43 protein-coding genes (1 of these 43 only partly in view) are annotated in these 40,418 nt (G+C 72.0%); 26 read left to right on the forward strand and 17 right to left on the reverse strand.

What is annotated here, in order from left to right:
* A protein-coding gene (locus ACWD6P_RS08695) for a class I SAM-dependent methyltransferase (RefSeq protein ID WP_451443305.1) crosses the window boundary here: on the reverse strand, nt 1-495 show its 5' portion. 267 nt of this gene lie to the left of the window's left edge; 495 of the gene's 762 nt are visible here — the first part of the coding sequence; it begins with the start codon at nt 493-495; the stop codon falls past the left edge of the window.
* 92 nt (nt 496-587) lie between these two features.
* Here ACWD6P_RS08695 and ACWD6P_RS08700 point away from each other — a divergent pair, with 92 nt between their 5' ends.
* The gene (locus tag ACWD6P_RS08700; RefSeq protein ID WP_451443306.1) at nt 588-1,217 is read left to right on the forward strand and encodes a CGNR zinc finger domain-containing protein; all 630 of its coding nucleotides are present in this window, start codon (nt 588-590) and stop codon (nt 1,215-1,217) included.
* On the opposite strand, the gene sodX is transcribed toward ACWD6P_RS08700, so the two are convergent.
* Nucleotides 1,121-1,591 (reverse strand): nickel-type superoxide dismutase maturation protease, encoded by a 471-nt coding sequence (gene sodX, locus ACWD6P_RS08705; RefSeq protein ID WP_451443307.1) that lies wholly within the window; start codon nt 1,589-1,591, stop codon nt 1,121-1,123. The genes ACWD6P_RS08700 and sodX overlap by 97 nt on opposite strands.
* Before the next feature lie 195 nt (nt 1,592-1,786).
* On the opposite strand from sodX, the gene sodN reads away from it, so the two are divergent.
* The 3 genes from sodN to ACWD6P_RS08720 all read left to right on the forward strand — a co-directional run bounded on the left by sodN (nt 1,787) and on the right by ACWD6P_RS08720 (nt 5,373).
* The gene (gene sodN, locus ACWD6P_RS08710) at nt 1,787-2,182 is read left to right on the forward strand and encodes a superoxide dismutase, Ni (RefSeq protein WP_030085982.1); all 396 of its coding nucleotides are present in this window, start codon (nt 1,787-1,789) and stop codon (nt 2,180-2,182) included.
* Between the two features lie 330 nt (nt 2,183-2,512).
* The gene (locus ACWD6P_RS08715) at nt 2,513-3,208 is read left to right on the forward strand and encodes an ABC transporter ATP-binding protein (RefSeq protein ID WP_451443308.1); all 696 of its coding nucleotides are present in this window, start codon (nt 2,513-2,515) and stop codon (nt 3,206-3,208) included.
* 41 nt (nt 3,209-3,249) lie between these two features.
* Nucleotides 3,250-5,373: an FtsX-like permease family protein gene (locus ACWD6P_RS08720; protein WP_451443309.1), complete on the forward strand. Its 2,124-nt coding sequence runs from the start codon at nt 3,250-3,252 to the stop codon at nt 5,371-5,373.
* Nucleotides 5,374-5,522: 149 nt separating this feature from the next.
* Here ACWD6P_RS08720 and sigJ read toward each other — a convergent pair whose 3' ends face one another.
* Nucleotides 5,523-6,401: an RNA polymerase sigma factor SigJ gene (gene sigJ / locus ACWD6P_RS08725; RefSeq protein WP_451443310.1), complete on the reverse strand. Its 879-nt coding sequence runs from the start codon at nt 6,399-6,401 to the stop codon at nt 5,523-5,525.
* A 100-nt stretch (nt 6,402-6,501) separates the two neighbouring features.
* Here sigJ and ACWD6P_RS08730 point away from each other — a divergent pair, with 100 nt between their 5' ends.
* Entirely contained in the window at nt 6,502-6,963 is a 462-nt protein-coding gene (locus ACWD6P_RS08730) for a carboxymuconolactone decarboxylase family protein (RefSeq protein ID WP_451443311.1), read from the forward strand.
* A 98-nt stretch (nt 6,964-7,061) separates the two neighbouring features.
* On the opposite strand, the gene ACWD6P_RS08735 is transcribed toward ACWD6P_RS08730, so the two are convergent.
* On the reverse strand, nt 7,062-8,549 hold the full coding sequence (locus ACWD6P_RS08735; protein ID WP_451443312.1) for a hypothetical protein: 1,488 nt from the start codon (nt 8,547-8,549) through the stop codon (nt 7,062-7,064).
* A gap of 125 nt (nt 8,550-8,674) precedes the next feature.
* Between ACWD6P_RS08735 and ACWD6P_RS08740 the strand changes: the two genes are divergently transcribed.
* A complete protein-coding gene (locus tag ACWD6P_RS08740) occupies nt 8,675-8,854 on the forward strand; it encodes a hypothetical protein (protein ID WP_451443313.1) in 180 nt (59 codons plus the stop codon).
* Between the two features lie 164 nt (nt 8,855-9,018).
* On the forward strand, nt 9,019-9,939 hold the full coding sequence (locus tag ACWD6P_RS08745; RefSeq protein WP_451443314.1) for a LysR family transcriptional regulator: 921 nt from the start codon (nt 9,019-9,021) through the stop codon (nt 9,937-9,939).
* Between the two features lie 89 nt (nt 9,940-10,028).
* Here the strand turns inward: ACWD6P_RS08745 and ACWD6P_RS08750 are convergent, their stop codons facing one another.
* A complete protein-coding gene (locus ACWD6P_RS08750; RefSeq protein ID WP_451443315.1) occupies nt 10,029-10,988 on the reverse strand; it encodes a LysR family transcriptional regulator in 960 nt (319 codons plus the stop codon).
* A 231-nt stretch (nt 10,989-11,219) separates the two neighbouring features.
* Here ACWD6P_RS08750 and snpA point away from each other — a divergent pair, with 231 nt between their 5' ends.
* The gene (snpA, locus tag ACWD6P_RS08755; RefSeq protein WP_451443316.1) at nt 11,220-11,885 is read left to right on the forward strand and encodes a snapalysin; all 666 of its coding nucleotides are present in this window, start codon (nt 11,220-11,222) and stop codon (nt 11,883-11,885) included.
* A 271-nt stretch (nt 11,886-12,156) separates the two neighbouring features.
* On the opposite strand, the gene crcB is transcribed toward snpA, so the two are convergent.
* Genes crcB through ACWD6P_RS08770 form a run of 3 tightly spaced genes read right to left on the reverse strand, consistent with a single transcriptional unit; the run spans nt 12,157 to nt 13,354 of the window.
* A complete protein-coding gene (gene crcB / locus ACWD6P_RS08760) occupies nt 12,157-12,531 on the reverse strand; it encodes a fluoride efflux transporter CrcB (protein ID WP_451443317.1) in 375 nt (124 codons plus the stop codon).
* Nucleotides 12,528-12,920, reverse strand: coding sequence for a DUF190 domain-containing protein (locus tag ACWD6P_RS08765; RefSeq protein WP_451443318.1), 393 nt, complete (start codon nt 12,918-12,920; stop codon nt 12,528-12,530). Before ACWD6P_RS08765 ends, crcB begins: the two co-directional genes overlap by 4 nt.
* Entirely contained in the window at nt 12,917-13,354 is a 438-nt protein-coding gene (locus ACWD6P_RS08770; RefSeq protein ID WP_451443319.1) for a fluoride efflux transporter FluC, read from the reverse strand. Before ACWD6P_RS08770 ends, ACWD6P_RS08765 begins: the two co-directional genes overlap by 4 nt.
* A 105-nt stretch (nt 13,355-13,459) precedes the next feature.
* Here ACWD6P_RS08770 and ACWD6P_RS08775 point away from each other — a divergent pair, with 105 nt between their 5' ends.
* Nucleotides 13,460-14,197, forward strand: a complete 738-nt coding sequence (locus ACWD6P_RS08775) for a FadR/GntR family transcriptional regulator (RefSeq protein ID WP_451443320.1) — start codon at nt 13,460-13,462, stop codon at nt 14,195-14,197.
* Nucleotides 14,194-15,447 (forward strand): CynX/NimT family MFS transporter, encoded by a 1,254-nt coding sequence (locus ACWD6P_RS08780; protein ID WP_451443321.1) that lies wholly within the window; start codon nt 14,194-14,196, stop codon nt 15,445-15,447. The genes ACWD6P_RS08775 and ACWD6P_RS08780 overlap by 4 nt, the downstream gene beginning before the upstream one ends.
* Nucleotides 15,448-15,479: 32 nt before the next feature.
* Here ACWD6P_RS08780 and ACWD6P_RS08785 read toward each other — a convergent pair whose 3' ends face one another.
* Entirely contained in the window at nt 15,480-16,565 is a 1,086-nt protein-coding gene (locus tag ACWD6P_RS08785; protein WP_451443350.1) for a magnesium and cobalt transport protein CorA, read from the reverse strand.
* Between the two features lie 142 nt (nt 16,566-16,707).
* On the reverse strand, nt 16,708-18,222 hold the full coding sequence (locus ACWD6P_RS08790) for an MFS transporter (protein WP_451443322.1): 1,515 nt from the start codon (nt 18,220-18,222) through the stop codon (nt 16,708-16,710).
* 93 nt (nt 18,223-18,315) lie between these two features.
* Between ACWD6P_RS08790 and ACWD6P_RS08795 the strand changes: the two genes are divergently transcribed.
* From ACWD6P_RS08795 to ACWD6P_RS08810, 4 genes are all read left to right on the forward strand, one after another.
* Entirely contained in the window at nt 18,316-19,341 is a 1,026-nt protein-coding gene (locus ACWD6P_RS08795; protein ID WP_451443323.1) for a helix-turn-helix transcriptional regulator, read from the forward strand.
* Between the two features lie 102 nt (nt 19,342-19,443).
* Entirely contained in the window at nt 19,444-21,735 is a 2,292-nt protein-coding gene (locus ACWD6P_RS08800) for a heavy metal translocating P-type ATPase (protein ID WP_451443324.1), read from the forward strand.
* A 160-nt stretch (nt 21,736-21,895) separates the two neighbouring features.
* On the forward strand, nt 21,896-22,834 hold the full coding sequence (locus tag ACWD6P_RS08805) for a beta-ketoacyl-ACP synthase III (RefSeq protein WP_451443325.1): 939 nt from the start codon (nt 21,896-21,898) through the stop codon (nt 22,832-22,834).
* Between the two features lie 84 nt (nt 22,835-22,918).
* Nucleotides 22,919-23,371 (forward strand): VOC family protein, encoded by a 453-nt coding sequence (locus tag ACWD6P_RS08810; RefSeq protein ID WP_451443326.1) that lies wholly within the window; start codon nt 22,919-22,921, stop codon nt 23,369-23,371.
* 21 nt (nt 23,372-23,392) lie between these two features.
* Here ACWD6P_RS08810 and ACWD6P_RS08815 read toward each other — a convergent pair whose 3' ends face one another.
* From ACWD6P_RS08815 to ACWD6P_RS08825, 3 genes are all read right to left on the reverse strand, one after another.
* A complete protein-coding gene (locus ACWD6P_RS08815) occupies nt 23,393-23,620 on the reverse strand; it encodes a hypothetical protein (RefSeq protein WP_451443327.1) in 228 nt (75 codons plus the stop codon).
* 106 nt (nt 23,621-23,726) lie between these two features.
* A complete protein-coding gene (locus ACWD6P_RS08820; RefSeq protein ID WP_451443328.1) occupies nt 23,727-24,653 on the reverse strand; it encodes a glutaminase in 927 nt (308 codons plus the stop codon).
* 10 nt (nt 24,654-24,663) lie between these two features.
* Nucleotides 24,664-25,326: a helix-turn-helix domain-containing protein gene (locus ACWD6P_RS08825; RefSeq protein WP_451443329.1), complete on the reverse strand. Its 663-nt coding sequence runs from the start codon at nt 25,324-25,326 to the stop codon at nt 24,664-24,666.
* Nucleotides 25,327-25,486: 160 nt separating this feature from the next.
* On the opposite strand from ACWD6P_RS08825, the gene ACWD6P_RS08830 reads away from it, so the two are divergent.
* The 3 genes from ACWD6P_RS08830 to ACWD6P_RS08840 all read left to right on the forward strand — a co-directional run bounded on the left by ACWD6P_RS08830 (nt 25,487) and on the right by ACWD6P_RS08840 (nt 27,540).
* Nucleotides 25,487-25,720 carry a hypothetical protein gene (locus tag ACWD6P_RS08830; RefSeq protein ID WP_451443330.1) on the forward strand — a complete coding sequence of 78 codons (234 nt, stop codon included), beginning with the start codon at nt 25,487-25,489 and terminating at the stop codon, nt 25,718-25,720.
* A 198-nt stretch (nt 25,721-25,918) separates the two neighbouring features.
* Complete coding sequence (locus ACWD6P_RS08835; RefSeq protein ID WP_451443331.1) at nt 25,919-26,509, forward strand: N-acetylmuramoyl-L-alanine amidase; 591 nt, start codon at nt 25,919-25,921, stop codon at nt 26,507-26,509.
* A 98-nt stretch (nt 26,510-26,607) separates the two neighbouring features.
* Nucleotides 26,608-27,540 carry a 1-aminocyclopropane-1-carboxylate deaminase/D-cysteine desulfhydrase gene (locus ACWD6P_RS08840; protein WP_451443332.1) on the forward strand — a complete coding sequence of 311 codons (933 nt, stop codon included), beginning with the start codon at nt 26,608-26,610 and terminating at the stop codon, nt 27,538-27,540.
* Nucleotides 27,541-27,591: 51 nt separating this feature from the next.
* Here ACWD6P_RS08840 and ACWD6P_RS08845 read toward each other — a convergent pair whose 3' ends face one another.
* Nucleotides 27,592-29,193 (reverse strand): Na+/H+ antiporter, encoded by a 1,602-nt coding sequence (locus ACWD6P_RS08845; RefSeq protein WP_451443333.1) that lies wholly within the window; start codon nt 29,191-29,193, stop codon nt 27,592-27,594.
* Nucleotides 29,194-29,329: 136 nt separating this feature from the next.
* On the opposite strand from ACWD6P_RS08845, the gene ACWD6P_RS08850 reads away from it, so the two are divergent.
* The 4 genes from ACWD6P_RS08850 to ACWD6P_RS08865 all read left to right on the forward strand — a co-directional run bounded on the left by ACWD6P_RS08850 (nt 29,330) and on the right by ACWD6P_RS08865 (nt 31,831).
* The gene (locus ACWD6P_RS08850) at nt 29,330-29,590 is read left to right on the forward strand and encodes a UBP-type zinc finger domain-containing protein (RefSeq protein WP_451443334.1); all 261 of its coding nucleotides are present in this window, start codon (nt 29,330-29,332) and stop codon (nt 29,588-29,590) included.
* Between the two features lie 44 nt (nt 29,591-29,634).
* Nucleotides 29,635-30,123, forward strand: coding sequence for an N-acetyltransferase family protein (locus ACWD6P_RS08855; protein WP_451443335.1), 489 nt, complete (start codon nt 29,635-29,637; stop codon nt 30,121-30,123).
* Nucleotides 30,124-30,414: 291 nt separating this feature from the next.
* Complete coding sequence (locus tag ACWD6P_RS08860; protein WP_003985353.1) at nt 30,415-30,828, forward strand: ATP-binding protein; 414 nt, start codon at nt 30,415-30,417, stop codon at nt 30,826-30,828.
* Nucleotides 30,829-30,871: 43 nt separating this feature from the next.
* Nucleotides 30,872-31,831, forward strand: coding sequence for an RNA polymerase sigma factor SigF (locus ACWD6P_RS08865; protein WP_451443351.1), 960 nt, complete (start codon nt 30,872-30,874; stop codon nt 31,829-31,831).
* A gap of 430 nt (nt 31,832-32,261) precedes the next feature.
* On the opposite strand, the gene ACWD6P_RS08870 is transcribed toward ACWD6P_RS08865, so the two are convergent.
* Complete coding sequence (locus ACWD6P_RS08870; protein WP_451443336.1) at nt 32,262-32,732, reverse strand: hypothetical protein; 471 nt, start codon at nt 32,730-32,732, stop codon at nt 32,262-32,264.
* Nucleotides 32,733-32,828: 96 nt separating this feature from the next.
* On the opposite strand from ACWD6P_RS08870, the gene ACWD6P_RS08875 reads away from it, so the two are divergent.
* Complete coding sequence (locus tag ACWD6P_RS08875; protein ID WP_451443337.1) at nt 32,829-33,812, forward strand: diacylglycerol/lipid kinase family protein; 984 nt, start codon at nt 32,829-32,831, stop codon at nt 33,810-33,812.
* A 320-nt stretch (nt 33,813-34,132) separates the two neighbouring features.
* Nucleotides 34,133-34,390: a WhiB family transcriptional regulator gene (locus tag ACWD6P_RS08880; RefSeq protein WP_003983230.1), complete on the forward strand. Its 258-nt coding sequence runs from the start codon at nt 34,133-34,135 to the stop codon at nt 34,388-34,390.
* A 321-nt stretch (nt 34,391-34,711) separates the two neighbouring features.
* Here the strand turns inward: ACWD6P_RS08880 and ACWD6P_RS08885 are convergent, their stop codons facing one another.
* Both ACWD6P_RS08885 and ACWD6P_RS08890 read right to left on the reverse strand, forming a co-directional pair.
* Nucleotides 34,712-36,184 (reverse strand): sensor histidine kinase, encoded by a 1,473-nt coding sequence (locus ACWD6P_RS08885; protein ID WP_451443352.1) that lies wholly within the window; start codon nt 36,182-36,184, stop codon nt 34,712-34,714.
* Nucleotides 36,185-36,512: 328 nt separating this feature from the next.
* On the reverse strand, nt 36,513-37,142 hold the full coding sequence (locus ACWD6P_RS08890) for a TetR/AcrR family transcriptional regulator (protein ID WP_451443338.1): 630 nt from the start codon (nt 37,140-37,142) through the stop codon (nt 36,513-36,515).
* Between the two features lie 140 nt (nt 37,143-37,282).
* Between ACWD6P_RS08890 and ACWD6P_RS08895 the strand changes: the two genes are divergently transcribed.
* The 3 genes from ACWD6P_RS08895 to ACWD6P_RS08905 form a co-directional block, all read left to right on the forward strand.
* Nucleotides 37,283-38,044: an SDR family oxidoreductase gene (locus ACWD6P_RS08895; RefSeq protein WP_451443339.1), complete on the forward strand. Its 762-nt coding sequence runs from the start codon at nt 37,283-37,285 to the stop codon at nt 38,042-38,044.
* 436 nt (nt 38,045-38,480) lie between these two features.
* Nucleotides 38,481-39,263, forward strand: a complete 783-nt coding sequence (nagB, locus tag ACWD6P_RS08900) for a glucosamine-6-phosphate deaminase (protein ID WP_451443340.1) — start codon at nt 38,481-38,483, stop codon at nt 39,261-39,263.
* Between the two features lie 331 nt (nt 39,264-39,594).
* Nucleotides 39,595-40,418, forward strand: an 824-nt coding sequence (locus ACWD6P_RS08905) for a histidine kinase dimerization/phospho-acceptor domain-containing protein (protein ID WP_451443341.1), incomplete at its 3' end; no start/stop codon positions are given.

A 40,418-nucleotide genomic window follows, 5' to 3' on the forward strand; every position in this document is an offset into this window, starting at 1 on the left:
GTTGATCCGCGGGGTGGACTCCTCGGGCATGTGGTCGGCGTTCAGGAAGACCCCGCCGTCCCGTACGAGCGTGCCGAGCTGCCCGTACAGCCCGCGCAGGTCCTCGGTGTGCAGCCAGTGCAGCGCGGTGGCGGTGAGCACCGCGTCGTACGCGTCGTGCGGCAGCTTCGCCGTCCAGTGCGGGTCCTTGAGATCGGCCCGTACGAAGCGGACCCGGGGCTCGCCCGCGAAGTACCCTTCCGCGATGGCCAGCAGCGCGGGATCCAGATCGACGCCCACACTCTCGGCCTCGGGGAACCGCTTCAGCAGCCGGTCGGAGATACTGCCCGTACCGCACGCCAGATCCAGGACCCGGGGCGCGGGGCCCACCAGCGCCTCGACCATGTCGAGCATCACCCGGAAGCGCTCCTCACGATCGGGGAGGTACACCTCCTGCTGCCGGTCCCAGCTGTTCTGCCATGCCTGCCAATCGGCGCCGACGGTGGTCTCGGTCATCGCAATCCCTCCAGGCCGTAATACCCTCTTAGTATCAACGCCCATTACGCGGGCACATACCGCACCCTAACCCCCGCCCGTAAGGACTACAAGTGGAACTGGCCTATTACTCGGACTATGCCGTGCGGCTGGTCAACACCGAGCAGCCCGAGCGCGGCGGCGACAGCCTCACCTCGGTGGAGGCCGTACGCGAGCTCTTCGGGCCCGCCCAGCAGATGGCCCGGCGCGCGACCGACAGCGACGTGACCCGGCTGCGCACGGTCCGCGCCCGGCTGCGCGCCATCTTCGAGGCCGCCGACGCCGGCGACGAGGTGCTGGCCGTGGACCTTCTCAACGCCCTCATGATGGAGTTCCCGGTCAGCCCGCAGGTCTCCGGCCACGAGTACCGGGATGACGACGGCCGGCCCAAGTGGCATATGCACATCGCCGACCATGCGGCCAACGCCACGGCCGGCTTCACCGCGACCGCCTGCATGGGCCTGGCCTTCCACCTCACCGAGCTGGGCGTGGACCGGCTGGGCCTGTGCCAGGCGAAGCCGTGCCGCAACGTCTACCTGGACACCTCGACCAACCGCTCGCGGCGCTACTGCTCCGACCGCTGCGCCACCCGCGCCAACGTCGCCGCCTACCGCGCCCGCAAGCGCCTGGAGAGCGAGCGCTCGGCCCGCAGCGGACGGACCGCCGACACCGCCCAGGACAGCACCCCGGCGACCGACCGCTGAATCCCCCGCGGCGACCGGAGGCGCACCCAGGCGCGGGCGATGACCAGTTCGTCCGGGACCACCCCGAATTCGCGGCTGTCGTTCTCGACGAACGGATTGTCCCCCTGGACCCACCAGCCGCTGTCGCAGTGCCGCACGGCCCGTTTGACGATCAGCAGATCCTGCCGGAACGGATGCCGCAGCACGACCACGTCACCGGGCCGCACCGCCGCCCCGTACTGCACCACCAGCTGGTCACCGGGCCGCAGCGTCGGCACCATTGACGGGTTGTAGACCTCGGCCAGCCCGAACGCCCGCAGCAGGCCGCCCCGCTCGCGCCCCGGATCCGCGCCCTCGCCCTGTCCCGGGCCGCGCTCCATCGCCCGCTCCGGCATCCCGTACCTCCCGGTCCGACCTCCCCCGGACTTCGTCCGGGGGCACCCCCATCTCGCTTCGCTCGCCGGTCCATCCTCCATCAGTCCCAGCGTGACACTGGACTTTTGCCCTAAGACCCCCGGGCCACCCGAGAAAAGCCTTCCTGCACCGAGTAATCTCGCACGTGAGAAGACGATCACGAGGAAGGACTGCACATGCTTTCCCGCCTGTTCGCCCCCAAGGTCAAGGTCAGCGCCCACTGCGACCTGCCCTGCGGCGTGTACGACCCGGCCCAGGCCCGTATCGAGGCCGAGTCGGTCAAGGCCGTCCAGGAGAAGTACCAGGCCAACGAGGACGCGGACTTCCGCACCCGCGCGGTCCTGATCAAGGAGCAGCGCGCCGAGCTGGCCAAGCACCACGTCTCGGTGCTGTGGAGCGACTACTTCAAGCCCCCGCACTTCGAGAAGTACCCGGAGCTGCACCAGCTGGTCAACGACACCCTCAAGGCCCTCAGCGCCGCCAAGGGTTCCAACGACCCGGCCACCGGCCAGAAGGCCCTGGACTACATCGCCCAGATCGACAAGATCTTCTGGGAGACCAAGAAGGCCTGATCTTTGGCCAGGCCATCTGACCTGCGGTTTCGCTGGTCATATCGCCTACCTGTCCGCACCCGGTCCGCAGGCCGCCGAGAACGGCGTCCATGACGGAGCGGGTGCGGTCTTCTTCTCCCGGCCAGAGGCGCGCGCAGGCCCGCAGGCCGATGACCGCGGTCGCGCGCCAAGAACGAGCCGGACCTGCTTGACGCTCGCTCCGCCGACGATGAGGGCGGAGGCGAAGGGGTGCCGGAGGGCGCGGGGCACCGTGTACGGCGGCTCGACGGGCTTGCGGCCCTCGCGTACCGGCCAGTTTACGCGCTGCAGCATCCAGCGAGGCAGATCAGCATGGTTCATCCGAACGTCGCCACTCACCCGATTCTGAGTCTCACAGGACTGAGATACAGCATCCGCGAGCGTCAGCTGCTCCAGGGCGTCTCCTTGGAGCTGGCCTCCGGGGAGTCCGTCGCGGTGACCGGCCCGAGCGGCAGCGGAAAGAGCACCTTGCTGTCGTTGATTCTGGGCCTCATCACCCCAGGCAGGGGGCAAGTGTCGGTAGTCGGCCGCGACATGTCCGCGCTTCGCGGCAAGCGCCTGGCCCGGCATCGCGCACAGCACCTCAGCATGATTTTCCAGTTCGGGGAGCTGCTTCCGGAACTGACTCCCGTGGAGAACGTGGCGCTGGCAGCGCTGCTGGCCGGGGAGCCTCGGCAGGCTGCTTACGAGCGGGCGACCGGTCTGCTCGACGAGGTGGGCGTTACCGGCACCACTGCCACCACGGGCGAGCTGTCGGGCGGTGAGCGTCAGCGGACCGCGGTGGCACGTGCCTTGATGAACAAGCCATCGTTGATCCTTGCCGATGAGCCGACCGGCTCGCTGGACACCGCCGCGCGCGGCACGGTGGCCGATCTGCTGTTCTCGCTGCCGCAGCGCTGGGGTTGCGGGCTGCTTGTGGTCACCCACGATCCGAGTGTGGCTGCTCGCGCCGACCGGCACTTCAGCCTGCGCGAGGGTCTCCTGCACGCTGAGCAGGTGTCGGCATGACGAGGGCGCGGCGCGGCGGCGGTCTCGGGACCCCGTGGCAGATGCTGCGGATCGGCCAGGCCGCCCGGCGGGGCCGGGCAGCGAGCGCCACACGCTTCGTGGCGCTGTTGTTCGCCACCGCAGCACTGTGCCTGGCTTTCACGTCCTTGGTTGCGGTGTACGCCGGCTACGCGGGAACGGAGGAGCGCACCGCGGCCCGCAGTCCGCAGCGCGTGGCAGGCGGCCACGGCGCGGCGCTGGCCCGCTACTTGCTCAAGCAGGACACGTTGGATGATGCGCGCGCCTACACCGTCGTGTTTGTGGAACCGGTGAGCTCCGCCGTCGCCCCACCGCCTGGTTTGGCCTCGTGGCCTTCCCCCGGCGAAGCGGTGCTCTCGCCCGCCTTGCTCCGGGCGGGAGCTCACGAGCACATCGCCGATCGCTACGGCAGACTGGCAGGAACGATAGGGCCAGAAGGGCTGGCGTCTCCCAGTGAACGCTTCGCCTATGTCCGGCCCGTGCACAGCATGCGGGGAATGGTGGAGGCGCGCCCCATTCATGGATTCGGTGCCGCGGCGGAGTGGGGCAATGGAGACTTCACCCACCAGCGGCCCATCTGGGAATTCCTGCTGACCGTCTGCGGCTTTCTGCTGCTCCCCGCAGCCGCCTGTGTGGTGCTGGCCGCCCGGATGGGCGCTGACGAGCGGGACCGCCGCACCGCCCTCGTCACCGCCCTGGGCGCACTGCCGGCTCACCGCCGACTCATCGTCATCGGGGAAGCGGCCGCCCCCGTGATTCTGGGAGCGGTGGTCGGATCGGTGCCGGCTGCCGTCGGCTGCCTGATCGACGTGCCCGTTTCCCTTGCGTACTTCACCCTCTACGCGCCGGACCTGCGGGCTTACGCTCCCTGGCTTGTCGGCGCGGCATTGCTGTCACTGGTCGTGACACTCGCCGCGGTCACCGCTTTGCACCGCCACCGGCGGTCGGCAGCAGCCACACGGCCTCGCGCCTCCCGCGCAACCCTGTCCAGGATCGCCTGCTGGGCTTGTCCGTTGTTTCTGCTGGCCGCCTCGTACGGCCCGGGACTCGCCCCGTCGCCCGCGTCGCGCGTGCTGTTTCAGGCAGTGGGCACGCTCGGCGGATTTGCCACCCTGCCTTCGCTCATTGCAGCAGCCTGCACCGCGGCCGGGTCTGCTCTGGCGGGATTCTCCCGCCGCTGGGCCGGGCCTGCTGCCCTGATCTCGGGGCGGTGGATGTCGGCTTCTGCCGCCACCACGGCACGCCTGGTGTGCTCGGTGGTGATCGCCATCGGGCTTACCGGCGAGGCGCAACTGTGGATGTCTCGCATGGCCGAGCCGGTCCGGCAGGCAACAGCCGTACACCAGATGGTGGGGAACAGCGTGCTGACGGTGGCCAGCCCCCAGCGCCTCACCCCGCAGTTCGCCGTGTCGCTGCCCGAAGAAGCCGTCCTTGTCTCGCTGGACATGAACAAGAGCACCGCGCGTCTCACTGCTACATGCCGTGACCTCACCCTTCTGCGTCTTCCCTGCCACTCCGGCGCGGTCACTCCCGTGAGACAGGCCGACGCACGCCTGCGCTACGCCCTTGGCGACGGCACCGCAATCACCACTGCCGTCACACCGCATGCGCCCGCCCCCACGAGCGAGCGAGCACTGCTGCTCTCCCGTCATGCGAGCGCGCTCGACATCTCCGAGATCAAGCGCACAGCACACCGCACGCTCGCACCTGGAACCAGCGTCAGTGCACTGGGCACCGACTGGATCAGCGGAGGGAAGGTCCTCAGCGACCAGGCGGGCTGGTTGCTCCTCTTCGGCCTGCTCGGCACGTCCATCCTCGCCGTAGGGTTCGCGCTCAACACCCAGGCCGAGTTCTTGCGCCAAGGGCGTGCCGCTGCGCCCGTGGCGGTGCTCTGCGGCCGTCGCACGATCTTCTTCGGGCTCAGCGGGTGGAGTCTGTTTGCTCCCCTCCTCGTCTCCGGAGCCATCGGAGTCTTCGTCTACTCCTGGCTCGCCGGGCCCCTGGTCGCTGACGGATACGCGAGTACCTCGTCGACCCTGATGCTCGCCGGCCTCGGAGTGAGCTGCGTTCTGGGGCTGTTGCTGTGGGGATGCGGTGGTATCAGCGCCGCCCGCCTCGCCAGCCGCTGGCGCCCCAACGGCGATTGACTGCACACGGGCGTACCTCACCGAGGCGAGGGGTCGACTTGGCCCCCGTCGGCCCGTGCGCAGCCGCTACAGAGCAGGCCGCCGGGCTTCGGCGGCCTGCTCTGTGTTGTGGTGCCCGTCCGCGGGCCGGGGTGGTCCGTGGCGGGCCGTCAGTCGTCGAGGAACGTCAGGTCGAGCCGGGCGAGGCGTTCGGGGTCGGTGAGGATGTCGAGGGCGACGACCTTGCCGCCTGCGACGGTGAAGGCGGCGACCGACATCGGGCGGCCCTGGGACATCGCGACGGCGCCGGCGGCTCCGTTGACGAGTGCGGGCCGGGTGAACTCGGCGAGCCGGGCGAAGGTCATCGCGCCCTCGGCCACGGCCCGGGCGCCGTGCACCACGCTGCTCGGGCGCAGCGAGCCGCCGTCCGAGCGCACCACGACGTCCGGGTCGAGGACCGCGACGAGCGCCTCCAGGTCCCCGCCGCGCGCGGCGGTGAGGAAGGCGGCGACGACCTCGTGCTGGGCGGTCAGGTCGGCGTCGGGGGCCGGGGCGGCGCCCCGCACCCGGCGGCGGGCGCGGCTGGCGAGCTGCCGGGCGGCGGCCGGGGTGCGGCCGACGACGGGGGCGATCTCGTCGAAGGGCACCGAGAACAGGTCGTGCAGGACGAAGGCGAGGCGCTCGGCCGGGGTCAGGGTCTCCAGGACCACGAGCAGTGCCAGGCCGACGGAGTCCGCGAGCAGCACCTCGTGCTCGGGGTCGACGCGCTCCGCGCTGCTGACGACCGGGTCGGGCACATGGACGCCCAGTGGCTCCTCGCGCCGCTGGGTGCGCGAGCGCAGCATGTTCAGGCTGACCCGGCCGACGACGGTCGTCAGCCATCCGCCCAGGTTCTCCACGCCGCCGGTGCCGGCACGGCTGACGCGCAGCCAGGCCTCCTGCACCGCGTCGTCCGCGTCGCTCAGCGAGCCCAGCATCCGGTAGGCCACCGCGCGCAGCCGGCTGCGGTGCTGCTCGAACTGCGCCGCCAGGAAATCGTGTTCGTCCATCGGTCACATTCCTCCGTCACCTCGTGTCAGAGCAATGACTCGCGAAACCGTGCCGATGTGACGCGCAGCGGCACCTGACGACATATGGAGGAACGCGGTCATGCGTATCAAGAACCCGGCGATGGTCCTTCCGGACGCCATGAAGGGCATCGGGCACCTGCTCAAGGCCACGCAGCAGGGCGGGGTGCCGCAGCTGACGCTGGAGCTGATCGGCGTCCGCGCCAGCCAGATCAACGGCTGCGGCCCGTGCGTCCTCGGCCACTACGAGGAGGCCAAGAAGGCCGGCGAGACCGATGAGCGGCTCGCGGTGGTGGCGGCCTGGCGGGAGACGCCGTTCTTCACCGACGCCGAGCGTGCCGCGCTGGCCCTGACCGAGACCGTCACCCGGCTCGCCGACCGTACGGGGGACGGCGTACCGGACGAGGTCTGGGACGAGGCCGCCAGGCACTACGACGAGCGGCAGCTCGCCGCGATCGTCCTCATGATCGGCACGCTCAACCTCTTCAACCGCATCAATGTCACCGTCAAGGAAGAGGCCGGCAACCCCAGCTGGGCGGCCTGAGGGACATGCGCCGGCGCGGCCACCAGCGCGGCCACCAGCGTGGGTGGCCGTGCCGGCGGACGCGGGCCGCGGGGCACGGAGCGCGGGGCGCGGGGGGCCTACTCGATGACGCGGGGGGCCACCCTGCGCCGCGGCGTCCATGTCTCCTCGTCCTCCAGCAGATAGTCGGGGCGGCGCGGGCCGCCGCGGCGCTGCCCCTCGTTCCGCGTCGCACCGCGTCCGCCGGGCGTGCCCACAAGGCCCGGCCCCCGGGTGCCGCGGTCCTTGCCCGACGCGGCGGCCTGTGTGCCGCCGCGGCTGCGGTGCAGCCCGGAGCCCCCCTGGGCCACGCCGCCGACGCCCGTGTCGCCGGGAGCGCCTGCCGTGCCGCCGCGCTGACGGGCCGGGCCGGTGCCCGTTCCCGTACGAGCGGCACCCGTTCCGGTACGAGCGGCACCCGTTCCGGCGCGACCGGCCGGTGCCCCCGCGCCGCCACTGCCCGCGGAGCCACTGCCCGCGGCGCCACTGCCCGCGGCGCCACTGGCCTTGACGCCGCCGGACGGCGGACCGCCCGGTATTGCGCCCGGCACTGCGGCCGGGATTGCAGGGAGTGTCGGCGGTCCGGCGGCGGTGCCGTGCGAGCCGCCCGTACGGGAAGGCAGGCGGGCCACGCCGGTGCCGCCGTCGCCGGTTCCGCCGCCGCCCGCGCCGCCCGCGCCGCCCGCTGGGCCGGTGTAGCCGTCGAGGCCGGTCCCGATCTCGGGTGCCGGCGTGGCCGCGGCGGTTCCGCCCGGACGGCCGGAGGCGTGGGGCGGGGCGGGCATGCGCGGGGAGGAGTGGCCCGGACCGTGTGCGCCGGAGGGCATGGCGGCGGCCCCGCCCGCGGGCCGCCGGGAGAGACCGGCGGGCATGGGGGCCGGAATGACCGGTACGCCGCCCGGCGGCTCGTACGGCGGCCTTTCGGGAATGTCGCCGTCCTTCGCCGGCTCGGGCTTCTGCAGCCGGGCCGTGCTCTGCTTGTGCGAAGTCCCCAGTTTCTCCATGGCTATCGCGGACTCGAGTTCCTGGCGCTTGAATTTCGGCATCCACAGGTCCCCGTTCACCAGGTCGCCCTCGGAGTCCACGGTCCACTTCGCGAGGACGTGCTCGGTGCGCATTCCGCTGTCGAGGTCGTTCTGCACCATCTGATGGGCGTCGGAGAGCCGTTGCAGGTAATGGTGGCCGTCGAACATGAGGAAGAACGGTGCGACTTCGGTGCCGTACTGAATCGCCCGCTCGAAACTGAGGTAGGGCTCTTCCGGCTCCGCCCAGTCGATCATGCGCATAGCATCCTTGGCGTCGCGCAGGGAGTCCGCGGCCTCCCCCATGGCTTTTGCCACTTCCTGTGCGTAGGGCGCGCCTTTCTTGAAGTTGAGGCTGATCTTCTGCGCCTGTTCCCAGAACCTGTCCGCGGATTCGCCGTGCCAGTTCTCCAGCACCTTGGCGACGGCGTCGTCGAAACGCTTCTTGATTCCGGACGTTCCGTCCCTGCCCACCAGGTCGTCGTGGATGTCCTGCCAGTGCCCGGCGACGTCCCTGACCAGCTCGGGCTTGGCCGTCTCCACCATCTCCCGGAGCTCCGAGGCCCCTCTTCATAGGCTTCCTTGACCCGCCGGGACCGCCGGCCGAAATCATCGATGAGTTCCGTGATCAGGGAGAGAATGTCGTTCGAGATGTAGGACTTCATCTCGTTGTGAGCCGCATAGAGTTCGTCCGCCTCGAAGAAATTCCAGCCCAAGGCCCCCGGCGGCAGGTACGTGTTGTTGTCGGCCTTTCCGTTCGGGCCGCCCATGTCCCGGATGACCTCATTGAGTTCCCGTACGACCTGATCCAGCGCATCGAGGTCGACCCGGTACCGCTCCTTTGCCATTGATGACCCCCGTGAATGTGAGAAAGATGCTGCCGGGGACGGCGCCCGGCGTCTTTCATCCTGACGGGGCGGTAAGTCATCCGGAAGTCCTCATTGATGCGCAGAGACCGGAGATTGATACCCTCGCGTGCATCAGAGGGGCGGCCGCCGCCCCCGGTGGGGGAAGAATGCCGAACGATCCGAGTACGCATCAGCTGCGTCTGCTGCTCGTGCTGGCGGAGGAGTTGCACTTCGGCCGTGCGGCCGAGCGCCTGTTCATCAGCCAGCCCGCGTTCAGCCGTCAGATCCGCATGCTGGAGGAGCATCTGGGCGTGGCCCTCGTCGAGCGGTCCACGCGCCGGGTCGCCCTCACCCCGGCCGGGGAGGCGTTGCTGCCGCGGGTGCGTGCCGCGGTCGACGCCCTGGAGGAGCTGCGCGAGGCCGCCGATGCCGCGGCGCACGCGCACGCGGGACGGGTGGTGGTGGGTTCGTACCTCTCCGCCCTGCCCGCCCTGCGGATCCTCTTCGACCGGCTGCGCGGCCCCCGTCCGGGCCCGGAGATCGAGTGGCGCGACGTGGACAACGTCGATCAGGTGAACGCCCTGCGGGCAGGGCAGGTCGAGGCGGTCGTGTGCTACGGGCCCCTGCCCGCGGACATCCGCACGCTCCCGCTGGGGACCGAGTCACGGTTCGTCTGCCTGCCCGACACCCACCCGCTGGCGGACCGCGACACGGTGACCCTCGCGGAGCTGGCCGATCTGCCGGTCATCGGCTTCTCGCCCCATGTGCACCCGCAGTGGCGCGCGTTCTGGGCGGCCGACCCGCGCCCCTGCGGCACTCCCGTGCGCTACACCCGCCACACGGCCACCACCCTGGAAGCGTGTGTCTCCGCCGCCAGCCTGGGGCACGGCATCCGCTTCGTCCCCGAAAGCTGCCCGGAGCTGATGCCCCGGCCCGGCATCCGGTACCTCCCCGTCACCGACCTCGCCCGCTGCACCGCGGTGCTCGCCTGGCCGGCCGGCCGTCCCGTCTCCCCCGCCCTCGGATCACTGCAGCGCCTGCTGCGCGAGTACGCCCGCACCGTCACCACGAGGTGGAACGAGCTCTGAGGGCGTACGGGGCGCTGTGCCCGTCCGGCGGGCGTACGGGGCGCTCTGCCCGTCCGGCGCCGGACGCGGGCGGGTGCGGCGGCGCCCGGCTACGTCGACACCGGCAGCGGACCGTCGTGGCGGACGAGCCAGGCCCGGTACGCCTCGCTCGCCCAGGCGATCTCCATGTACGAGGCGGTCAGATCGGCGAAGAGGTCGTCCGGGGAGGCGGCGGGGGTGCCGTCCTGGCGGCAGGCCATGAACAGGCGGACGGCCAGCGGGTCGCCGTACAGCGGGCGGATGGCCATGCCGGGCCGGGAGCGGGCGGTCGGCTGGCAGGGGGTGACCACCTCGCCGGCCGTGACGAGGTCCACGGTGGTGAGGTAGTCGCCGTGCGTGACCTTGGGGTTGACGCCGGCGGCGGCCCAGATGCGGCGCAGGCCCGCCCATTCGCCGTCCACCGTCGGGTCCACCATCCACTGGTCGTCGGCGAGGTCCGCGACCCGGACGATCTCCTTCGCGGCGGCCGGGTGGGTGTCGGCCAGCGCGATGAACTGCGGTTCCCTGGCGATGAGTTCGTACTCGACCAGACCGTCGGGGACACGCAGCGGAGCGCCCTCGACCTCGTGCACGAAGGCGGCGTCCAGCTGGCCCATGGCGACCATGTGCAGCAGGGCATTGGCGGACACATCGGTCCGTATCGTCGTGTCCGTCTCCGGGAGCCGCACCCGCAGCCGGCGCAGCCAGCCGGCGACCGCCGGGCTGTTGGTGCTGCCGATGTTCAGCCGGGTGCCCTGTTCGCGGTGCGAGGCCGAGGCGACCTCATCGACAAGCGCCCGCATTTCGGCCACTATCGGCCTCGCCCGGCAGAGCACCGAATGTCCCAGCGGGGTCGGCCGGCTGCCGGTCGGCTCGCGGAAGAAGAGCTGGCCGCCCAGGGCCTTCTCGATGCGGTGGAGCTGGGTCGTCAGGGAAGGCTGGGTCATCCCCAGCTGCCGTGCCGCCTTGCGTACGCTGCCGGAGTCTGCGATGGCGCACAGTGCGCGAAGATGCCTTACCTCGAGCTCCACGTCGGGAGCATAACGACCGCGGCATCCGTCACACCAGACTCTCAAACCTGCCGGAACTGGCCTTTTTCCCGGGGTCATTGGCAGGGGTATTGAACGGCGCTATCGCCACCTGGCATCTCCGCCCTGCGGGTGAACTCCGTCCAGACTCAACGGCACCAAGAAATCCGCAGGGCCCCGGTCGCCGCCCCACACGGCGACCGTACGGCCCTCGGAAATTAAGGAGCCCCCCACATGAGATCTCCTAAGACGGCGCTGTCGGCGGCGCTCGGTCTGGGTCTTGCTGCCACGCTCGCGGTCGCGGCGCCGGTGTCGGCAGCCTCCTCCTCCCCCGCCAAGTCCGCCCGCAGCACCGCCGCCTCGATCGCGGCGTACAACGGGTCGGCGGCCGAGAAGGCCGACACCAAGGCGTTCTTCGAGGCCGTCATGAAGGCGGCCAGGGCCAAGATGAAGGCCAACCCGCACGCGGCCTCGGTCACCGTGACCTACGACGCCAGCGCGGCGCCGACGTTCAAGGGCCAGATAGCCGAGAGCGCGTCGATCTGGAACGGCGCGGTCAAGAACGTGCAGCTGCAGGAGGGCAGCGGCGGCGACTTCGAGTACCGCGAGGGCAACGACCCGCGCGGCTCCTACGCCAGCACCGACGGCCACGGCAAGGGCTTTGTCTTCCTGGACTACCAGCAGAACCAGGAGTACAACTCCACCCGTGTGACCGCGCACGAGACCGGCCATGTGCTGGGCCTGCCGGACCACTACGAGGGCCCGTGCAGCGAGCTGATGTCCGGTGGCGGCCCCGGCCCGTCCTGCCAGAACAGCCAGCCGGACGAGAACGAGCGCGCCCAGGTGGAGCAGCTGTGGGCCAACGGCCTGTCGGGCGTCCACTTCGGCAAGGCTTCGTGACGCAGCCGTCAGGCGTTCTGCGGCACACTGCGCCCGCTGCGCGCTGAAGCAGCGGTCGCGTCACGAGTACGGCGGTGGCCCGCGGCCCGGATCGGCCTGACAGCGACCGGTCCGCGAACGGCCTGGGGCTGACGAGATCCGGAACCTGGCGGCCGGTTCTCGTACCCCCACCAGCCCTCGCAACTCCTGCGCCGCCCAGAGCGGTGGGGCTCCTCGCGAGCCCCACCGCTTTCGTGTGCCCGCTGCCGGGCCGGCGCGGGCGCCCACCGGGTCAGCCCCACAGCGCCCGGGCGGCGGCCGCACCGGCGAACGCGGCCGCCAGCGCGGCCAGTACGCTCGCCGCGGCATTGACCGCGGCGTAGCCCCGCGCCCCGTCCGCCGCCAGCCGGAGCGTCTCGTAGGAGAAGGTCGAGTACGTGGTCAGGGCCCCGCACAGGCCGGTTCCCACCAGCAGCTGGACCTGCGAGGAGGCCGCGCCGGCGGCGACCGCGCCGGTCAGCAGGCCGAGGATCAGCGAGCCCGCGGCGTTGACGGTGAAGGTCCCCCACGGGAAGACCGTGTCGTGCCGGGACTGGACATAGCGGTCGGTGAGGAAGCGCAGCGGCGCCCCGACCATCGCCCCGGCCACCACCAGCAGCCAGTTCACCCTCCGCCGCCCTCCCCCGGGCGCGCGCCGTCCGTGTCCGCGGCCGGGTAGGCGATCATCTCGCAGGGGTCCAGCGTCACCAGGCCGCCGCCGGCGAGGAGTTCGCCGAGCTGCGGCAGGAAGGCCCGTACCCGCTCCTCCGCGTCGACGACGACCACCGCGACCGGCAGCTCCTCGCTCAGCGACAGCAGCCGCTGGGTGTGGACGACCGAGGTGGCGCCGAAGCCCTCGATCCCGCGGAAGACGCTGGCACCGGCCAGTCCGGCCGCGTGGGCGCGGTGCACGATCTCGGCGTAGAGGGGCCTGTGGTGCCACAGCTCCTGTTCGCCGACCAGGACCGTGAGCCGCAGCGCCGGGGTGCCACCGGGGTGTGCCGCACCGTGCGTCATACCGTCCGCCGCCTTCGTCCGAGCAGTGCGCGGGTGCCGGCCGCCGCGCCCCATACGGCGGCGAGCGCGGCGAGCAGGGTGCCCGCGAGGCAGGCCAGCGCGAGCAGCGGCTGCCGGGCGGCGGTCAGGTGCTGGATGTCGACCGCGTACGTGGAGAAGGTGGTGAAGCCGCCGAGGACGCCGGTGCCGAGGAAGGGGCGCAGCAGCCGGTGGGCCGGTCCGGCCTCGGTGATCAGCACCATCAGGACGCCCATCAGCGCACAGCCGACGGCGTTGACGGTCAGGGTCGTCCAGGGGAAGGCGCCGGCGCCGGTGGGCCACAGCAGCGCGGCGCCGTAACGGGCCGCGGCGCCGATCGCGCCGCCCGCCGCCACCACGCCGATCACCGGCCACTGACCCTGCCAGGGCGCCGCCCGGCGGGCTCGCTCGTCCATAGGTCTCCCGAGATCATCGGCGACCTCAGGCTATCCCCGGCCGTTTGACACCGCCAAACATGGGATGTTCCCATCACCGGTGGAATCAAGACGGAGGGAGGGCCCATGCCGCTGCGCAGCACCACCCGCACCAGCCTCGTGGACCTGGTCATCGAGCAGATGGAGAGCCTGATCGCGGACGGCGAGTGGCCGGTCGGGACGAAGATCCCCGCCGAGCCGGCGCTGGTCGAGCAGCTCGACGTGGGCCGTAACACCGTCCGTGAGGCGGTCCGCGCCCTGGTGCACACCGGGCTGCTGGAGCCGCGCCAGGGCGACGGCACCTACGTCCGCGCCAGCAGCGGCTTCGGCGCCGCCGTACAGCGCAGGCTGCGGCGGGCCGGCGACCTGGAGACGTTCGAGGTGCGCGCCTGTCTGGAGCGCGACGCCGCGCGCCATGCCGCCGAGCGCCGCACCGACGAGGACCTCGCCGCGCTGCGCGCCACCCTCGCCGAGCGCGACCGCGCCTGGCGGAGCGGCGATCTGACCGCCTTCGTCGACGCGGACATGGACTTCCACCGCACCATCGCCGCGGCGGCCCACAACAGCGTCCTCGCCGAGCTGTACGAGCACCTCAGCGACGCGCTGCGCTCGACGCTCCAGTCGGTGATCGGCGCGCCCGTCCCCGATTCCGTACGCAACCAGTACGACGAGCACGCGGCCATCGTCGACGCCATCGAAGCGCGGGACGCCGAGGCCGCCGAGCGTGCCGCGCTGGCGCACCTCGCCGAGGGCATGGCCGCCCTGCGCGACGGCGCCGCCGGCGACGACGACCACACGGCCGGCCCGAAGGGAGCCCGGGAGTGACCGCGCACCGGACCACCGCGCCCACCGGCGCCCCGGCACCGGCCGCCGCGCCGGCGCCCCCGCCCGGCGTCACCGGCCGCCGCGCCCTGTACCTCGGCGTCGGCGTCGTCCTGCTGGCCCTGAATCTGCGCCCCGCGCTGGTCGCCGTCTCCCCGCTGGCCGGCACCATCCGCGACGACAGCGGGATGTCGGCCGCCGCGACGAGTCTGCTCACCGCGCTGCCGCTGCTCTGCTTCGGCCTGCTGGCGCCGCTCGCGCCGCGGCTGGGGCGGCGGCTGGGCACGGAGCGGTCGCTGCTCGGCACGATGGCGCTGATCGGCCTGGGTACCGCGCTGCGGCTGCTGGACTCGGTCGTGGCGCTGTTCGCCGGGACGGTGGTGATCGGCGCCGGGATAGCCGTCGCCAACGTCCTGCTGCCCGGCCTGATCAAGCGCGACTTCCCGGCCAGGGCGGGCCTGATGACCGGCCTGTACTCCATGTCGCTCTTCGGCGGCGCCGCACTCGCGGCCGGCGTCACGGTCCCCGTGCAGCAGGCCGCCGGGCTCGGCTGGCAGGCGACGCTGGCCTGCTGGGGCGCCCTGGCGGTGCTGGCGATGCTCTTCTGGCTGCCGCAGGTCCGCGGCCGTACGCGGATTCCGGCGGCCGCGGCCCGTGCGGCGGCGCACCCCGTCCGCGGTCTGTGGCGCGACCCCCTGGCCTGGCAGGTCACCGGCTACATGGGCCTGCAGTCGCTGAGTTACTACGCGGCCGCGGCCTGGCTGCCGACGATGCTCACGGACGCCGGGATGAGCGCGGGCGACGCGGGCTGGATGCTCTCCTTCTCCTCGCTGCTGGGCATCGCGGGCTCGTTCCTCGCCCCGGTGGTCGTCGGCCGCCGGGTGCGGGCCGGGGTGCTGGCCGTCGTCGGTGCGCTGCTGTGCGCGGCCGCCTTCACCGGCGTGCTGATCGCGCCGGCCGGCGGCGCCTACCTCTGGATGGTGCTGCTGGGCCTGGGCCAGGGCGCGGCGATCAGCCTGGCGCTGCTGTTCATCGTCCAGCGCGCGCCGGACGCCCGGCACACCGCCCAGCTCTCCAGCATGGCCCAGTGCTTCGGCTATGTCCTGGCCGCCGCCGGCCCGGCCGTGCTGGGCGCCGTACACGACGCCTCCGGCAGCTGGACGGTGCCGCTGGCGGTCCTGCTGGCGCTGCTGGTCCCGCAGATCGCGGCGGGCTGCGGCGCGGCCCGGCCCCGGCACGTCGCGGGGCGGTAGCGGGCGCGGGCGCTGGGTGTATCGGACAGACCCTAGAGCCAGCCGTTCCGCTTGAAGCCGCGGTGGATCCCCCAGCAGATGAGCACGGTCAGCCCCATGATCACCGGATAGCCGTACTCCCAGTGCTTGGGCGGCAGGTAGTCGAAGTTCATGCCGTACACACCGCAGACCATGGTCGGTACGGCCAGGATCGCGACCCAGGCGCTGATCTTGCGCATGTCCTCGTTCTGGGCGACGGTGACCTGGGCGAGATGGGCCTGGAGTATGGAGTTGAGCAGTTCGTCGAAGGCGGTGATCTGCTCGGTGACCCGGTCGAGATGGTCGGCGACGTCCCGGAAGTACGTCTTGATCCGCGGGTCGAGCTGCCGCATCGGCCGGGTGGCCAGCTCCTGCATGGGCCGGTCCAGGGGGGCCACCGCGCGCTTGAGTTCCAGCAGTTCGCGCTTGAGCTGGTAGATCCGGCCCGCCCCGCCGCCACCGCGTACGGAGAAGACCTCGCTCTCGACGTCGTCTATGTCGTCCTGGACGGCGGCCGTGACGTCCAGATAGTCGTCGACGACGAGGTCGGCGATGGCGTGCAGCACGGCGGACGGCCCGAGCGCCAACTGGTCGGGCACACACTCCAGATGCTCGCGCAGCGGACCCAGCGAGCCGTGCCCGCCGTGCCGTACCGTGATCACGAAGTCGGTGCCGGTGAAGACCATGATCTCGCCGGTCTCCACCACTTCGCTGGTGTCGGTGAGCTGTTCGTGCTCGACATAGCGGACCGTCTTGAAGACGGTGAACAGCGAGTCGTCGTAGTGCTCCAGTTTGGGCCGCTGGTGGGCGAGGACCGCGTCCTCGACGGCGAGCGGATGCAGCCCGAACAGCTCGACGATTCCGGCGAATTCCTTCTCGGACGGCTCATGCAGGCCGATCCAGACAAATCCCCTGCCGGACTTGCGGACCCGCCGTATCGCCACGTCGGCCGGGTGGTCGCCGTCCTGCCGCACGCCGTCCACGTACACCGCGCAGTTCACCACGGCGGTGCCGAGCGGCGAGCGCGCCGGGTGACTGAGGTCGACACCCCGGGTTCGCGGCTGCGGCAGCCGGACGGCCTTGCGGAGGTTGCTGATCATCGACACCCGGCCAGTATGGCCCGCGGGGCGGTGCGAGCGGTACGGCGAAGCGGCTGTTTTTACGCGGCGGCAGACGCCCCGGGCCAGGGGGACGCCGGCCGCCGCCGCGCGGCCGGGCCCGGCCCCGATCCGCCCGGACGGGTCAGCCGGCCAGCGCCGGCTCCCGCTCGGCCGCGTCCTCCTTAGCCGCCGTCCCCGGCGCCGCCGCGTGCTGCGTACGCACCCGCCGCGGGAGCAGGAAGAGCAGGCCGAAGACGAGGACCAGGCCGCCGCAGACCCACCACAGGGCATGGGTGGTGGCGTCGACGAACCCAGCGCCCGGAGCGGCCGCGCCCGTCTCCCCCGCACCGCCGCCGGCGACCTGGAAGAAGGCCACCGACGACAGGCCCAGACCGAGCGCCATGCCCAGCTGGCCGGTGGTGTTGAAGATGCCGGAGGCCGAGCCGGAGTGCTCGGGCGGCACCTCGGAGATCGCCGCATCGGTGATCGGGGCGACGATCAGGCCCATCCCGGCGCCCATCAGCAGCATCGCCGGCACCATCTGCCAGGACGTGAGGGCGGCGCCGTAGTGCCCGGCCTGCCATATGTAGAGCAGCGCGCCCGCCAGCATGATCAGCGCGCCGGCCTGCAGGACCCCGCGCCCGAAGCGCGGCACCAGCTTCTGTACGGACATCCCGGCCGCGACCGAGCAGGCGAGCGAGAACGGCACCCCGGTCAGTCCGGCGTGCAGCGCGCTCCAGCCCAGCCCCAGCTGCATATGGAGCGTCCAGACCAGGAAGAAGAGGCCGGTGACCACGCCGAACGTCAGCTGGACGCCGGCGCCCGCCGCGAAGGTCGTGACCTTGAAGAGGGAGAGTTCGACCAGCGGCGAGCCGTCCTTGCGGGCCTTGGCGCGCTCGTAGCGGACGAAGAACGCCAGCACGAGCGGGCTCGCGGCCATCGAGACGAAGCCCCACAGCGGCCAGCCGTCCTCACGGCCCTGGGTGAGCGGATAGAGCAGCATCAGCAGGCCGAGGGTGGCCAGCGCGGTGCCGACGAGGTCGAGGCGCAGCGCGTCGGGGGACCTGGACTCGGTGATGAAGCGGCGGCCGAGCAGGATGCCGGCGATCCCGACCGGCAGGTTGATCAGGAAGATCGGGCGCCACTCCAGGCCGAAGAGGTTGCCCTCGGTGAGCAGCGCACCGATCAGCGGGCCGCAGACCGCGCCGAGGCCGATCACCGCGCCGAACATGCCGAAGACCCGGCCGCGCTCGTGCGCGGGGAAGGTGACATGGATGATCGCCAGTACCTGCGGCACCATCAGCGCGGCCATCGCGCCCTGCAGCACCCGCGCACCGACCAGCATCCCCGGGGTCGCGGCGAGGCCGCACAGCGCGGAGGCGAGGGTGAAGCCGCCGATGCCGAGCAGGAAGAGCCTCTTGCGGCCGTAGATGTCGCCGAGCCGGCCGCCGGTGATCAGCCCCAGGGCGAAGGCGAGGGCGTAGCCGGCGGTGACCCACTGCAGGGCGCTGAAGGTGGCGCCGGTGTCCCGCTGGATGCTGGGGATGGCGATGTTGACGATGGTCGCGTCGACCAGGTCCATGAAGCTGGCCGTGAGGACGACGGCGAGCGCCGTCCAGCGTCTGCGGTCGGCCGTCGGGTGGACGGTCGTGGTCATGGGGGTTCTCCAGGGTTCGGCTCGTTCGACGCCTTCGACACTAGGTGCGATATAGGACAGCTCTCGTCCTACTGGGACGGGCATCATCGATCCATGAGTGAGACATCGGCGCGACTGCTGAATCTGCTGTCCCTGCTCCAGACCCCGCGCGAATGGCCCGGCAGCGAGCTGGCCGGGCGGCTGGGGGTCACCACCCGGACGATCCGCCGCGACATCGAGCGGCTGCGCGAGCTGGGCTACCCCGTGCACGCCACGATGGGCGCGGAGGGCGGCTACCGGCTGGCCGCGGGCACCGCGATGCCGCCGCTGCTGCTGGACGACGAGGAGGCGGTGGCGATCGCGGTCGGGCTGCGCTCGGCGGCCGGCCACACCATCGAGGGCATCGAGGAGGCGTCCGTACGGGCGCTGGCCAAGCTCGAACAGGTGCTGCCGGCCCGGCTGCGGCGGCGGGTGGGCACGCTCGGCACGGCCACCGTCCCGATGCCCGCCGGCGACGGGCCGACCGTCGACCCGGAGCATCTGACGGTGCTCGCCGCGGCCATCACCAACCACGAGCGGCTGCGCTTCGCCTATCAGGCGGGCGCCGGAGCCCGCAGCAAGCGCCTGGTGGAGCCGCACCGGCTGGTCGCGTCGGGGCGGCGCTGGTACCTGGTCGCGTACGACAACGACCGCGAGGACTGGCGGATCTTCCGGGTGGACCGGCTGAGCGAGCCGTTCCCCACCGGGGTGCGGACCCCGCCGCGCGAGCTGCCCGCCGCCGACGCGGGCGCCTACGTCCGCGCGCGGATGCAGGGGATGACCTCGACCCTCCGGGCGGTGGCGACGGTGTACGCGCCGGCCGACGAGGTCGCCGCCCGGCTGGGCGGACCGGCAGCGGGCGAGGTCACCCCGCTCGACGAGACGTCCTGCCGCTGGCACAGCACCCCGGACTCCCTGGAGTGGCTGGCGATGCGGCTGGCCATGCTGGGGTCCGAGTTCACGGTGCACGGCCCGCCGGAGCTGGCGGCGTATCTGCGGGCGATGGCCGGACGGGTGCGCCGGGCGGCGGGCGCGACGGCAGAGGAAACGGCAGCGGAAGCGGAAGCGGCAGGGGAAGTCAGCGACGGAACGACCGAGTGACGATGACGGAATACCCCTGGGGGGTATATGGTTCTCCTGAGAGACAGACACTCGGAGCCTGCCCGGCCGCCGCCGGCCGGCGCAGCACATCAGGGAGCCGCCATGACCACCGCGATCGGAGAGCACGGCGTCGAGTTGGAGATCGGCGGGATGACCTGCGCCTCCTGCGCCGCCCGCATCGAGAAGAAGCTCAACCGGATGGCGGGCGTCACCGCCACCGTCAACTACGCCACGGAGAAGGCGCAGGTGACGGTCGCGGAGGGCAGCGACGTCGGCACCGCGGACCTGATCGCCACCGTGGAGCGGACCGGCTACACCGCGGCCGTGCCCGAACCGCCGGCCGCCGCACCGGCCCCCGCCGGGCCCGGCGGCGACGGCGCAGCGGACGACCGGGCCGCCGACGCCCTCGCCCCGCTCCGGCAGCGCCTGCTGATCTCCCTCGTCCTGACCGTGCCGGTGGTCCTGATGGCGATGGTGCCGCCGCTGCAGTTCACGTACTGGCAGTGGCTGTCGCTGACGCTGGCCGCCCCGGTGGTGGCGTACGGCGCCTGGCCGTTCCACAAGGCCGCCTGGACGAACCTGCGGCACGGCGCCGCCACGATGGACACCCTCATCTCGATGGGCACCCTCGCGGCGCTGGGCTGGTCGCTGTGGGCGCTGTTCCTCGGCCATGCGGGCATGCCCGGGATGACCCACCCCTTCGAGCTGACCCTCTCCCGTGCCGACGGCAGCAGCGCCATCTACCTGGAGGCGGCGGCCGGCGTCACCACCTTCATCCTGGCCGGCCGCTACTTCGAGGCGCGCTCCAAGCGGAAGGCGGGCGCGGCGCTGCGGGCGCTGATGGAGCTCGGCGCCAAGGACGTCGCCGTCCTGCGTGCCGGGAGGGAGGTCCGCATCCCCACGGACCAGCTGAGCGTCGGCGACCGCTTCGTCGTACGGCCCGGGGAGAAGATCGCCACCGACGGGAAGGTGCTGGAGGGCTCCTCCGCCGTGGACGCCTCGATGCTCACCGGTGAGTCCGTCCCGGTCGAGGTCTCCCCGGGGGACACCGTCACCGGCGCCACCGTCAACGCGGGCGGCCGGCTGGTCGTGGAGGCCACCCGGGTCGGCGCGGACACCCAGCTCTCCCGGATGGCGCGGCTGGTGGAGGACGCCCAGAACGGGAAGGCCGCGGCGCAGCGGCTGGCCGACCGGATCTCCGCGGTGTTCGTCCCGGTGGTGATCGTGCTCGCCCTCGGCACCCTCGGCTACTGGCTCGCCACCGGCGCGGGCGCGGTGGCCGCCTTCACCGCGGCCGTCGCCGTCCTGATCATCGCCTGCCCGTGCGCCCTGGGGCTGGCCACGCCGACCGCGCTGATGGTCGGCACGGGGCGCGGCGCCCAGCTCGGCATCCTGCTCAAGGGGCCCGAGGTACTGGAGTCCACCCGCAAGGTCGACACCATCGTCCTGGACAAGACCGGCACGGTCACCACCGGCGTGATGACGCTGACCGGGGTCCACCTCGCCGAGGGCGCCGACGAGGCGGAGGTGCTGCGGCTGGCCGGTGCGCTGGAGCACGCCTCCGAGCACCCCGTGGCCCGCGCCGTCGCCGCCGGCGCCGAGTCCCGCGTCGGGGCCCTGCCCGCCCCCGAGGACTTCGCGAACGTCCCGGGCCTGGGCGTCCAGGGAGTCGTCGAGGGGCATGCGGTGCTGGTGGGCCGCGAGCGGCTGCTGAAGGACTGGAGCCAGGCCCTGCCGCCCGCACTGGCCGCCGCCAAGGCCGCGGCCGAGGCCGAGGGCCGTACCGCGGTCAGCGTCGGCTGGGACGGCGCGGCCCGTGCGGTGCTCGTCGTCTCCGACGCGGTCAAGCCCACCAGCGCCGAGGCGGTGCGCCTGCTGCGCGGTCTGGGGCTGACACCGGTGCTGCTGACCGGTGACAACGAGGCCGTGGCGCGGGCCGTGGCGGACGAGGTCGGCATCGACGAGGTGATCGCCGAGGTGCTCCCCGAGGACAAGGTGGCGGTCGTGGCGCGGCTGCAGTCCGAGGGCCGCTCGGTCGCCATGGTCGGCGACGGCGTCAACGACGCGGCCGCACTGGCCCGCGCCGACCTGGGGCTGGCGATGGGCACCGGCACCGACGCCGCCATCGAGGCCGGCGACCTGACCCTCGTCCGGGGCGATCTGCGGGTGGCGGCGGACGCCATCCGGCTGGCCCGTGCCACCCTCGGCACGATCCGGACGAACCTGTTCTGGGCGTTCGGCTACAACGTCGCGGCGCTGCCGCTGGCCGCGGCCGGGCTGCTCAACCCGATGATCGCCGGTGCTGCGATGGCCTTCTCCTCGGTCTTCGTCGTCGGCAACAGCCTGCGGCTGCGCCGCTTCAAGGCGCCGGCCCACGCGGACGCCCGCGGCTGACCCGGGCCGGGCGGGCCGCGGCCGGACCACGCCGCGGCCCGCCCGGTTCTGGCACCAGTCTCCAGTTCTGGAGCCCGAACGTTGGCCGATCGCTCACCCGCCGGCCGGCACCGGCGGGTGAGACTTGTCCGGTAGCGACCGTCCACGTACAGGGGAACTCATGACCGGGTCACGCATCCTGGCTCTCGGCCATTACCAGCCCTCCCGCGTGCTCACCAACGACGACCTCGCCGCGATCGTCGACACCGACGACGCCTGGATCCGCAGCCGGGTCGGCATCCGCACCCGGCATCTCGCGGCGCCGGACGAGACCGTGGACGCGATGGCGGCCGCCGCCGCGGCCAAGGCCCTGGCCGGCAGCGGCCTGGACCCGCAGGACATCGACCTGGTGCTGGTCGCCACCTGTACGGCCACCGACCGCAGCCCGAACGCCGCGGCCCGGGTCGCCGCCCGGCTCGGGCTGGACGCGCCCGCCACGATGGACATCAACGTCGTCTGCTCCGGCTTCACCCATGCGCTGGCCACCGCCGACCACGCCATACGGGCCGGTTCCGCGCGGAACGCGCTGGTCATCGGCGCGGAGAAGTTCACCGACGTGGTCGACTGGACGGACCGTACGACCTGTGTGCTGGTCGGCGACGGGGCGGGTGCCGCGGTGGTCACCGCCGCCCCGGAGCCCGGGATCGGCCCGGTGCTGTGGGGTTCGGTGCCCCAGATGGGCGCTGCGGTCCGCATCGAGGGCGAGCCGGCCCGGTTCGCCCAGGAGGGTCAGACCGTCTACCGCTGGGCGACGACCCAGCTGCCGGCGATCGCCCGCACGGTCTGCGAGCGCTCCGGGATCCGGCCCGAGGATCTCGCGGGGGTGGTGCTGCACCAGGCCAATCTGCGGATCATCGAGCCGGTCGCGGAGCGGATCGGCGCGGTCAACGCGGTGGTCGCCAAGGACGTCGTCGACTCCGGTAACACCTCCGCCGCCTCCGTCCCGCTGGCCCTGTCCAAGCTCGTCGAGCGCCGCGAGATCGCCTCCGGCGACCCGGTGCTGCTGTTCGCCTTCGGCGGCAACCTCTCCTACGCGGGCCAGGTCATCAGCTGCCCGTGAGGCGGGCGTACGGGGGCCGGGGCGGCCCGGCCCGCGTCCGATTCGTTCAAGACCACGACGCAGCGGCCTTCCTACGCTCGCCGTATGACCACTGACGCACAGACCCCGCACACTCCGTCCTCGCCCCCGCTCCCCCGGTTCGCGGCCATCGGCATGGTCGTCTCCGACATGGCCGCCTCCCTCGCCTTCTACCGGCGCCTGGGCCTTTGTGTCCCCGCCGGGGCGGACACCGCCCCGCACGCCGAGGCGCAGCTGCCCGGCGGGCTGCGCCTGATGTGGGACTCGTACGAGACCGCCCGCGCCATCGACCCGGACTGGACGCCGCCGCAGACCGGTACCCCCACGGGGCTGGCGTTCGAGTGCGACGGCCCGGCCGGGGTCGACAAGGTCTACGCGGAGCTCACCGCCGCCGACTATACGGGCGAGAAGCCGCCGTGGGACGCGTTCTGGGGCCAGCGCTACGCGGTCGTCCAGGACCCGGACGGCCACGGGGTGGACCTGTTCGCACCGCTGCCGCAGAGCGCGTCGTCGTCCTAGGAACTTTCCTCTCGGCAGGTCCTAGCCCGCGGGGTGCTCCCCCAGGTACAGCACGCCGCACTGTCGGCAGAACGGCTTGGCGCTGGCCTCTCCCCAGGCATCGGCCGGCTGGGTGGCGGCGGCCGGCGCGAGGTCCCGCCCGCACATGGCCGTGGTGGTTCCCACCCGTGTCATGTGCCAGAGCTTGACCGGGGTGTCCTCGTGCGGGAGGACGCCTTCCTCGTACTCAGCGCGCATCTCGTGCTCCATGGCGGTGCACCTCCTACCCATACGATGCGCCAGCCGGTCAGGGGCCACAACGCCAGCTCGTCCCGGTGGCCGGGGGCTCAGAACTCCGTCCCCGGTGGGCGGGGGCTCAGAACACCGACCAGCCCGTCAGCGTCGTGAAGTGGTCCAGCGCCGCCGCGCCCGCGACCGAGTTGCCGCGGGCGTCGAGGCCGGGGCTCCAGACGCACAGCGTGCAGCGGCCGGGGATGATCGCGATGATTCCGCCGCCGACGCCGCTCTTCGCGGGCAGCCCCACGCGGTAGGCGAACTCCCCGGCCGCGTCATACGTCCCGCAGGTCAGCATCACCGCGTTGATCCGCTTGGCCTCGCGGGCCTCCAGCAGCCGGCTGCCGTCGGCGCGCAGCCCGTGGCGGGCCAGGAAACCGCCGGCGACGGCCAGGTCGCGGCAGCTCATCTCGATCGAGCACTGCCAGAAGTAGTGCTCGATGACGTTGGGGACGGGGTTCTCCAGATTGCCGAAGGACGCCATGAAGTGCGCGAGGGCGGCATTGCGGTCGCCGTGCTCGGCCTCGGAGCCGGCCACCGCCTGGTCGAAGGCGAGGTCGGGGTTGCCGCTCTCCTCGCGCAGGAAGTGCAGCATCGAGGTGCTGGCGTCGCCGGTGAGGGTCTGCAGCCGGTCGGTGACCACCAGCGCGCCCGCGTTGATGAACGGGTTGCGCGGGATGCCGTTCTCCGCCTCCAGCTGGACCAGCGAGTTGAACGGCGTACCGGACGGCTCGCGGCCGACCCGACGCCAGATGTCGTCGTCCGCCTGGCTGCCGTGGCTCTGGGCCATCACCAGCGCCAGCGAGAAGGTCTTGGAGATCGACTGGACGGAGAACGGAACCTCCCAGTCGCCGACCCCGTACACCGCTCCGTGGATGTCGGCGACCGCGATCCCGAAGCGGTCCGCGGAGACCCGCTCCAGCGCCGGTATGTAGTCGGCGACCTGTCCCTGTCGCACGAACGGCCTGGCGTAGGCCGCTACCTCCTCGAGAACGGCCTGGTAGTCCATGACGCACACGCTAACCCGCGGCGAGCAGCACCCCCATCGGAGCCCCCGCCAGCGACTTCACCTCGCGTGCCAGGTGCGCCTGGTCCGCGTATCCGGCGCGCACCGCGACCTCGGCGTAGGGCATCCCGGAACGCGCCAGCCGCAGCGCGCGGACGAACCGGAGCACCCGGGTGAGGGTCTTGGGGCCGTAGCCGAAGGCGTCCAGGCTGAGGCGGTGCAGCTGGCGTGCGCTCAGCGCGACGGCGCCCGCGACCTCGGCGACGGGGCGGCCGCGGGCCAGCGCCGCGGCGACGGCGGCGGTCCGGCCGTCCGCCGTCGCGGCCTCCTGGAGGCGGGCCCCGGCGACCTCCTCCAGGAGGCGGGCGACGGGCACGGGCGCACCGGCCGCCGCCGTCCGCCCGGCCAGCTGCCGCACCCGGGCGGCGGGCCACAGCTCGGCCAACGGCACCCGCAGGTTGCGCAGTTCACGGGCCGGCACACCGAGGACGGACGGGCCCTGGCCCGGCGCGAAGCGCACCCCCACATAGAGGGTGCCGGGCGGTACGTCTTCGTGGCGGTGCGGACCGGTGTCCGGGCCGGCCACCAGCAGCCGGCCCTCGCTCCAGATCAGATCCATACAGCCGTCGGGCAGCACCGGGCGCGCCGAGGGCGTCGTGGTGGTGGTCCACAGCACGGCGCCGGGCAGCCGGGACGCCCGTTCCCGGTACCCGCCGGATACGCCGGGTGGCCCACTCCTATCGCGCTCTTTCGCCACATCCCCCAGCCTGGCACGGGAACGCCACGGCCGTCCGCGCCGTTGATCCCTTACGACACGGACCTCACGGAGGTGGCACATGTCAGGGTTTCTCGACCGCGCCAAGGAACAGGCCCAGAAGGGGCTGGCGCAGGGCAGGCAGAAGGTCGACGAGGTGCAGCAGCACCGGCACGGCAACGAGCTGCTGAGAAAGCTGGGCGCCGCGTACTTCGCCGAGCGGCGCGGCAGCGGTTCGGCCGAGGCGACGCAGGACGCGCTCAACGCGCTGGAGGCGCATGTCAACACGCACGGGGACGGGTTCCTGCGCGAATAGGCCCGCGGGCACAAGCCGCGGGCGGTCGGACGGGGCGCCGGGCCGGGCGCGCGGGCGGCGGCCGAAACCGCTCGTACACCCCCCGAACGACCGGTCCGTTTTACTCCGTTCCACTCCATCGGTGCGGGACCGTGCCGTAGAAGCGGGGCAGGAGGCGGTGCGCGGCCGGCGGCCGCCGCGTACGCATCGGAGTGGGCCATGTCCCTGCCGCTGTCCGCCGAACGGTTCCTCGACGCGCTCACCGCCGAAGGGCTGCATGTCGCCGAGACCGACGGCTGGCGCACACACAACCGCGACGGCAAGGGGGCGTGGGGGCCGGTGCACGGCGTGATGGTGCACCACACCGGCACGTCCGGCGCCGAGAGCACCGTCCGGCTCTGCCGCGACGGCCGGCCCGGTCTGCCCGGCCCGCTGTGCCATGGCGTGATCACCAAGGACGGCACGGTGCATCTGGTGGGCTGCGGCCGCGCCAATCACGCGGGGCTCGGCGACCCTGACGTCCTGCGCGCGGTGATCGCCGAGAAGCGGCTGCCGCCCGACGACGAGGCCGACGCCGACGGCAACCGCGTCTTCTACGGCTTCGAGTGCGAGAACCTCGGCGACGGGACGGATCCCTGGCCGAACGCCCAGCTGGAGGCGCTGGAGAAGGCCGCGGCGGCGGTGTGCCGGGCGCATGGCTGGAGCGAGCGTTCGGTGCTCGGCCATCTGGAGTGGCAGCCCGGCAAGGTCGATCCGCGCGGTTTCACGATGGACGCGCTGCGCGAGCGGATCGGCGCACGGCTGAAGTGAACGGTCGGCGGCGGGGGCGCGGGGAGCCGAGGTGACCGGGCGCCGGGCAGACCGGGCCCGCACCGCCCGGCGCCCCGCGCCCCCCGCCCCGCGCGACAATGGGCCGTGTGACCCGCCCCGCCCCCGCTCCGCTGCCCGACCCCCGCGCGCTGCGCCCGCACCTGCCCTCCCCCCTCCAGGAGGTCGAGGACGAGCCCTTCGCGCGCCGCGGCGTCCGGCTGCTGCTGAAGCGGGACGATCTGATCCATCCGGATCTGCCGGGCAACAAGTGGCGCAAGCTGGAGCCCAATCTGCGGGCCGCGGCCGCGGCCGGTGAGCGCGCGCTGCTGACCTTCGGCGGCGCGTACTCCAACCATCTGCGGGCCACCGCGGCGGCCGGCCGGCTGCTCGGCTTCACCACGATCGGCGTGGTCCGCGGCGACGAGCTGGCGGGGGCGCCGCTCAATCCGTCGCTGGCCCGCTGCGCCGCCGACGGGATGCGGCTGCACTTCCTCGACCGGGCCCGCTACCGCCGCAAGTCCGACCCGGACGTGCTCGACGCGCTGCACAACCGCTTCGGCGCCTTCCGCGTCATACCGGAGGGCGGCAGCAACTCCCTTGCCGCTCAGGGCTGTACGGAGCTGGGCCGGGAGCTGCGCGGCGCCGCGGACACGGTCGCGGTGGCCTGCGGTACGGGCGGCACCCTGGCCGGTCTGGCCGCCGGACTGGCGCCCGGCCAGCGGGCCCTCGGCATCCCCGTCCTCAAGGGCGGGCGTCCGCACTTCCTCCAGGAGACGGTCGAAGGGCTGCAGCGCGCGGCGTTCGGCGCGCGGCGCGGCGACTGGCGGCTGGACGACCGCTTCCACTGCGGTGGCTACGCCCGCCGCACCCCCGAGCTCGACGCCTTCGCGGACGCCTTCAGCGAGCGGCACGGCCTGCCGCTGGAGCGGGTCTACGTCGCCAAGCTGCTGTACGGGCTGACCGCGCTGGCCGGGGAGGGCGCCTTCCCGCCCGGCAGCACGGTCGCCGCGGTCATCACCGGCACCCCGTGAGCCGCCGGGCCGCCCCCGTTCCCCGGCCCGCCCCGCTCCCCGCCCGCCGGCCTACGAGGCACCCTCCCGGTACGCCGCCGCCTCTTCCAGGTCCAGTCTGCGCAGCAGCGTGCGCATCATCTCGTCGTCGATGCGCCGGGCGTCGCGCAGCCGGACGAAGACCCGCCGCTCGGTGTCGATCATCTCCCGGGCCAGCCGGCGGTAGGTCTCGTCGGCGGACTCCCCGGTGACCTCGTTGACCGCGCCCAGCCGCTCCCACACCGAGTTGCGGCGCCGCTCCATGACCGTGCGCAGCCGGTCGGCGAGCGGGCCGGGCAGCGCGTTGCGCTCGTCCTGGAGCAGTGCGTCCAGGCGCTCCTCGGCGGCCCGCGAGGCCTCGCTCTGCGCCTGGGCCTCGGCGAGCGTCTCGGCCTGGGCGTCCCGTCCGGGCAGCCGCAGCGCGCGGATCACCGGCGGCAGCGTCAGTCCCTGGATGACGAGGGTGCCGATGACGGTGGTGAAGGTCAGGAAGAGCACGAGGTTGCGGGCGGGGAAGGGGCCGCCGCCCTGCACGGTGGCCGGGATGGAGAACGCGATGGCCAGCGACACCACCCCGCGCATACCGGCCCAGCCGACGATGACCGGCGCGGTCCAGTTCGTCTCGGGTTCACGGGCGCGGATCCCGGCGGACAGGAGGCGCGGCAGATAGGTCGCGGGAAAGACCCACACGAAGCGGGCCAGGACCACGACGAGGAACACCACGGCCGCGTACCACAGGGCCTCGGCCCCGCTGAACTCCCCCAGACCGCGCAGCACGACCGGCAGCTGCAGCCCGATCAGCGCGAAGACCGCCGACTCCAGCAGGAAGGAGATGACCTTCCACACGGCCTCCTCCTGGAGCCTGGTCTCGAAGTCGACCTGCCAGGAACGGTGCCCCAGGTAGAGGGCGACCACGACGACGGCGAGCACCCCGGAGGCCCCGACCTGCTCGGCCGCCGCGTAGGCGACGAACGGGATGAGCAGCGAGAGGGTGTTCTCCAGCAGCGCCGACTCGCGCAGCCGGACGCGCAGCCAGTGCAGCGGCACCATCAGGACCAGGCCGATCCCGATGCCGCCCACGGACGCGAGCGCGAACTCCCTGAGCCCGCCGCCCCAGGTGGCGGCGACCCCGACGGCGGCGGCCACCGCCACCTTGTAGGCGGTGATCGCGGTGGCGTCGTTGACCAGCGATTCGCCCTGCAGGATCGTCGTGATCCGGTGCGGCAGCCCGAGCCGGCGGGCGATGGCGGTGGCCGCGACGGCGTCCGGCGGGGCGACCACGGCGCCCAGCACGAGCGCGGCGGTCAGCGGCAGATCCGGAATGAGGAGGTAGGCCGCGTACCCGACCACCAGCGTCGCGAACAGCACATACCCCACCGACAGCAGCGCCACCGGCCGCAGATTGGCCCGCAGGTCCAGGTACGAGCTGTCCAGGGCCGCGGTGTGCAGCAGCGGGGGCAGCACCAGCGGCAGCACGATGTGCGGATCGAGGGCGTAGTCGGGGACACCGGGGACGGCGGACGCCGCGAGCCCGGCGGCGACCAGCAGCAGCGGCGCCGGCACGGGCGTACGGCGCGCCAGCCCGGCCACCGCCGCGCTCCCCGCGACCAGCAAAAACAGCGGCATCACAGCCATCGGTCCGTCCCCGTCCCCGTCCCCGTCGTCATCCGTCCCGGCGATCTAACCTGGCCATCATGAGTGAGCGCAGCGAGCGAATCACGGAAAGGTGCGCGCCTCGCGAATGCGGGGCCGAGCGAAGCGAGGTTTCGGCATGAGTGAGTGCACCCACGTCGCCGGTCTGCCGCGCGCCGAGCCGGCCCCGCTGAGCGCCACCTGCCTGGAGTGCCTGGCCGTCGGCAGCCACCCCGTACAGCTGCGGCTCTGCCTGGCCTGCGGCCATGTCGGCTGCTGCGACTCCTCGCCGTACCGGCATGCGACGGGGCACTTCGAGGAGACCGGCCACCCCGTGATGCGGACGTTCGAACCGGGCGACTCCTGGCGCTGGTGCTTCGTCGACCAGCAACTGGTGTGAACCGGGCCGGGCCGCCTTCACCCGGTTCCGTTTAGCCTTCACCTATGATCCGCGAAGCGACCCCGGACGACGTCCCCGTCATCCTCACCATGATCGGCGAGCTGGCCGCGTACGAGCGCGCCCCCGAGGCCGCGCAGGCCACCGAGCCGCAGCTGAAGGAGGCCCTCTTCGGACCGCAGCCGGCCGCCTTCGCACTGATAGCCGAGGCCGACGGCGCCCCGGTGGGCTTTGCCCTGTGGTTCCGGAACTTCTCGACGTGGACGGGCACGCACGGTGTCTATCTGGAGGACCTGTACGTCCACCCCGAGGCGCGCGGCGGCGGCCACGGCAAGGCGCTGCTCGCGGCCCTCGCGAAGATCTGCGTGACCCGCGGATACGAGCGTTTCGAGTGGTCAGTCCTGGATTGGAATGAACCGTCCATCGGCTTTTACCGGTCGATCGGTGCACAGCCCATGGACGAATGGACCGTCTTCCGGCTCACTGGAGATGCACTGCACGACCTCGCGGCCGGCCCGCATGTCAACGGAGCGTAATCGGCCTCGATTTGGCAGTGCACACCTCTAGCCACTGTCCGTACCCGCAGCTTTACAATCAGTGACAGCGGGGGCGTGCGGCGGCTCCGGGCGGATTCCGCCCGGAGCGCGGCCGTGCTCCTTCCGGGCGACACCGGCCCGCAGATCGCGATAGCGTCACAGCCGAACCATGTGCCGCGCCGGATCGTTCTCCTTTCACCCGACAGGAGAAAGAGCCGGAGCGAAATATCCCGAACAACGCGAATATCGCGTATTCCAGCTCAACCAGCTTGTGCCACCTTGGAGGTGAGGGTGTCCCAGATCGCAGGCGAGCCCGGGACTCAGGACTTCGTGGAAGTCCGTCTGCCCGCTGCGGGTGCCTACCTGTCCGTGCTGCGTACGGCCACGGCCGGGCTCGCAGCCCGCTTGGACTTCACCCTCGACGAGATCGAGGATCTGCGCATCGCGGTCGACGAGGCCTGCGCGATCCTGCTGCAACAGGCCGTCCCCGGCAGTGTGCTGAGCTGCGTCTTCCGCCTGATCGACGACGCGCTGCAGGTGACCGTGTCCGCCCCGACGACCGACGGCCGTGCCCCGGAGCGCGACACCTTTGCCTGGACGGTGCTCTCCGCACTCGCCGGCAAGGTCGATTCCACCGTCGCCGAGGACCGTACGGTCACCATCAGTCTGTACAAGGAGCGCGGCGCCGGTCCCGGACCGTCATGACCGAACAGGGGGCCCCGTGAAAGATCTCGACAGCGGCGGGCGGATGGCGTCCAGTGCGACCATCCCCGAGCAGCAGGCCCGGCCGCATCCGGTGGGAGTGGACGACCACGGCGGCCATTTGGACGCGGCGGAGCAGGCGGAGCGGGCAGACCACATGGACCAGAGCGAGCAGCAGGGACAGCAGGCGCATCGGCATGATGCGCCCGCTCCCGACGACACGCTGCAGGAACAGCAGCACTCCCAGGAACCGCAGGACCGCAGCGGCGCCCGGGCGATGTTCTATGAGCTGCGGAAGCTGCCCGACGGCTCCCCGGAGCGTGCGGAGCTGCGCAACACCCTCGTCCGTATGCACCTGCCGCTCGTCGAGCATCTGGCGCGCCGGTTCCGCAACCGCGGCGAGCCGCTGGACGATCTGACCCAGGTCGCCACGATCGGCCTGATCAAGTCGGTGGACCGCTTCGACCCGGAGCGCGGCGTGGAGTTCTCCACGTACGCCACCCCCACCGTCGTCGGCGAGATCAAGCGGCACTTCCGCGACAAGGGCTGGGCGGTCCGCGTCCCGCGCCGCCTCCAGGAACTGCGGCTGTCGCTGACGACGGCGACCGCCGAGCTCTCCCAGCGGCACGGCCGGGCACCGACCGTCCATGAGCTGGCCGAGCATCTGTCGATCTCCGAGGAAGAGGTCCTGGAGGGCCTGGAGTCCGCCAACGCGTACAGCACGCTGTCCCTGGACGTGCCGGACACGGACGACGAGTCCCCGGCCGTCGCCGACACCCTGGGCGCCGAGGACGAGGCGCTGGAGGGCGTGGAGTACCGCGAGTCGCTCAAGCCGCTGCTGGAGGACCTCCCGCCGCGCGAGAAGAAGATCCTGCTGCTGCGCTTCTTCGGCAATATGACCCAGTCGCAGATCGCCCAGGAGGTCGGCATCTCCCAGATGCACGTCTCCCGGCTACTGGCCCGCACCCTGGCCCAGCTGCGCGACAAGCTGCTCGTGGAGGAGTAGGAAGCACGCGGGGAGTGCCGGCACTCCTCGCGGCGGCGCCGTCGTCGTGGAGGACGGGCCTTGGGAGCAGCGGGTTCTGCGTTCCCCCGCAGCAGCGGGTCCTGCGTTCCCTGCGGAGGAGCGGGTCCTGCCCTTTCCCGCGGAGGAGCGGGCCCTGCTTTCCCCGCGGAGCAGCGGATCCTGCGTTCCCCACGAAGGAGCGGGTCCTGACCTTCCCCGCGAAGGAGCGGCCGTGCCTTCCCCGCGAAGGAGCCTGCCCCGCCTGCCTCTCGCAGGAGCAGCCCCGCCGTGTCCGTGGAGGAACGGGTCGCGGGAATACCCTCCGCCCCCGCCCCGTTGTGGCCCCGTAGGGGGCGCTCGTGTCCCCTACGGGATCCGTTCGCCCCTCCCCTACGGGACCTCGCGCCGTCCTACGGGGCGTCCCGCCGTCCTACGGTGTCTCCCGCGGCCCGATGCCCAGCGCCTCGGTGGCCGTCGGGTTGACCAGCAGGACGAGCACGAGGAGCGCGGCCACGGCCAGTACGACGCCGGCCGCGATCAGCGCCCCGCCGCCGTTGATCAGCGTCCAGGCCACCGGCAGCGCCACGATCTGCGTGATCAGCGAAGGCCCCCGGCTCCAGCGGCGGCGCAGCCACAGCCCCCGGGCGGCGACGAGCGGCAGCGCGGCGAGCGCGAGCACGGTCAGCCCGCCCATCTCCGCCTGCTGCGGGCTGTCCGGCGAACCGGCCAGCCCCATGACCAGCATGTATCCGCCGAGCGCGGCCAGCGCGAGCCCTTCAACCGCGGTGAGCGCCGCCGCGGCGCTCAGCCGGGCAGGTCGCGGCCCGGTCGGCGGGGTGGGCGCGGCCGCGGCGGGTGCGCCGGCGGCTCGTCGGGCGGACTTCTTCTGCTGGCTGCTCACCCCAGCAGGGTAGCGCCGGCGCCGCGGCGGCCGGGGATGCCCCGGATTCCGACGGTGCGTGAGGGCCGGTACCAGCAGGTAGGTACGCTGCTGCACATGCGCGCACTCCTCGTGGTCAATCCTGCTGCCACCACCACCAGTGCCCGCACCCGTGAGGTACTCACCCACGCACTCGCCAGCGACCTCAAGCTGGAGGTCGCCGAGACGCGCTACCGCGGGCACGCCCGTGATCTGGCCCAGCAGGCCACCGAGGGCGGAGAGACCGAGCTGGTCGTGGCGCTCGGCGGCGACGGCACGGTCAACGAGGTCGTCAACGGACTGCTGGCCAACGGCCCCGATCCGGACTCGCACCCCCGGCTGGCCGTCGTCCCCGGCGGCTCCACCAATGTCTTCGCCCGCGCGCTGGGGCTGCCCAATGACGTCGTGGAGGCGACGGGCGCCCTGCTGGACGCGCTGCGCGACGGCAGCGAGCGCACGATCGGGCTGGGCCTGGCCTCCGGCACCCCGGGCAGCGAGGACGAGGGCGTACCGGAGCGCTGGTTCACCTTCTGCGCGGGCTTCGGTTTCGACGCCGGCGTCGTCGGCCGGGTTGAGCAGCAGCGGGAACGCGGCAAGCGTTCGACCCATGCCCTGTACATGCGACAGGTCGTACGGCAGTTCCTGGGCGAGGCGAACCGCCGTCACGGCATGATCACGCTCGAACGCCCGGCCGGGGACGACGGCGCCGCGGAGCTCGTCGAGAACCTCGCCCTGGCCATAATCTGCAACACCGCTCCGTGGTCCTACCTGGGCAACCGGCCGATCTACCCGTCCCCGGACGCATCGTTCGACACCGCCCTGGATCTGTTCGCACTGAGCAAGCTCTCGTCCCCCGCGGTGGCCCGGTACGCCACCCAGCTGCTGACGTCAACACCCGAGCGCGGCCCCCATGGCAAGCACGCACTCTCACTTCACGACCTCACGAACTTCACCTTGCATTCGCAGGTTCCGCTGCCCTTCCAGATGGACGGTGACCACCTGGGCCTGCGCACGAGTGTGACGTTCACAGGCGTTCGCCGTGCACTGCGTGTGATTGTGTGAGCAGTAGGGCCTAAAGTCCTTTCACTCGAACGTTTAGGCTGGTTCCCACCCCCTGGAATGACGGCTGTGACCGAGGCGACACCAAGGAATCAAAAAAAAGTTTCCGGAAGGGGTTGTATCCGCAGCCGAGGTTTGCGAGTCTCTTCATGGCGATCGGGACGGCCGCTTTACCGGCCCCCTTGAGAGCCCGAATCCTCCTCCTCATTCCACAGGACCGCACCAGTTCACAGCTGGAGTTCGGCCCTTCCCTTGTGGAGGGATTCGTGAAAGCGTTCACATTCACAAGCAACGATCCCGTCACACGAGGAGATGGAGCAGCCATGGACTGGCGTCACCGCGCCGTTTGCCGCGAGGAAGACCCCGAGCTCTTCTTCCCTATCGGCAACACCGGTCCTGCGCTGCTGCAGATCGAGGAAGCCAAGGCCGTCTGCCGCCGCTGCCCCGTCATGGAGCAGTGCCTGCAGTGGGCGCTCGAGTCCGGCCAGGACTCCGGCGTCTGGGGTGGTCTGAGCGAGGACGAGCGCCGCGCGATGAAGCGCCGTGCAGCTCGCAACCGGGCGCGCAACGCCAGCGCCTGAGCCAGCCGCCCCGTGGCCCCCGAGCCGCAGCGCGCAGTACCCCCGATGCACCATCGGCGCTGAACAGCCCGGTCGTTATCGCATCGCAATAGCTTTGAGCCCCGGACCGCATGGTCCGGGGCTTGTTGCTGTGAGGGGCCGGGGCGGTTCTCCGTGAGGGGCCGGATATCGATTCCGCCTCGGTGCGGTCTCGAATCCGCTTCCCCGCCCCGGTTCTCCGCCCCGCTCTTCCCGCCTCGCTTTCCCGCTTTTGCCGGACGGCTTCTCCGCACCGCGTCGCAGTACCGGGTTCGCAGTACCGCGTCGCCGCACTAATGCCTCTCAGTGCTGCTTCTCGGGGCGGACGGGTACATCGAGGACGACCTGGGTACCGCCTTCGGGTGCCCGCACCATGTCGAACTTTCCGCCCAACTCCCCTTCCACCAGGGTCCGTACGATCTGCAGGCCCAGGTTTCCGGCACGATGCGGGTCGAACCCCTCGGGCAGGCCGCGGCCGTTGTCCTGGACGGTGACCAGCAGCCGCGGTTCGGTGCGGCTGCCGCCGCGCACCGCGCCGACCTCGACGACGCCCTGTTCCGCCTGGTCGAAGGCGTGCTCCAGGGCGTTCTGCAGCACTTCGGTGAGCACCATCGACAGCGGCGTGGCCACCTCGGCGTCCAGGATGCCGAAGCGGCCGGTGCGGCGGGTGATCACCTTGCCCGGGGAGATCTCCGCGACCATGGCCAGCACGCGGTCCGCGATCTCGTCGAACTCGACCCGCTCGTCGAGGTTCTGGGAGAGCGTCTCGTGCACGATCGCGATCGAACCGACCCTGCGTACGGCCTCGTTGAGGGCCTCGCGGCCCTGTTCGGAGTCCATCCGGCGGGACTGCAGCCGCAGCAGCGCGGCGACCGTCTGCAGGTTGTTCTTCACCCGGTGGTGGATCTCCCGGATGGTGGCGTCCTTGGTGATCAGTTCCCGCTCGCGGCGTCGCAGTTCGGTCACATCGCGCAGCAGCACCAGCGAACCGATGTGCGTTCCCTTGGGCTTGAGCGGAATGGCGCGCAACTGGATCACGCCGTCGTTGCCCTCGACCTCGAATTCCCTGGGTGCCCAGCCGCTGGCGAGCTTGACCAGGGCCTCGTCCACCGGGCCGCGGGCGGGTGCCAGTTCGGCGGTGGCCTGGCCGAGGTGGTGGCCCACCAGGTCGGCGGCGAGACCGAGCCGGTGGTAGGCGGAGAGCGCGTTGGGGCTGGCGTACTGGACGACGCCGTCCGCGTCGAGCCGGATCAGCCCGTCGCCGGCCCGGGGCGAGGCATCCATGTCGACCTGCTGACCGGGGAAGGGAAACGTTCCGGCAGCGATCATCTGGGCGAGGTCGGAGGCGCTCTGGAGGTAGGTGAGCTCCAGCCGGCTGGGCGTGCGCACGGTCAGCAGATTGGTGTTGCGGGCGATCACTCCGAGCACCCGGCCCTCCCGGCGTACCGGAATGGACTCCACGCGGACCGGGACTTCCTCTCGCCACTCGGGGTCGCCCTCGCGTACGATGCGGCCCTCATCCAAGGCAGAGTCCAGCATCGGACGCCGCCCCCGGGGAACGAGATGGCCCACCATGTCGTCCTGGTAGGAGGTGGGGCCGGTATTGGGCCGCATCTGGGCGACGGAGACGTAGCGGGTGCCGTCGAGGGTGGGGACCCACAGCACAAGATCGGCGAAGGAGAGGTCGGAGAGCAGCTGCCACTCCGAGACCAGCAGATGGAGCCACTCGAGGTCGGAGTCGCTCAGAGCGGTGTGCTGGCGGACGAGATCGTTCATGGAGGGCACGTCTTGGAGCCTACCGGCGTACGGTGTATGTGTTGTGCCTGCACGGGCATGGACAAGTAAGAATGGTCTAGTCCAGAATTCAGCAAAGACCTCCGCTCTCCCCGCACAGGAGGGCGGAACGAGGCCGACGGCGCTCTCTGCCCTGACTGCGCCAAGGCCTCCGATCGACCGGTCCCAGGACGGGGTGGCGCCCCCACCGCACACGGGGGACCCACTCCGCCGCACGGCGGGACCGGCCGATGTCAGCTCCGGGCTGCGGTGCCGGACAGGTTGAGGGTCCTGTCCCGGCGCCGCGGCCCGCGGGTGCTTCCGGGGTGCCTCAGGCCGCTTCCGGGCTCTTCGTCCGCGGCCAGGCCCGCATCGCCAGGTCGGCGATCGCCGCCAGTTCCGCCGCCTCCGCGCCGTCCCGCGCCTGCTGGGACATGCCCTGGAGGACGGCGCCCACATAGCCGGCCAGTGCGTGCGCATCCGTGTCGGCCGGGAGCTCACCCGCGGCGATGTCCGCCCGTACGGCGCCCGCAATCTCGCGGATGTTCGAGAGCCTCATCTCCCGCAGGGAGTCGGCGACTTCGGCGGACGCGGGCGAGGTGTTCAGCGCGGCGCTGATGACGAGGCAGCCGCGCGGACGGCCGGGCAGGGTGTATTCGACCGCGGCCTCGCGCAGGGCGCGGTCGACGCCGCGGCGGGCGGTCGGCTCCTCGGCCATGGCGCGGGCGATGAAGCCTCCGTAGAGCCGCCCGTACTCGGCGACGACCTCGCCGAACAGCGCCTGCTTGTCGCCGAAGGCGGCGTAGAGGCTGGGGGCGCTGATGCCCATGGCGCGGGTGAGGTCGGAGATGGACGTGGCCTCGTAGCCCTGCTCCCAGAAGGACCGAACCGCCTGCTCCAGGGCCGTCTCGCGGTCGAAGGAGCGGGGCCGGCCACGCTGCTTCGTTTCCTTGGTCGCCATGGGAGGAATTCTATAGCGGTCGGTACGGAACGCGTGCTACGGTTTTTCTGTAGCGAGCGATACAGAAATTGCTCGGCAGGCGAGGGCTGCGTGTGTTCGCGTACGGACGCACGCAGGCACGATCAGGGAGGGGCACCGCCATGGGCGCGCTCAGCGGCAAGACGGCACTGGTGACGGGCGGCAGCAGGGGGATCGGCCGGGCGATCTCGGAGCGGCTGGGGAGGGACGGCGCACGGGTCGGCGTGCATTACGGCCGCGACGAGGCCGCGGCCAAGGAGACGGTCTCGGCGATCGAGGCGGCGGGGGGCCAGGCCTTCGCGGTCCGGGCGGAGCTGGGTGTGCCGGGGGACGCCCGAGCGCTGTGGGCCGCGTTCGACGCACAGGCCGAGGGGGTGGACATCCTGGTCAACAACGCCGGCACGGACGGCACCCGCGAGACCATCGCCCACGTCCGCGAGGAGGACTACGACCGGGTCTTCGCCATCAACGCCAAGGCTCCGTTCTTCATCACCCAGCAGGGCCTGCCCCGCCTGCGGGACGGGGGCAGGATCATCAACACCTCGACGGGCCTGACGCGGGGCGCGGCCATGCCGGAGCTGATCGCGTACTCCATGACCAAGGGGGCGATCGACGTCTTCACCATGACCCTGGCCAAGGAACTGGGCGCCCGCGGGATCACGGTCAACGCGGTGGCGCCGGGCGTGGTCGACACGGACATGAACGCCGGCTGGCTGCGCGGCGAGGCCAACGCTCCGGCGCGCGAGGCGGTCCGGGCGATATCCCCGCTGGGACGGATCGCGGACGCCACGGAGATCGGCGACATCGTGGCCTTCCTGGCCTCGGACGACAGCCGCTGGGTGACGGGTCAGTGGATCGACGCGACGGGAGGGGCCCTGCTCTGACGGCACCTCGTCTGCCGGGCCCTGGGCGGCGCCCGCCTGGCTCGGGCCCCTGGCCCTGCGCCGCTGGCATGGCGACGTCCTGGCGCGGCGGCTCACGGCGCGGCAGCTCACGGCCCGGCGGGTCACGGTCCGGCAGCTCACGGCGCGGCGACTCCCGGCCCGGCGGTTCCTGGCCCGGCAGCTCACGGCGCGGCGACTCCCGGCCCGGCGGTTCCTGGCCCGGCAGCTCACGGCGCGGCGGCTCACGGTCCGGCGGGTCACGGTCCGGCAGCTCCTGGCCCGGCAGCTCCCAGCCCGCACCCTTCCGGTCACCCGGCCGGCGGGAAGTCGGACCGCTTCGTCCGGATGCGCCGCCGCGTCCGGGGGCCCGCCCTCTGATAGATTGGTCTATACCACATGACCCATGAGACCACTCTCCAGAACGGCAGGCCAAAGCGTGGAAGTTGTCATCGTTCCGGACGCCGCGGCAGGCGGCGAGCTGATCGCGGAGGCCATGGCCACCCTGGTGCGCCGCAAGCCCGACGCGCTGCTCGGTGTGGCCACCGGCTCGACCCCGCTGCCCATCTACGAGGCGCTGGCGGCGAAGGTCCGGGCCGGGGCGGTGGACGCCTCGCGGGCCCGTATCTGCCAGCTCGACGAGTATGTCGGTCTGCCGGCCGGGCACCCCGAGTCCTACCGTTCGGTGGTGCTGCGCGAGGTGGTCGAGCCGCTCGGGCTCGGCGAGGACTCCTTCATGGGCCCCGACGGCACGGCCGAGGACGTACAGGCCGCGTGTGAGGCGTACGACCGGGCGCTGAGCGAGGCGGGCGGGGTGGACCTCCAGTTGCTCGGTATCGGCACCGACGGGCACATCGGCTTCAACGAGCCCTGCTCGTCGCTGGCTTCCCGTACCCGCATCAAGACGCTGACCCAGCAGACCCGGGAGGACAACGCCCGGTTCTTCGACAGCCTCGACGAGGTCCCGCACCACGTCATCACCCAGGGCATCGGCACCATCCTGGAGGCCCGCCATCTGGTGCTGCTCGCCACGGGCGAGGGCAAGGCGGACGCGGTGGCGCACGCCGTCGAGGGCCCGGTCGCGGCCCTGGTACCGGCCTCGGCGCTGCAGCTCCACCCGCACGCCACGGTCGTCGTCGACGAGGCCGCCGCCGCCAAGCTCAAGCTCGCCGACTACTTCCGTGCCACGTACGCCGCCAAGCCGGAGTGGCAGGGCCTCTGAGCAGCTGAGGCGGGCGGCGACAGGGGGCGACAGGGGGGCTCCGCCCTCGTACGCGCTCAGCAGCACGCGGGCCGGGCGCGAAGGCAGGGGCCCCGGTCCGCGAGCCGCCCGGCCGTGCCCCGGTCCGCGAGCCGCCCGGCCGCACCGCCCGGCCGGGCCCCGGCCGGGCGGGAACGGCGATCCCTTCTTACCGCCGGTTTATGACCCCTTTGAGCAGGATGGGTGGGTCAGCAACCGGTGGGTGCCTTGAGGCATCTGAGGGAGGATCAGCCGTGCAGTTACTCACCATCCCGATATCGGTCGCCGGGCCCGCTTCGCCGGGTCATCGGTGCTGACCGCCGTGGCTGCCTCCTCCCGGCTGCCCGCGCCGGTGGCGCTGCCGCCGCAGCCCGCCCGGAGTCCCGGGCCGCGACGGCGTCCGGTGCCCTGGCTGCGGCCGACCATCCGGATACGGCTGACGCTGCTGTACGGCGGGATGTTCCTGATGGCGGGCGTCGTGCTGCTGGCGCTCATCTACCTGCTGGCGGCCGACATCCTCAAGGAGAACACCCCGGAGTTCAGGGTCTTCGGCAGCAACGTCCGGGTGGGCAACAGCGGTTGCCCCGGCCTGCCGTCGGCCGGCCGGGTAGAGACGGCGATCAGCGACTGCATCCGGGACCAGCGCGCACTGGCGCTGCACACCTTTCTCAACCGCTCGCTGCTGACGCTGGTGGGCCTGGCGGTGGTGGCGTTCGCGTTCGGTTATGCGATGGCGGGGCGGGTGCTGGCGCCGTTGGGGCGGATCACACGGACCGCGCAGCGGGTGGCGGGTTCGGATCTGCACCGGCGGATAAAGCTGGGCGGTCCGGACGATGAGCTCAAGGAACTGGCGGACACGTTCGACGAGATGTTGGACCGGTTGGACCGGGCGTTTGAGTCGCAGCGGCGGTTTGTGGCGAATGCATCGCATGAGTTGCGTACGCCGTTGGCGATCAACCGGACGTTGCTGGAGGTTCAGCTCGCCGATCCGCAGGCGTCGGCGGAGCTGCATCAGCTGGGCAAGACGCTGCTGGCGACCAATGAGCGCAGTGAGCAGCTGGTGGAGGGGCTGTTGTTGCTGGCGCGCAGTGAGAACAAGGTGGTCGACAAGCGGCCGGTGGATCTGTCGGAGGTGGC

Source organism: Streptomyces sp. NPDC002446, assembly GCF_053595675.1.

Coding starts and splice junctions, on each gene's coding strand:
- ACWD6P_RS08720 (WP_451443309.1), top strand. CDS start 3,250: ATGCTGCGGATCGGCCAGGCCGCCCGGCGGGGCCGGGCAGCGAGCGCC.
- ACWD6P_RS08815 (WP_451443327.1), bottom strand. CDS start 23,620: ATGGAGCACGAGATGCGCGCTGAGTACGAGGAAGGCGTCCTCCCGCAC.
- ACWD6P_RS08880 (WP_003983230.1), top strand. CDS start 34,133: ATGGACTGGCGTCACCGCGCCGTTTGCCGCGAGGAAGACCCCGAGCTC.
- ACWD6P_RS08805 (WP_451443325.1), top strand. CDS start 21,896: ATGACCGGGTCACGCATCCTGGCTCTCGGCCATTACCAGCCCTCCCGC.
- ACWD6P_RS08765 (WP_451443318.1), bottom strand. CDS start 12,920: ATGACGCACGGTGCGGCACACCCCGGTGGCACCCCGGCGCTGCGGCTC.
- ACWD6P_RS08845 (WP_451443333.1), bottom strand. CDS start 29,193: ATGGCTGTGATGCCGCTGTTTTTGCTGGTCGCGGGGAGCGCGGCGGTG.
- ACWD6P_RS08715 (WP_451443308.1), top strand. CDS start 2,513: ATGGTTCATCCGAACGTCGCCACTCACCCGATTCTGAGTCTCACAGGA.
- ACWD6P_RS08770 (WP_451443319.1), bottom strand. CDS start 13,354: ATGGACGAGCGAGCCCGCCGGGCGGCGCCCTGGCAGGGTCAGTGGCCG.
- ACWD6P_RS08795 (WP_451443323.1), top strand. CDS start 18,316: ATGAGTGAGACATCGGCGCGACTGCTGAATCTGCTGTCCCTGCTCCAG.
- snpA (WP_451443316.1), top strand. CDS start 11,220: ATGAGATCTCCTAAGACGGCGCTGTCGGCGGCGCTCGGTCTGGGTCTT.
- ACWD6P_RS08790 (WP_451443322.1), bottom strand. CDS start 18,222: ATGACCACGACCGTCCACCCGACGGCCGACCGCAGACGCTGGACGGCG.
- ACWD6P_RS08855 (WP_451443335.1), top strand. CDS start 29,635: ATGATCCGCGAAGCGACCCCGGACGACGTCCCCGTCATCCTCACCATG.
- ACWD6P_RS08875 (WP_451443337.1), top strand. CDS start 32,829: ATGCGCGCACTCCTCGTGGTCAATCCTGCTGCCACCACCACCAGTGCC.
- ACWD6P_RS08775 (WP_451443320.1), top strand. CDS start 13,460: ATGCCGCTGCGCAGCACCACCCGCACCAGCCTCGTGGACCTGGTCATC.
- ACWD6P_RS08730 (WP_451443311.1), top strand. CDS start 6,502: ATGCGTATCAAGAACCCGGCGATGGTCCTTCCGGACGCCATGAAGGGC.
- ACWD6P_RS08745 (WP_451443314.1), top strand. CDS start 9,019: ATGCCGAACGATCCGAGTACGCATCAGCTGCGTCTGCTGCTCGTGCTG.
- ACWD6P_RS08735 (WP_451443312.1), bottom strand. CDS start 8,549: ATGGTGGAGACGGCCAAGCCCGAGCTGGTCAGGGACGTCGCCGGGCAC.
- ACWD6P_RS08810 (WP_451443326.1), top strand. CDS start 22,919: ATGACCACTGACGCACAGACCCCGCACACTCCGTCCTCGCCCCCGCTC.
- sodN (WP_030085982.1), top strand. CDS start 1,787: ATGCTTTCCCGCCTGTTCGCCCCCAAGGTCAAGGTCAGCGCCCACTGC.
- ACWD6P_RS08850 (WP_451443334.1), top strand. CDS start 29,330: ATGAGTGAGTGCACCCACGTCGCCGGTCTGCCGCGCGCCGAGCCGGCC.
- ACWD6P_RS08840 (WP_451443332.1), top strand. CDS start 26,608: ATGGGCCGTGTGACCCGCCCCGCCCCCGCTCCGCTGCCCGACCCCCGC.
- sodX (WP_451443307.1), bottom strand. CDS start 1,591: ATGCCGGAGCGGGCGATGGAGCGCGGCCCGGGACAGGGCGAGGGCGCG.
- ACWD6P_RS08890 (WP_451443338.1), bottom strand. CDS start 37,142: ATGGCGACCAAGGAAACGAAGCAGCGTGGCCGGCCCCGCTCCTTCGAC.
- ACWD6P_RS08830 (WP_451443330.1), top strand. CDS start 25,487: ATGTCAGGGTTTCTCGACCGCGCCAAGGAACAGGCCCAGAAGGGGCTG.
- ACWD6P_RS08785 (WP_451443350.1), bottom strand. CDS start 16,565: ATGATCAGCAACCTCCGCAAGGCCGTCCGGCTGCCGCAGCCGCGAACC.
- ACWD6P_RS08820 (WP_451443328.1), bottom strand. CDS start 24,653: ATGGACTACCAGGCCGTTCTCGAGGAGGTAGCGGCCTACGCCAGGCCG.
- ACWD6P_RS08885 (WP_451443352.1), bottom strand. CDS start 36,184: ATGAACGATCTCGTCCGCCAGCACACCGCTCTGAGCGACTCCGACCTC.
- sigJ (WP_451443310.1), bottom strand. CDS start 6,401: ATGGACGAACACGATTTCCTGGCGGCGCAGTTCGAGCAGCACCGCAGC.
- ACWD6P_RS08895 (WP_451443339.1), top strand. CDS start 37,283: ATGGGCGCGCTCAGCGGCAAGACGGCACTGGTGACGGGCGGCAGCAGG.
- ACWD6P_RS08865 (WP_451443351.1), top strand. CDS start 30,872: ATGGCGTCCAGTGCGACCATCCCCGAGCAGCAGGCCCGGCCGCATCCG.
- ACWD6P_RS08835 (WP_451443331.1), top strand. CDS start 25,919: ATGTCCCTGCCGCTGTCCGCCGAACGGTTCCTCGACGCGCTCACCGCC.
- ACWD6P_RS08800 (WP_451443324.1), top strand. CDS start 19,444: ATGACCACCGCGATCGGAGAGCACGGCGTCGAGTTGGAGATCGGCGGG.